Here is a 46,851-nt window from a genome sequence, read left to right on the forward strand (position 1 = left end):
AGGGCGGTGGTGGCCAGTGCGGCGGTGAACAGGGATTTGGGGAGCCGTTTCATGGGTGCCTCTGCGGTGGAGTCAAGGTATCGGAGTGTGAACGGTCACCAGTTTCGTGCCGTCCGGGAAGGTGGCTTCGACCTGGATGTCGGGAATCATCTCGGGCACGCCCTCCATCACGTCGTCGCGCGTGAGCACGGTGCGGCCTTCGCTCATCAGCTGGGCCACGGACTTGCCGTCGCGGGCGCCTTCCATCACGGCGGCGCTGATCAGGGCCACGGCTTCCGGGTAGTTGAGCTTGAGGCCGCGCGCCTTGCGCCGCTCGGCCAGCAGGGCGGCGGTGAAGATCAGCAGCTTGTCTTTTTCTCTCGGGGTCAGTTCCATGGTCGGTCCTTGTTCTGTGGGGTCTGACAGCAAATCCCGTGCCCTCCCGGGGCCGGCACGAAAGCTGCACAAACCACCGCGTGAACCCAAGGCCCGATCCAGCTCCACCCCAGCGCATCATCAAGGTGCGCCGCGACTACAACAGCTGGGTCGGCCGCGAGACCATGGAGGACTATGCGCTGCGTTTCACGCCGCAGCGTTTTCGCCAGTGGAGCGAGTGGCGGGTGGCGAACACGGCGTTCGGCGCGGCCTCGTTCCTGATCCTCGAAGCGGTGGGCGCCACGCTGCTGGTGCAGGTCGGCTTCGTCAACGCTTTCTGGGCCATCCTCGCCACGGGGCTGATCATCTTCCTGGCCGGCCTGCCGATCAGCGTATACGCCGCGCGCTACGGCGTCGACATGGACCTGCTCACGCGCGGCGCGGGCTTCGGCTACATCGGCTCCACCATCACCTCGCTGATCTACGCCAGTTTCACCTTCATCTTCTTCGCGCTCGAAGCGGCGGTGATGGCCTACGCCCTGGACCTGGCGCTGGACATCCCGCCGGCCTGGGGCTATCTGATCTGCGCCCTGGTGGTCATCCCCCTGGTGACCTACGGCGTGTCCATCATCAGCCGCTTCCAGGTCTGGACCCAACCGCTGTGGCTGGTGATGATGGTCGTGCCCTTTGTGGCGGTCTGGGCGCTCGATCCGGGTGCGTTTTCCAATGTGGTGCATTACGGTGGCGAAAGTGGTGCGGGCACCGCGTTTGACTGGCACCTGTTTGGTGCGGCGCTGACTGTGGGCATCGCGCTCATCACGCAGATGGGCGAGCAGGCCGACTACCTGCGCTTCATGCCTGCGCCGCAGCCGGGCCGGGCAGGGCGATGGTGGGCCGGCGTGCTGGCCGGCGGCCCGGGCTGGGTGCTGCTGGGCGTGCTCAAGATGCTGGGCGGCGCGCTGCTGGCCTACCTGGCCATCAGCCACATGGTGCCCACCGAGCGCGCGGTCGACCCCAACCAGATGTACCTGGCGGCCTACGAATACGTGTTCCCCAACTACGGCTGGGCGGTGGCGGCGACGGCGCTGTTCGTCGTGGTCTCGCAGCTCAAGATCAACGTCACCAACGCCTACGCCGGCTCGCTGGCCTGGAGCAACTTCTTCTCGCGCCTGACGCACAGCCACCCCGGCCGCGTGGTCTGGGTGGTGTTCAACACCCTGATCGCCTTCATGCTGATGGAGATGGAGGTCTTCCGCGCCTTGGGCGAGGTGCTCGGTCTCTACAGCAACATCGCCATCGCCTGGATCATGGCGGTGGTGGCCGACCTGGTGATCAACAAACCGCTGGGCTGGAGCCCCAGGGGCATCGAGTTCAAACGCGCGCACCTGTACGACATCAACCCGGTCGGCGTGGGCGCGATGGGCCTGGCCTCGGTGCTGTCGATCACGGCGCACATGGGCCTGATGGGCGCGGGCGCCCAGGCCTTCTCGGCCGTGATCGCGATGGTGACGGCGCTGGTCACCGCGCCGCTGATCGCGTGGGCGACCAAGGGCCGTTACTACATCGCCAGGGCTGCTCAGTCCAGCACACACCGCGGAACCGGCTCCGCCGGGCCGCTGATGTGGCACCCCTTTCAGGGGGGTGACGCCGCAGGCGGCGCGGGGGGTACACACAAGTGTGTGATCTGCGAACGCGACTACGAAGGCCCCGACATGGCCCATTGCCCCGCCTACCAGGGGCCGATCTGCTCGCTCTGCTGCACGCTGGACGCGCGCTGCGGCGACCTGTGCAAACCGCACGCGCGGCTGTCGGTGCAGTGGCAGTCAGCGCTGCGCACGGTGCTGCCGCAGCGGGTCTGGCCCTACCTGGAGGCGGGGCTGGCCCATTACCTGTTGCTGATGCTGGTGATCGCACCGGTGCTGGCGGCGGTGCTCGGGCTGCTCTACCGCCAGCAGGTCGAGGGGCTGGGACAGGGCGTCGCCGCGGTCGGCGACGTGGGCCTGCTCGACGCGGCGCTGCGCTCGGGCTTTCTGCGCGTCTACGCGGTGCTGCTGCTGATCGCGGCCACGGTGGCCTGGTGGCTGGTGCTGGCGCACAAGAGCCGCGAGGTGGCGCAGGAGGAGTCCAACCGCCAGACGCGGCTGCTGATGCAGGAGATCGAATCGCACCGCCGCACCGACGAGCAGCTGCAACGCGCGCGCGAAATCGCCGATCAGGCCAACCAGGCCAAGAGCCGCTACATCAGCACCATCAGCCACGAGCTGCGCACGCCGCTCAACAGCATCCTCGGCTACGCCCAGCTGCTGCAGGAAGACCGCGAGCTGGCGCCGCACCGCGCGCAGGCGATCCGTGTCATCCACCGCGGTGGCGAACACCTGCTCTCGCTGATCGAGGGCACGCTGGACATCGCGCGCATCGAGTCCGGCAAGCTCCAGCTCGACGTGAAGCCGATGGCCTTCGCCGACACCGTGCGCGAGGTGGCCAGCATGTTCGAGCTGCAGGCGGCGGCCAAGGGCCTGCGCTTCGTGTTCGAACCCGGGCCCCGCCTGCCCGAGGCGGTGCGCGCCGACGACAAGCGGCTGCGCCAGATCCTGATCAACCTGCTGGGCAACGCGGTGAAGTTCACGCGCGAGGGCGAGGTGCGGCTGACCGTCTCGCACGTGCGCGAGATGGCGGTGTTCGAGGTCAGCGACACCGGACCCGGCATGACGGTGCAGGAGCTGGAGCGGGTGTTCGAACCCTTCGCGCGCGGGCAGCAGGCCGAGGGCGGCTCCGCGGCGGCCGGCGGTGGCACCGGCCTGGGCCTGACGATTGCCAAGATGCTGACCGACCTCATGGGCGGCGAGATGACGGTTCGCAGCGCGCCGGGCCAGGGCACGGTGTTCAGCGTGCGCCTGTTCCTGCCGGCGCTGCAGGCGGCCGCCGCTCGCCCGGCCGTGGTGGCGGCGCCGGTCACGGGCTACGAGGGGCCGCGCCGGCGCGTGCTGGTGGTGGACAACGAGGAGAGCGATCGCGAGCTGATCGCGCGCTGGCTGCAGCCGCTGGGCTTCGAGGTGCTGATGGCCACCAGCGGCCACGACGCGCTGACCCTGCTCGACGGTGTGGCGCCGGGCGGCGAGCGCGCGCCGCACGCGGTCTTCATGGACCTGGCCATGCCCGGCATCGACGGCTGGGAAACGCTGCGCCGGCTGCGCGCCGCGGGCTGGTCGTCGGTGCCCATGGCCGTGGTCTCGGCCAACGCCTTCGACAAGGGCCTGCAGGCCGAGGCCGCCGACGGCCGCCCCGCCGACCAGGCCTTCTTCGTCAAGCCGGTGCGGCGCGACGACCTCACCGGCTGGCTGCAGCAGCAGCTGGGCCTGCGCTGGGAGCACGCGCCGGTGGCGTCCGAGGCCACGCCCGCACCGGCCACGCCGGCCGCTGTGGCGCCACCACCCGCCGCACACGACTTCTCGCCGCTGCTGGAGCTGGTGCGCCTGGGCTATGCCAAAGGCGTGATGCGCTGGCTCGACGACTGGGTGGCCGACCACCCCGAGCAGGCCGCGTTTGCCGACGCGCTGCGCGCCCTGGCGCGCGAGTTCCGCTTCGAGACCATCGAACAGCGCTTGCTCCCCCTGGGCGAGGGCCAGGCTTCCTCCGACCGCACCGCATGATGATCCGTTCGCCCGACCGCCCCTCCCCCGATGCCCCACTGTCCGCCGAATCCGGCGCGGTGGTGCTGATCGTGGACGACGTTCCCGACAACGTGGCGCCGCTGCACGACGCGCTGGACGAGGCGGGCTACACCGTGCTGGTGGCGCTGGACGGCGAGGCCGCGATCCGCCGCGCGCGCCAGGCCCTGCCCGACGTGGTGCTGCTGGACGCGGTGATGCCCGGCCTGGACGGCTTCGAGGTGGCGCGCCAGCTCAAGGCCGATGCCTCGACCGCGCACATTCCCATCCTGTTCATGACCGGCCTGACCGAGACCGAGCACCTGGTCGCCGCGCTGGAGGCGGGTGGCGTGGACTACGTGACCAAGCCGATCAAGCCGCGCGAGGTGATGGCGCGCATGGGCGTGCACCTGCGGCAGTCGCGCCAGAGCCGCCAGGGCGCGGTGGAGCGCAGCCAGGCGCGCAACGCGCTCGACGCCTTCGGCTACGCCACCATCACCGTGCGCGCGCGCGACGGCCGGCTGATGTGGCAGACCCCGCTGGCGCGCGACCTGCTGCAGCGCTACTTCGGCACCGAGGCGCCGGTGACGCCGGCGCCGGTGCTGGAGTGGCTCGATCGCCTGTTGCGCCTGCTGCCCGAATTTGCGGTACCGCCCGCGCCGGGCCAGCCATTGCGCGAACCGCCGCGCCTGACCATCGACCAGGGGCCGCGCCGCCTGAGCTTCCGCCTGCACCAGCAGATCGGCGACGAGGACGAGGCCCAGGGGGAGCCGGGCGACTGGCTGATCGTGATGCAGGAGACCTCGGACGCCGCCGTGCTCGAAGCGCTGGCCCAGGCCTTCGGCCTCACCGCGCGCGAGGCCGAGGTGCTGTACTGGGTGGTCAAGGGCAAGATCAACCGCGACATCGGCGACATCCTCGGGTCGAGCCCCGCGACGGTGAAGAAGCACCTGGAACGCATCCACGCCAAGCTGGGGGTGGAGACGCGCACCGCGGCCGCAGCCATGGCCATCAACCGCGTGCCTTTGCTCCAGCCACGCGGCGGCTGAGCCGTTCAGTCGCGGGTGCCGAAGCGGTATTCGGTGCGGGCCCGGTAGGGCTGGCCCACCGCCACGCGCATGAGCGGGAACGACGGGCAGTTCACCGCGTTGGGGTATTGCTGCGGCTCCAGGCACAGGCCCGCGCGGGGGCGGTGCAGCACGCCGTCTTTGCCGATGTCCGGCGTCGCGCCCGTGCCCAGTGCGCCTGCGGTGTAGACCTGCATCACGGGCTCGGTGGTCCACACATCGAGCGTGCGGCCCGAGGCCGGGCTGTGGGCCTGGGCCACGTGCCGCAGGCCGCCGTCCGGTGGGCCGGCCAGTTGGTAGGCGTGGTCGATGTCGGGCAGGTCGCACAGCCGTCGCGGCTGGCGCAGGTCCAGCGCGTGGCCGTCCAGCAGCATGCGTTCGCCCGTGGCGACGTTGTCCGCATCGGCGGCCAGCAGCCGGTCGGCGAACACCTGCAGGCGGTGCTCGTCGACGAGGTGCTCGCCCGGTCCGTCGAGGTTGAAGAAGATGTGCGGCGTGAAGCTCGCGGGCGAGGCCGGGCTGGCGGGGCAGACCGCCACCGCCTCGTGCTCCACCACCAGGGTGGGGCCGTCGGTGAGGCGGTAGCTCAGCGTGAGGTCGACGATGCCGGGGTGCCGGTCCACCGAGGGCTCGAAGCGCAGGCGCAGCGTGAGTGCATCGGGCGCGTCCTGGTGGGCCGAGAACACGCGGTGGCGCGAGCCATTCGGGCCGCCGTGGATGCAGTGAGGGCCTGCGTTGGCCTCCAGCGCATAGGCCGTGCCGTCCAGCTTGTAGCGCGCCTGAGCGATGCGGCCGGCGCAGCGGCCGATGAAGGCGCCCATGGAGGGTGCGCCGGCCTGCAGCGCGGCCAGGCTGTCGTAGCCCAGTGCCACATCACCCGGCACACCGTTGCGGTCGGGCACCAGGATCTGCAGCACTTTGGCGCCCAGGTTGCAGACGGCCACTTCCATGCCGCTGGTGTGGCGCAGGCGGAACAGGGCGACCGGTTCGCCGCCAATCTCCCCGAAGAAGCGGGCGGGGTCGAGTCGCGGGTGCTTCATGCGGTCGGCAGCGCTCGTCTGGCTCAGGTCACCGGTGCCGGGTTGAACAGCACCAGGTCGTTGTGCAGGCCCCACTTTTCGGCCCAGGTCTTCTCGCCGCTGGCCACCGCCAGCATGCGGTGGAACAGTTCCCAGCCCAGCTCTTCAATCGTGGCTTCGCCGCTGGCGATGCGGCCGGCGTTGATGTCCATCAGGTCGTGCCAGCGGCGCGCCAGGTCGTTGCGCGTGGCCACCTTGATCACCGGGCACTCGGCCAGGCCGTAGGGTGTGCCGCGGCCGGTGGTGAAGACGTGCAGATTCATGCCGGCGGCCAGCTGCAGCGTGCCGCAGATGAAGTCGCTGGCGGGCGTGGCCGCGAAGATCAGGCCCTTCTGCCTGACCTTCTCGCCGGGTGCGATCACGCCGTGGATCGGGCCGTTGCCGCTCTTGACGATGGAGCCCATGGCCTTCTCGACGATGTTCGACAGCCCGCCCTTCTTGTTGCCAGGCGTGGTGTTGGCGCTGCGGTCGGCCTGGCCGCGTGCCAGGTAGGCGTCGTACCAGCCGAGTTCGCGCACGATGGCATCGGCGACCTCCTGCGTGGCGGCGCGGCGCGTGAGCTGGTCCACCGCGTCGCGCACTTCGGTGTTCTCGCTGAACATCACCGTGGCGCCGGCGCGCACCAGCAGGTCGGTGGCAAAGCCCACCGCCGGGTTGGCCGTGATGCCGGAGAAGGCGTCGCTGCCGCCGCACTGCACGCCCACCACCAGCTCGCTCACCGGGCAGGTGGTGCGCTGGCGCGCGTTCAGGCGCTCCAGATGGGTCTTGGCCTGCGTGAGGATGCTGTCGATCATCGACATGAAGCCGACGTGCTTTTCATCTTGAAGGCAGACCACGTCAGGCCCCTGGCGCTCGTCGCTGATCGGGATCGAGCCCGGCGGCAGCAGCCGCTCGGGCTGCAGCTTCTCGCAGCCCAGGCTGAGCACCATCACCTCGCCGCCGAAGTTGGGGTTCATCGCCAGGTTGCGCACCGTGCGGATGGGGATGATGGCGTCGGGCGCGTCGATGGCCACGCCACAGCCGTAGCTGTGTGTCAGGCCCACCACGCCGTCCACGTTGGGGTACTTGGGCAGCAGGTCCTTCTTGATGCGCTCGACCGCGAATTCCAGCACCCCGGCCACGCACTGCACCGTGGTCGTCACGGCCAGCAGGTTGCGCGTGCCCACGCTGCCGTCGGCGTTGCGGTAGCCCTGGAAGCTGTGGCCTTCCAATGGTGGCAGCTCGGCCGGCGGCTGCGGCGCGGGCAGGTCGTCGAAGCTGCGCGCGCCGGGCATCACCAGCCGCTGCTCGTTGACCCAGCCGCCCGCGGGAATGTCGACCGCGGTGTGGCCGATGACCACGTTGTAGCGGCGCACGGCGGTGCCGGCGGGCAGGTCGGCCAGCGCGACCTTGTGGCCCTGCGGCACGGCCTGCACCAGCGTGGGGCCGCCGGGCAGGGCGGTGCCGGCGGGCAGGCCGCCGTCGTTGACGACCACGGCCACGTTGTCGTCGGGGTGGATGCGGATGGTGCGCGGGGTCACGGGGGCGTTCATGGTCGGCAGGCTTGTCGAAGGCAGAAAAAGATCAGGCCGCGCGGGCGGGCAGGGGTTCGCCGGCCAGGCCGGCGTGCAGGTTGGCAAGCACCAGGTCGGCCATGGCCTGGCGGGTGTCGTGGGTGCCGCTGGCCATGTGCGGGGCCAGCACCACGTTGTCCAGAGCCAGCAAGGCAGCGGGCACGCGGGGCTCGTCCTCGAACACGTCCAGAGCGGCGCCACCGAGTTCGCCGCTCTGCAGGCAGGCGATCAGCGCCGCCTCATCCACCACGCTGCCGCGCGCCACGTTGACCAGCAGGCCCTTCGGCCCCAGCGCGCGCAGCACCTCGGCGTTGACCAGGTGGTGCGTGGCCGGTCCGCCGGCCACGGTGAGCACCAGGAAGTCGGCCCACTGCGCCAGCGCCATCAGGGAGGGTTCGTAGCGCCAGGCGACGCCTTCGGCCGGGCCGCGGTTGCAGTAGGCGATGTCCATGTCGAAACCGGCCGCGCGCCGCGCCACGGCCTGGCCGATGCGGCCCAGGCCCACGATGCCCAGGCGCTTGCCGCTGACGCGCGTGGTCATGGGGTAGCGGCCCTGCAGCCAGTCGCCGCGCCGCACGAAGCGGTCGGCCGCGGCGATGCGGCGCGCGCCGTCGATCAGCAGGCCCATGGCCAGGTCGGCCACGCAGTCGTTCAGCACGTCGGGCGTGTAGCCCACCGGCAGGCCCGCCGCACGCGCGGCGTCCAGCGGCAGCCGGTCCAGGCCGACGCCGAAGGACGACACCACCTTGAGCGCGGGCAGCTGCGCCAGCCAGGCCGCCGGCACCCCCACCGGGGCCGAGGTCACGACCGCCGCCACGCGCGCGGCGTCGGCGCGGTCGGCCAGCGGCGCGTCGGCGGTGGTGGCCTGTGCGCTCAACACGGTGTGTTGTTCGCGCAGGCGGGCTTCCAGCGCCGGCATCAGCGGGCCGACCTGCAGGACGGTGGAACGGGGGGCGGCAGCGGTCATGCGGTGGGTTTGAGTGACAGTGACATGAGAACGCGTCAGACGGCGCCGTGCGCCTCGACGTAGAGCGCGTACAGCGAATGGCAGCTGGCCATGTAGAGGCGGTTGCCCTTGGGGCCGCCGAAGCAGAGGTTGGCGCAGCGCTCGGGCAGGCGGATGTGGGCCAGCGGCTTGCCGGCGGGGCTGAACACCATCACGCCGTCCAGGTCCTCGGGCTTGCCCCTGAGCTGGTAGACCTTGCGGCCGCCCACGTCGCTGGGCTCGGCGTTCAGGGCGCCGTTGCTGCCCCAGCCGCACCAGAGGTTGCCGTCGCGGTCGACCTTGAAGCCGTCGAGCGCGCCGAAGTCGGCCGCGTCGATCAGCTTGCTCTTGTTGGCGACCGTGCCGTCGGCGTTGACGTCGTAGGCCCAGATGCTGCGGTTGGGCGTGCCCTTCCACTCCACCACGTAGAGCTTCTTCTCGTCCGGGCTGAAGGCCAGGCCGTTGGGGTTGACCAGGTCGGTGATGACAGCGGTCAGCTTGCCGTCGGCGGCGATGCGGTACACGTTGGTGCTGGCCTGCTCGGGCTTGGCCTTGAAGCCTTCCCATTCCCCGTTGATGCCGAACAGCGGGTCGGTGAACCAGACGCTGTCGTCGGACTTGACCACCACGTCGTTGGGCGCGTTCAGGCGCTTGCCCTCGAAGCTGTCGGCCAGCACGGTGAGCTTGCCGTTGGTCTCGGTGCGCACCACGCGGCGCGTGACCGAGTGTTCGCAGGTGATCAGGCGGCCCTGGCGGTCGCGGGTGTTGCCGTTGGCCCAGTTGGCCTTGTCGCGGAAGACGGAGAAGGCGCCGGTCTTCTCGTCGAACTTCATGATGCGGTTGTTCGGAATGTCGCTGAGCAGCAGGTAACCCGGCGCGCCGTCCGCGCCCGGGAAGTAGGCCGGCCCTTCGGCCCAGCGCATGCCGGTCGCTACCTGTTCGATGGTGCTGCTGTAGATGCGGTACTTCGCGAACGACGGGTCCAGGATCTGCACCGACGGGTCGGGGTAGCGCTGGTTGGGCGCGAAGGCAAAGGCCTGCGCGAAGGCGGGCGCACCGGTGGCGGCCAGGCCGGCCGCGCCGGCGGTCTTGAGGAACTGGCGGCGGGTGTCTTGGGCTTTGTTGATCATGTGTGTCTCCTCTTGTTCTTCGGGTGCCTGTCGCGCTTTCAGCGGACGAGACAAGGTTTCTTGTTGTCGAACTTCCAGCCCGGGATCAGGTACTGCATCGCGATGGCGTCGTCGCGCGCGCCCAGGCCGTGCTGCAGGTAGAGCTGGTGGGCCTTCTCGACCTCGGCCATATCGATCTCGATGCCCAGGCCCGCCTTCTTAGGCACCTGCACGTAGCCGCCTTCGATCTTCATCGGCTCCTTGGTCAGGCGCTGGCCGTCCTGCCAGATCCAGTGCGTGTCGATGGCCGTGACCTTGCCCGGTGCGGCCGCGCCCACGTGGGTGAACATGGCCAGCGAGATGTCGAAGTGGTTGTTGGAGTGCGAACCCCAGGTCAGGCCCCAGTCGCGGCAGGTCTGCGCCACACGCACCGAGCCGGCCATGGTCCAGAAGTGCGGGTCGGCCAGCGGGATGTCCACGCTCTGCAGCGCCAGCGAATGCGCCATCTGCCGCCAGTCGGTGGCGACCATGTTGGTGGCGGTGGGCAGGCCGGTGGCGCGGCGGAACTCGGCCATCACCTCGCGGCCGGAAAAACCTTCTTCGGCGCCGCAGGGGTCTTCGGCATAGGCCACCACGCCACGCATCTTCTCGCCCAGGCGGATCGCGTCTTTCAGCAGCCAGCCGCCGTTCGGGTCCAGCGTCACGCGCGCCTCGGGGAAGCGTTCGTGCAGCGCGGTCACGGCCTCGACCTCGGCGTCGCCCGCGAGCACACCGCCCTTGAGCTTGAAGTCCTGGAAGCCGTAGCGCTTCTGCGCGGCCTCGGCCAGGCGCACCACGGCCTCGGGCGTCATCGCGGCCTCGTGGCGCAGGCGGCACCAGTCGTCGGCGTTGTCGGGTTCGCTAGCGTAGGGCAGGTCCGTCTTGCGGCGGTCGCCGACGAAGAACAGGTAACCCAGCATCTGCACCGCGTCGCGCTGCTGGCCTTCGCCCAGCAGGGCCGCCACCGGCACGTCCAGGTGCTGGCCCATCAGGTCGAGCAGCGCCGATTCCACGGCCGTGACGGCGTGGATGGTGGTGCGCAGGTCGAAGGTCTGCAGGCCGCGGCCGCCGCTGTCGCGGTCGGCGAACTGGCTGCGCATGGCGTTCAGGATGGCCTGCAGGTTGCCGATGGACTGGCCTTCGACCAGCGCCCGCGCGTCCTCCAGCGTCTGGCGGATCTTCTCGCCGCCCGGCACCTCGCCCAGGCCGGTGTGGCCCGCGTTGTCGGTGACGATGACGATGTTGCGGGTGAAGAAGGGCGCGTGCGCACCCGAGAGGTTGAGCAGCATGCCGTCCCGGCCGGCGACCGGGACGACACGCATCGACTGGACGATCGGTGCGGTCATGGGAAGGTCAGTCTGCTTTGATGCCACGCGAGGTGATGAGCTTCTGCCAGCGCGAGAACTCGCTGGCCTGGAAGGCCGCGAACTGCTCGGGCGTGTTCAGCACGACCTCGAACCCCAGTTCCAGCAGCTTGGGCTTGATGGCGGGGTCGTTGATCGAGGCCAGCACGGCCTCGTGCACGCGTTTCTTCACATCGGTGGGCAGACCCTTGGGCGCGGCCACGGCCTGCCAGGACTGCACGTTGGCGTCCTTCACTCCGCTTTCTTCCAGCGTGGGCACCTCGGGCAGCAGGGGCGAGCGCTTGGCGCTGGTGATGGCCAGGGCGCGCAGCTTGCCGACCTTGATCTGCGGCATGGCGGTGTTGATGTTCATGAAGGACGAATCCACCTGGTTGCCCAGCAGGTCGCTCATCACCGGGCCGCCGCCCTTGTAGGGCACGTGCACGCCGCTGGTGCCGGTCTGCTGCCAGAACAGCTCGGCCGTGAGGTGGTCGCTGGAGCCGTTGCCCGACGACGCGAAGGTCATCTTGCCGGGGTTGGCCTTCTGGAAGGCGATCACGTCGGCCAGCGACTTGTGGGCCGAGGCGGCGGGCACCACCAGCACGTTGGGCGCCTGCACCACCACGGTGACCGGGTCCAGGTCCTTGAGCGCGTCGTACTGCACCTTGATCAGGTGCGGCGCGATCACGAAGGGGCCGAGCGACGCGACCAGGAAGGTGTGGCCATCGGCCGGGGCGCGGGCGACGAAGGTGGCGCCGATGGTGCCGGTGGCGCCGGCCTTGTTCTCGACGATCACGGTGGCGCCGCCGCCAAGCTTCTCGCCCATCTTGCCGGAGAGCTGGCGGGCGATCAGGTCGGTGGAGCCGCCGGGCGGGAAGGGCACGACCAGGGTGATGGGCTTGTCGGGCCAGGCGAAGGCGGAGAGGCTGGTGGCCACCAGGGCAAGGGCAATCAGGGACTTTTTCATGATGGGTGTCTCGGTGTTCAGTTTTCCAGGGTGATCTTTTCTTCGCGCACGACCTGCGCCATTTCGGGCAGCTCGGACTTGATCCAGGCGGCGAACTCGGCGCTGCTCATTGCAGAGGGCTCCAGGCCCAGCGACTGCAGCTTTTCTTTCACGTCGGGCAGGGCGGTGATGCGCTGCACCTCGGCGTGCACCAGGTCCACCACGGCCTTGGGCGTGCCGGCCGGGGCCAGCAGGCCCTGCCAGCTGCCGGTCAGGAAGTTGGGCGTGGTCTCGGCCACGGCCGGGGTGTCGGGCAGTTCGCTCCAGCGCTTGGCCGACGACACCGCCAGCAGCTTGAGCTTGCCGGCCTTGACGTGCGGGTAGGTCGCGACCATGCCGTTGAAGGTGACGTCCATGTGGCCGCCGACCAGGTCGGTCATGGCCTGGGCGCCGCCCTTGTAGGGCACGTAGTTCCACTGGATGCCGTTGCGGCGCGCGAACTGCACGCCGGCCAGGTGGGTGGCGCTGCCGATGCCGGCGGCGGCGGCGAAGTTCAGTTTGCCGGGGTTGGCCTTGGCGTACTTCACCAGCTCGGCGATGTTGTTGGCCGGCACCTTGGTGCTGACCACCAGCAGGTGGGGCGAGTAGCCGACCATGGCCACCGGCACGAAGTCCTTCTGCACGTCGAACGGAAGCTTGTACAGCGCCGGGCTGATGGTCAGGTTGCCCACATCCATCAGCACGAAGGTGTAGCCGTCGGCCGGCGACTTGGCGACCAGGTCGGCGCCGATGTTGCCGGCGTTGCCTGCCTTGTTCTCGACCACCACGGGCTGGCCCAGCTTCTCGCTCATCTTCTGGCCGACCAGGCGGGCCAGCACGTCGGAGGTGCCGCTGGCCGGGAAGGGCACGACGATGCGGATGGGCTTGCTCGGGTAGGCCTGGGCCAGGGCGGCGGTGCTGCCCAGGGCCAGGGTGGCGGCCGCCGCAGCGGTCAGCAGGAAATGGCGTTTGTTCATGATGTCTCTACTGGTGGTTGTGAAGGGGAGTCAGGCCAGGGCGGGGGAGTCAGACCAGGGCGCCGTGGAACCGGCTTTGCCGGGCCACCAGCGCCGCCCCCTGGGGGGTGACGCCGCAGGCGGCGCGGGGGGGTTACTGCTCTCCCAAAGCGTCGATCAGCGCCTTGAGTTCGTCCATCTCGCCGGGCTTCAGGTCGGACAGCGGCGCGCGCACCGGGCCGGCGTCGTGGCCGACCAGCTTGGCGCCCGCCTTGATGATGCTCACGCCATAGCCTTCGACGCGGTTGCGGATCTTCAGGTAGGGCATGAAGAACTGCCTGAGCAGCTTGTGCTGCGTGGCCATGTCGTCGGTGCGCACGGCTTCGTAGAACTGCACCGCGGTCTTGGGGATGAAGTTGAAGACGGCGGACGAGTACACCGGGGTGCCCAGCGCCTTGTAGGCGGCGGCGTACACCTCGGCGGTGGGCAGGCCACCCAGGTAGGCGAAGCGGTCGCCCATCTTCATGAAGATGGAGGACATCACTTCGATGTTGCCCATGCCGTCCTTGAAGCCGATCAGGTTGGGGCAGCGCTCGGCCAGGACGGCCAGCGACTCGGGGGTGAACCGGGTGCGGTCGCGGTTGTAGACGATGACGCCGAACTGCACGCTCTTGCAGACCTGCTCCACGTGGGCGATCAGGCCCTCCTGGCCGGCTTCGGTCAGGTAGTGCGGCAGCAGCAGGATGCCGTGGGCACCCAGGCGCTCGGCTTCCTGCGCGTGGGCGATGGCCGTACGGGTGGGGCCACCGGCGCCGGCAATGATGGGCACCTTGCCGCGGCAGGTGTCCACCGCGGTCTTGATGATCTGGCCGTATTCCTCGCCATAGAGCGAGAAGTACTCGCCCGTCCCGCCGGCGGCGAACAGCGCGCTGGCGCCGTACGGGGTCAGCCACTCCAGGCGGGCGGCGTAGGAGGCGGCATTGAAGTTGCCCTGGGCGTCGAAGTCCGTCACGGGGAAGGACAGCAGGCCGCTGGACATGACTTGTTTGAGGTCTTGGGGGGTGTATTGCATGGTGGTTCAGCCTGGGTGGGTGGAGAAGGTGGTGTCGGCGATTGAGTTATAGGATGTCAGACAACTGACGTGATTGTGCGAAAGTGGAGAGGAGGGCGTCAAGGGTTTCGGTGCACGTATGTGGAAACCCCTTATCCCCGGTCAGAAGCGCGGCTGGTGACCGGTGAAGCCGGGGTCGTACTTGCGCATCTGCCCCAGGTCGTCCCGGTTGCGGATGCCCGTGTTCAGGTAGTTGTCGTACAGGCGGGCCAGGGCCTCGCGGTGGATCTGCACGCCCAGACCCGGTGTGCTCGTCACCCGCAGGCTGCCGTCTTCAAACTGCAGGCGCCCGCCCTGCACCACCTCGTCGTCCTGCCAGGGGTAGTGCGTATCGCAGGCATAGGACAGCAGGGGCACCGAGGCGGCCAGGTGGGTCATGGCCATCAGGCTGATGCCCAGGTGCGAATTCGAGTGCATCGACAGGCCCAGGCCGAAGGTCTCGCACATCAGCGCCAGGCGCTGGGTGGCGCGCAGGCCGCCCCAGTAGTGGTGGTCGCTCAGCACGATCTTGACCGGGCAGCCCATCTCGGCGTTGCGGCGGAATTCCTTCAGGTCGGTGACCACCATGTTGGTGGCCAGAGGCACGTCGCAGGCGGCGGCCACGGCGGCCATGCCCTCCAGGCCCGGGGCCGGGTCCTCGTAGTACTCCAGCACGCCGCGCAGCTGCTCCACCACCTGCAGGCTGGTGGCCACGGTCCAGTTGGCGTTGGGGTCGATGCGCAGCGGCGCGCCGGGGAAGGCCTGGGCCAGCGCCCGCATCGCGGCCACTTCCTGCTCGGGCGGCAGGGCACCGGCCTTGAGCTTGATGCTCTTGAAGCCGTACTGGTCGATCATGCGGCGCGCCTGCGCCACCATCTGCCCGGGCGTGATGCCTTCGCCGAACGGGTCGGGTGCGTAGGGCTTGTCGATGTGCTCGGCGTACTTGAAGAACAGGTAGGCGCTGAACGGCACGGCCGGGCGTGCGGCACCGCCCAGCAGGTCCACCACCGGCGCGTTCGCCAGCTGGCCCTGCAGGTCCATCATCGCCACCTCGAAGGCGCTGATGACCTTGGCCACCGTCTTGGACACGTGCGTGCCCGGAGCCAGCGAGACCTGCTGGCCCAGGAACTCCGAGGCGGACATCTGCCTGGGGGCCACCAGCGCGGCCACGCGGGTGTCCATCTCGTTGAGCGCCCAGGGCGAGAGCCCGGTCAGCGCGGGCGCGGCCTTGGCCAGCGCCTCCAGCATGGGCAGGTCGCCGTAGCTTTCGTTGATGCCGACCAGGCCCGAGTCGGTCTCGATCTCGATGATCGAGCGCAGGGCCCAGGGCTCGTGGATGCCCGCCGCGTTGAGCAGCGGCGGGTCGCGGAACGCGATGGGCGTCACGCGCACATGGCGGATGGCGTGCGAGGTCATGCCGAGGTCCTCACAGCAGCAGGCCAGGCAGCCACAGCGACAGCGCGGGGATGTAGGTCACCGCGATCAGCACCAGCAGCAGGGCACCGAAGAAGGGCAGCAGGGCCTTGACCACCTGCTCCATCGGCAGCTTGGCCACGGCCGCACCGACGAAGAGCACACCGCCCACCGGCGGGGTGATCAGGCCGATGCCCAGGTTCACCATCATGATCATCCCGAAGTGCACCGGGTCCACGCCGATGCTCTTGATGACGGGCAGCAGGATGGGCGTGAGGATCAGGATCAGCGGCGCCATGTCCATCAGCGTGCCCAGCGCCAGCAGCAGCAGGTTGATCAGCGCCAGGATCACGTAACGGTTGTCCGACAGCGTGGTCAGCGCGGTGGTAATCTGCAGCGGGATCTGCATGAGGGTCATGATGTAGCCGAAGCTCGCGGCAAATGCGATCAGGATCATCACGATCGACAGCGTCTTCACCGTGCGGTGCACCAGCTTCGGCGTCTCGGCCCACTTGTAGTCGCGGTAGATGAACATCGTGACGAAGAAGGCCCACAGCACCGCGATGGAGGCCGACTCGGTGGGCGTGAACACGCCGCTCAGGATGCCGCCGAGGATGATCACCATGGTCATCAGGCCCCAGAGCGCGTCGGCGCAGATCTTCAGCGCCTGCTTCATCGGAATGACCTCGCCCTTGGGGTAGTTCTTCTTCTTCGCGGTCCACAGGCACAGCACGGCCAGCGTGGCGCCCAGCAGCAGGCCCGGCAGCACACCGGCGATGAACAGCGCGGCGATGGACACCGTGCCGCCCGCGGCCAGCGAGTAGATGACCGCGTTGTGGCTGGGCGGGATCAGGATGGCCTGCACCGAACCCGAGACCGTGACGGCGGTGGCGAAGTCGCGCGGGTAGCCCTTCTTCTCCATCTCGGGAATCAGGACGGTGCCGACCGAGGCCGTGTCGGCCATGGACGAACCCGAGATGGCGCCGAAGAAGGTGGAGGCCAGGATGTTCACCAGCGACAGGCCGCCGCGGATGAAACCCACCAGCACGTTGGCGAACGCCACCAGGCGCCGCGCCATGCCGCCCTCGGCCATGATGGCGCCGGCCAGCACGAAGAAGGGAATGGCGAGCAGCGAGAACTTGTTGACGCCGTTGGCGATCGCGATCATCACCGCGTCCAGCGGGATCTCGATCCACCAGGCGCCGATCAGCGCCGCGATGCCCATGGCGTAGGCCACGGGGGTGCCGATCAGGATCAGCACGAAGAAACTGCCGAGCAGGACCCAGGCTTCCATCACGCGGCTCCTTCGGCCTGGGCCGGTTCGTGGTCAAAGGTGACGACAGCGTTGTGGCGCTGGTCGCCCAGGACGATGTGTTCGAGCACGAACAGCGCGGTCACGGCGCCGCCGACGGGCACCGGCAGGTAGGTGAAGCCCACGGGCATCCAGGGCAGCTCGGGAATCGACTGGCCCCAGGTGCCGATGCACAGCTGGATGCCGTACCAGAGCATGAACAGCGAGACGGCCAGCATCAGCAGGTGCACCACGCCGCGCAGCGGACGCTGCACCGACGACGGCAGGCGCTGCGTGACCATTTCGACGGCGATGTGGCCGCCCGCGCGGTAGCTGCAGGCCGCGCCGAGAAAGGTGAACACCACCATCAGCAGGATGGAGATCGGCTCGGGCCACTGCGCGCCCGTGCCCAGCACGTAGCGCGAGAAGATGCCCCATGGAATGAAAAGGGACATGAAGAAGATGCACGCCCCGGCGATCCAGATGCAGGCCAGGTAGACCAGGTCCAGGAAGCGCGAGACGGGATGTCCGCTGGAAGGGTGGTGACTCATGAGAGCCTCGGAGAGAGGGAGGGGAAAGAGAAGTGGCAGGGCGAGCGCGTCCAGCACACACCGAGGAACCGGCTTCGCCGGGCCTCAGGTGTGGTCCCCCTGGGGGGAAGCCGCGAAGCGGCGCAGGGGGGACTTACTTCACAGCGGCGATGCGCTGCATCAGGTCCTGGAACTTCGCTCCGTACTTGGCGCGCACCGGCTCGGTGGCGTCGTAGAAGGGCTTGTTGTCGATGTTGATGAACTCGACGCCGGCGGCCTTGAGCTTGGCCGAGTACTCCTCCACGCTCTTGTCCCAGAGCTGGCGCTGCTCCAGCTGGGCCTCGCGGGCCAGCTTCTTCACCAGGGCCTGGTCGGCCGGGCTGAGCTTGTCCCAGGCCACCTTGGACATCACCAGGATCTCGGGAATGATCAGGTGGTTGGTCTGGCTGTAGTACTTGGCCGGCGTGTTGTAGTGGTTGGCGGTGAAGTAGCTCGGCGGGTTGTTCTCGGCGCCGTCGATCACGCCGGTCTGCAGCGAGGTGAAGACCTCGCCGTAGGCCATGGCAATGCCGTTGCCGCCCATGGCGTTCATGGTGTCCACGAACAGCGGGTTGCCCATCATGCGGACCTTCTGGCCCTTGAGGTCGGCGGGTGTGCGCACCGGCTTCTTGGTGTAGAGGCTGCGCGCGCCGCCGTCCATCCAGCCCAGGCCGACCAGGCGCGCCGGGCTGGCGGTCACCTTGGCCAGCAGCTCGTCGCCCACGGCGCCGTCGATCACGGCGCGCATGTGCTTGATGTCGCGGAACACGAAGGGCATGTTGAACACGTCCACCTCGGGCACCACCGGGCCGATCACGCCCAGCGAGATGCGGGCCATCTGGATCGCGCCCAGCTGCACCTGCTCCACGGCTTCTTTTTCCTGGCCCAGCACGGCGCCGGGGAACATCTGCACCTTGATGCGGCCTTGCGTGGCGGCTTCGAGCTTCTTGCCCATGTTCTCGACGGCGACCACGGTGGGATAGCCGGCGGGGTGGGTGTCGTGCGACTTCAGCACGGTCTGGGCCTGTGCGGTCAGGGGCAGCAGGGCGGCCAGCACCATGCTGGCGATCAGTCGGCGTTGCAGTTTCATCAAAGTCTCCGTTGTGGTGGTTGGGTTGAGGTGAAGAAAACCGTGCCGGCGCGTTGGTGGGTTCAGGGGACGCAGCGCGGCTCGTCCAGGCCCCTCACGCCCGGACGCAGTGCAAAAACGCCGCCGGCCAGGGGCTGATCGGTCAGATCACCGCCGGGCCGGATGGACGTGACGAACAGGGTGTCGAGCCCGGCGCCGCCGAAGGCGCACATGGCCGGCTTCTTCACCGGCACCGGCAGCGAGCGGTCGAGCCGGCCGTCGGGGGTGAAGCGGTGCACCAGGCCGGCGTCGTTGCCGCAGATCCAGTAGCAGCCGTCGGCGTCCACCGCCGCGCCGTCGGGGCGGCCGGGCAGGGGCTTGAAGTCGATGAACACGCGGCGGTCGTGCGGTGTGCCGGTGCCGGTGTCGTAGTCGAAGGCCCAGACGGTCTGCACGTCGGGGTGCGAGTCCGAGAGGTACATGGTCCGGCCGTCGGGGCTGAAGGCCATGCCGTTGGGGGTGATGAAGCCGTCCAGCAGTTCGTGCAGCCGCGTCCCGTCGAGGCCGTAGAGGCTGCCCGAGGCGCGCGCGAGCGACATGTCCATCACCATGGTGCCGGCGCGCAGGCGGCCCTGGCGATCGCAGCGGCCGTCGTTGAAGCGCATGCCGGCCTCGGGCTGGTCGATGCGGGTGATCCACGCGCAGTCCACCGTGCCGTCGGTCTGCGGCGTCAGGCGCGCAACGCCGGTTTCCATGGCCGCGATCCACTGGCCGTGGGGCAGGGCCTCGCTGCCGGCCGCCAGCGCGATGCAGCCGGTCTGCTCGGGCGTGGGCCACTGCAGCGCGCGGCCGCTGGCGACGCTCCAGCACCAGAGCTGCTTGCCAGGAATGTCCACCCACCACAGGCACTGGCGCGCAGCGTCCCAGACGGGGCTCTCGCCCACGCCGTTGCGGGCGTCCAGCAGCAGCTCGGCTTGATCGCTCATGGCGCGCACTCAGGCTTTCTTGAAGGGGTCCGCCTTGACGAAACCACCGCCCTGGTAAATGGCGACCGGGTCGTTCAGGTCGGGCGCGGGGGTGCGTGCGAACACCGCGTCGCGGAACACGTCCGAGCTGTCCTGCGGCACGTAGCCGATGTGCTTCGCGCGGCTGTTGTCCCACCAGGTCACGGCGTTGTCCGACATGCCGAACACGATGCTGTGGCCCAGCACCGGGGTGGACAGGCAGGCGCTGATCAGGCGGTGCAGGTCGTCGAAGCTCAGCCAGGTGGCCAGCATGCGGCGGTCCTTCGGCTCGGGGAAGGAGGAGCCGATGCGCACGCAGGCGGTCTCGATGCCGTAGCGGTCGAAATAGAAGCGCGAGAAGTCCTCGCCGAAGGCCTTGCTCACGCCGTAGTAGCTGTCGGGGCGGGCCGGGTGGTCGGCGGTGATGGTCTCGCTCTGCTTGTAGAAGCCGGTGACGTGGTTGGAGCTGGCGAACACCACGCGCTTGACGCCGTGCCGGCGCGCCGATTCATAGAGGTGGTAGACGCCCAGGATGTTGGCCTGCAGGATGGCCTCGAACGGCGCCTCCACCGAAATGCCGCCCAGGTGCACGATGGCGTCGCAGCCGGCCACGGCGGCGTCCACCGCCGCCGCATCGGCCAGGTCGGCCAGGACGATCTCTTCGCCGGCTTGCGCCTCGCCCAGTCCCGTCTTGTCAGACAACCTGAGGACCTCGCAGTTCGCGAGCAGCCGGGAACGCAGGGCGGTGCCCAGGCCGCCGGCGGCGCCGGTCAGCAGTATGCGGTGGTGTGTTTTCCTAGGGTTAACCATGATATTGGGTGCTTTTCCCGATTCGGTTGCACAGAACAGCAGGCCTTTGCTACAGTTCAACCGTGTCAGGAATGTCAGTTGTGTGTTGTCAGACAAGTGGGCGCCATTTTGAAAATCCGCGCCCCGGCTGTCAAGGAAAAAACCATGGACCTCGTGAAAACCCTAGGTGAGGAGATCCCCGCCGTAGCCGCCGCTCCCGCGCGCATGCGCCGGCCCCGCGGCCTGGTGCCCGAAATCGTGGCCTCGCTGGAGGCCGACATCCGCGAGGGGCGGCTGGTCCCGGGCCAGAAGCTGCCGAGCGAGTCGGAGCTGGTGGGTCGCTTCGACGTCAGCCGCACCGTCGTGCGCGAGGCCATCTCGCGCCTGCAGGCCTCTGGCATGGTCGAGACGCGCCACGGCATCGGCACCTTCGTGAACGAGCCGCGCGCCGTCGAACCGAACTTCCGCATCGCGCCCGAAGACGTGGCGACCGCCGCCGACGTGATCGAGCTGCTGGAGCTGCGGATCAGCCTGGAGAGCGAGGCGGCCGCGCTGGCGGCGCAGCGGCGCTCGCCCGAGAGCCTCTCTGCCATGGCGGCGGCGCTGGCCTCGTTCAACGTCGCCATCCACGCCGACTCCGACGCCGTGCCGTCCGACTTCCATTTCCATGTGGAGGTGGCGCGCGCCACCGGCAACCGGCACTTCGCCGAGCTGATGACCTACCTGGGCACCATGATCATCCCGCGCACCCGGCTCAAGACCGCGGCCAGCGCCCCCGAGGGCCGGCTGCCGTATCTGGAACGCGTGCATCACGAACACGAAAACATCCTCGACGCCATCCGGCGCCAGGACCCCGAGGCCGCGCGCGCCGCCATGCGCACCCACCTCTCCAACAGCCGCGAGCGCCTGCGCCGCGCACAACCCGAAGCCTGAACGAACCCATGAGCACCCTGCAATCCTTCAACGCCCGCACCGGCGAAGCCCACGGCGCCGCCCTGGCCCCGTCCACCGAACAGGACATCGACCGCGCCGCCACCGACGCGCACGCGGCCTTCGGCGACTGGGCCCGCAGCAGCGGCGAACAGCGCGCGGCCCTGCTGCGCGCGCTGGCCGACGGCCTGGAGGCCGAGCGCGAGCAGCTGGTCGCCTGTGCCGACCTGGAAACCGCGCTGGGCCCGGTGCGCCTGAACGGTGAACTCGACCGCACCACCTTCCAGCTGCGCCGCTTCGCCGACATCGCGCAGCGCGGCGTTCCGTTCGAATCGCTGGACGACCCCGCCGTCGCCGGTGGCCCGCCCGCCGGGCACCCGGCCATGGTGCGCCAGCGCATGCCGCTGGGCCCGGTGGCCATGTTCGCGGCCAGCAACTTCCCGTTCGCCTTCTCGGTGCTGGGGGGCGACACCGCCTCGGCGCTGGCCGCTGGCTGCCCGGTGGTCGTCAAGGCACACCCCGGTCACCCGGTCCTGTCGCAGCAGGTGTTCGCCATCATCCAGCGCGTGCTCAAAGCGCAGGGGCTGCCCGCCGGCCTGATCGGCCTGGTGCAGGGCGCAGGCGTCGAGGTCGGTGTCGGCCTGATCCGCCACCCGCTGATCGCCGCCGGCGCCTTCACCGGCTCCACCCGCGGCGGCGCCGCGCTGCAGGCCGAGGCCAACGCGCGCCCGCGCCCCATCCCGTTCTACGGCGAACTCGGCTCCATCAACCCGCTGATCGCGCTGCCCGCCGCCCTGGCCGCCAAGGGCGCCGAGCTGGCGACCACACTGGCCGGCTCCATCACCCTGGGCTGCGGCCAGTTCTGCACCAACCCCGGCCTGCTGGTGCTGGTGGACGGGCCCGAGACCGAGGCCTTCATCCCGCAACTGGTCGAGGCGCTGGCCAGGCAGCAGCCCCACCCCATGCTGACCGCCGGCATGCGCAAGGCCTTCGACGCCGGCATCAAAGGCTTCATGGACGCGGGCGCGCGGTCGCTGCTGCAGGGCCAGGGCGTGGCGCCCGCGCCCGGCCCGCAGCTGCTGCAGGTGAGCGCGCAGCGCTTCATCGAGCGCCACGAACTGCGCGAAGAGGTGTTCGGCCCCAGCAGCCTGATCGTGCGCTGCGCCAGCCTGGCCGAGGTGAACGCCGTGCTCGCCGCCGTCGGCGGCAGCCTGACCGTGACGGTCTGGGGGGCCGATGAAGACACGGCCGACAACCGCGCCATCGTGCGCAGCGCCACGCAGATCGCCGGCCGCGTGCTGTTCGCGGGCGTGCCCACGGGTGTCGCCGTGACGGCCGCGCAGCAGCACGGCGGCCCCTGGCCATCGAGCACCGCGCCGATGACCACCTCGGTCGGTGACGCCGCGCTGGAGCGCTTCCTGCGCCCGGTGTGTTTGCAGGATGCACCGGCCTGGCTGCTGGCGCGCGGCGGCGTGCCGTGCTGAGCGGTACCGGCCTCCCCACCAGCGTTTTCAGCCGCCCGCGTTACCTCATCCTGCTGGCCACCCTGTGCTGCCTGCTCTGGGGCAGCGCCTACCCGGCCATCAAGGGCGGTTACGCGCTGCTGGGCATCGCGCGCAGCGACACGGCGGCGCAGCTCGTGTTCGCGGGCTGGCGCTTCCTGCTCGCGGGCGCCCTGCTGCTGGTCATGGCGCAGCTGACGGGCCGGCGCGTCTGGGCCCTGGCGCCCGTGCAGTGGGCCCAGCTGGGCCTGCTGGGGCTGGCGCAGACGGCGCTGCAGTACGTGTTCTTCTATGTCGGGCTGGCGAACACCACCGGCGTGAAGGGCTCCATCCTGAACGCCACCGGCACCTTCTTTTCCGTGCTGCTGGCGCACTTCCTCTACGCCAACGACCGGCTGAGCCGGCGCAAGGCCCTGGGCTGCGCGGTGGGCTTCGCGGGCGTGATGGTGGTCAACCTGCGCGGCACGCAGGGGCTGGACGCGGAATTCACCCTGCTGGGCGAAGGCTTCATCGTCATCGCCGCCTTCGTGCTCTCGGCCGCCAGCATCTACGGCAAGCGCCTGTCGCAGCGCATCGACCCGATGGTGATGACCGGCTGGCAGCTGGGCATCGGCGGGCTGGTGCTGCTGCTCGGTGGTCTGGCCGGTGGCGGCGACATCCGCGGCTGGAGCGCCGGCTCGCTGGCCCTGCTGGGCTACATGGCCGTGCTGTCGGCTGTGGCGTTCACGCTCTGGGCCGCGCTGCTCAAGCACAACCGCGTCGGCCAGGTGACGGTGTTCAACTTCCTGATCCCGGTGTTCGGCGCGCTGCTCTCGGCCCTGTTCCTCGGTGAGGCGGTGCTGGAGTGGCGCAACCTGGCCGCGCTGGTGATGGTGTGCGGGGGGATCTGGCTGGTGACGACGGAGGCTCAGGCGCCCCGGCCCGTTTCCTCCAGCACATAAGCCACCAGCCGCTCCCCCGCCGGCCCCAGGCCTTCAACGGGCCGCAGCACGCCCAGCGGCTCGAAGGGCAGGTCCAGCGGCACCGGCAGCAGCTTCAGCTGACCGCGCTCCACCCAGGGCCGCACCACGCTGTAGGGCACCAGCGCCAGCAGGGGCTGGGTGTCCAGCAGGGTCCAGGTCAGGGGCGAGATGCGGGTGACGATCTGGCAGGTGCGTGGCGGCCAGCCCTGCTGCTGCAGCAGCTGTTCGTAGCGGTCGCGCGCGGCGCTGCCCATGGCGTTGGGCAGCCAGGTGGCGTGTTCCAGATCGGCCAGCGCCAGCCGCTTGCGCCGCGCCAGCGGGTGCTGCAGGCCACAGGCCACCACGAAACGGTCGTCCTGGCAAGGCTCGAAGCGCCAGCCCTGCGGCACCACGGCGGGCTGGCGGCAGAACACCAGGTCGGCCGAGCCGGTGTCGATGGAGGCCGACACCGCCAGGATGTCCACCTCGTTCACCAGCACCTGCACCTGCGGCTGCGCCGCCAGGAAACCCGGCAGCACCTGCGCCAGCAGGCCGTTGGCGCCAGCGGCGGTGGTGGCCACGCGCACCGTGCCCTGCTGGTGGTCGAGCCGGCTGGCCACCAGCTCGGCGCTTTCCTCCAGCCGGCCCAGCATCTGGCGCACCAGCGGCAGCAGCTCGCGCGCCAGCGGCGTGGGCGTGACGCCGCGCGCGTGGCGCACGAACAGCGGCGCTTCCATGAGCCGCTCCAGGTCGGCCAGCAGCAGCGTCACGGCTGGCTGCGTCATGCCCATGGCCTGGGCCGCGCGGTTCACATTGCCCAGCTCGGCCAGCCGGGCCAGGGCCTGCAGGTGGCGCACCCGCACCTTGGCCAGCAGGCGGTTGAGCACCACCGAGGAGCGCAGCGTCATGTGATTCGGATTGCTGATTGAAGGGCCACAAATTTTATTGGTTGCTTATGGCGGGGCGACCTAGCATGCGCCCTCATCACAACCACAACGGAGACACCGCATGCCTTCCACCCCCAACCGCCGCCAGACCCTGCAGTGGCTGGGCGCCAGCGCCGCTGGTATCGCGCTGCCCCTGCCCGCCGCGTTCGCGCAGGCCTTTCCCAGCAAGCCGGTGCGCGTGCTGGTGGGCGCCGCCCCGGGCGGCCCGGCCGACTTCATGGGCCGCGCCTTCAGCGACGCCGCCTCGCCCGCGCTGGGGCAGCCCTTCGTGGTGGACAACAAGCCCGGCGCCACCGGCACCATCGCCGCTGGCATGGCCGCCAAGGCCCCGGCCGACGGCCACACCCTGCTGATCGGCGCGCCCGGTGCCATCGTCGTGGCGCCCCACCTGATCGCCAAGCTCGACTACGACGCCGACAAGGATTTCACCCCGATCACCATGCTGGGCGCGGGCGCTTTTGTGCTGGTGGTGCACCCCTCGGTACCGGCCAACAACCTGGCCGAGCTCATCGCCCACGCCAAGGCCAAGCCCGGCGCGCTCAACTACGGCTCGGGCGGCAACGGTTCATCGGGCCAGCTGTGCAGCGAGTCCTTTGCGACCCGCGCCGGGGTCGACCTGACGCACGTGCCCTACAAGGGCGACGGCCCGGCCGTCAACGACCTGCTGGCCGGCCAGATCCAGCTCATGTTCACCGCGCCCAACGTGGCCATGCCGCACATCAAGTCCGGCAGGCTCAAGGCCATCGCCGTCACCTCGCACGAGCGCATGGGCGCGCTGCCCGAGGTGCCCTCGGTGCACGAGGCGCTGCCGGACTTCGAGTACCTGGGCTGGATCGTGCTGTTCGCACCCGCCGCCACGCCCGCGCCGGTGGTCGACGCGCTGGCCGCCTTCTGGGCACAGGCGCGCAACCAGTCCGCCATCAAGAGCAAGCTCGAGGGCCTGGGCATGTACCCGCCGGCGCGCTACGCCAGCCGCGAGGCGGTGGTCGGCATGCTGCGCGCCGAGAAGACGCGCACCGCCCAGCTGGTGAAGAAGCTGGGCATCACCCCCACCTGAACCGGAGCCCGATCCGCATGACCGACACCGCAAGCCCCGAGGCCCCCACCACCCTGCGCGTGGCGCGCCTGCCCAGCGGCGTGGAACTGGCCCACGACGTGGCCGGGCAGGGCCACCCGCTGGTGTTCATCCACGGCGTGATGGGCGACTGGCGCTCCTGGGACCCACAGTGGCCGGCCTTCACGGCGCGCTTTCGCTGCGCGCGCTACAGCCGCCGCTACAACCACCCGAACCGCAACACCATGGCCTCGCCGGACCACTCGGCGCTGCAGGAGGCCGAGGACCTGCTCGGACTGCTGGACCACCTGGGCTGGGAGCGCGCCATCTTGGTCGGCAGTTCCTACGGTTCCTTCGTGGCGCTGGCCCTGGCCCTGCAGCACCCGCAGCGCTGCGTGGCGCTGGCGCTGTCCGAGCCGCCCATGATGAAGTACGCGCAGCACAGCGCGGCCGGCCGCGAGGCCGAGGCGCGTTTTCGCACCGAGGTCATCGAACCCGCCAACGCGGCCTTCCGCCGCGGCGACGACGAGGCCGGCGCGCGCATCATGACCGGCGGCATCAACGGCCAGGGCATGGCCACGCTCACGCCCGAGGCCATGCAGCGGCGGCTGCAGAACATCGGCGCCATGAAGACGCTGGCGCTCTCCAGCGACGAGTTCCCCTGGCTGCCGCCCGAGCGGCTGGCCGCGCTGCCGATGCCGGTGCTGCTGATGGCGGGTGAACGCACGCCGCCCATCCACGCCGAGATCTTCCGCAACGTCTGCGCCGCCATGCCGCAGGCCGAGCGGGCGCTGATCAATGGAGCGGGCCACGGCACCTCGCGCGACAATCCGGCCGCCTTCAACGCCCACGTGCTTCACTTCCTGGACCGCCATGCCCACCCGTTCGCCCACCCTCGCAGCACCGCCCGCGCCTGAGGCCCGCATCGCCTGGGAGGCGCAGGTCGACATCGGTGAGCGCCAGAGCCTGGGCCATGGCCCGCGGGGCGAGCGCTTCATCGTGCCCATCCTGGGCGGCCGCTTCGAAGGCCCGCGCCTGCGCGGCACCGTGCTGCCTGGCGGCGCCGACCGCCAGCTGCTGCGCGCCGACGGCGTGAAGGAGCTGGATGCGCTGTACGAACTGCAGACCGACGACGGCGCCGTCATCACCGTGCGCAACCGCGTGCTCATCGACGAGAGCGCCACCCCCGGGCGCTACGCGCGCAGCGTGCTGCAGCTCAGCGCGCCCGCCGGGCCGCACGACTGGCTCAACCGCCGCGTCTTCGTGGGCACCCTGCACAGCCTGCGCCCGGCGCGTGCGGCGGTGTGCATCCGCGTGTACGAACTGGCCTGAGCCCGCGTACGCCACCCGGCGTACAGACGCTTTTCAGGGTCTTCCCTAGCATCCGTCCGACACCACCACAAAGCCCTTCGAGGCCTTGGCGGTGGCGAAAGTCAGACCCACCAACGGATGTTTTTGAACCCTGGAGAAGCGCCATGCAACAACGTCAGAACTCGCGTCGATTCACCCTCAAAGCCCTGACGGTCGCGACCGCCCTGGGCGCCTTCGGCCTTACGGCCCACGCCGCCGACACCATCAAGGTCGGCATCCTGCACAGCCTCTCGGGCACGATGGCGATTTCGGAGACCGTGCTCAAGGACGTGGCCCTGATGACCATCGACGAGATCAACGCCAAGGGCGGCGTGCTGGGCAAGAAGCTCGAGCCCGTGGTGGTGGACCCGGCGTCCAACTGGCCGCTGTTCGCCGAAAAGGCCAAGCAGCTGATCGACCAGGACAAGGTGGCCGCCGTGTTCGGCTGCTGGACCTCGGTCTCGCGCAAGTCGGTGCTGCCGGTGTTCGAAGAGAAGAACAGCCTGCTGTTCTACCCGGTGCAGTACGAAGGCGAGGAGCTGTCCAAGAACGTGTTCTACACCGGCGCCGCGCCCAACCAGCAGGCCATCCCCGCGGTGGAGTACCTGATGAGCAAGGACGGTGGCTCGGCCAAGCGCTGGGTGCTGCTGGGCACCGACTACGTGTACCCGCGCACCACCAACAAGATCCTGCGCGCCTTCCTGAAGTCCAAGGGCGTGAAGGACGAGGACATCATGGAGGAGTACACCCCCTTCGGTCACTCCGACTACCAGACCATCATTGCCAACATCAAGAAGTTCGCGTCCGCCGGCAAGAAGACGGCCGTGGTCTCCACCATCAACGGCGACTCCAACGTGCCGTTCTACAAGGAACTCGGCAACGCCGGCCTGTCCGCCAAGGATGTGCCCGTGGTGGCCTTCTCGGTGGGTGAAGAAGAGCTGCGCGGTGTCGACACCAAGCCGCTGGTGGGCCACCTGGCCGCCTGGAACTACTTCATGAGCATCAAGAACCCGGCCAACGCCGAGTTCGTGAAGAAGTGGAGCGCGTACGCCAAGGCCAAGAACATCGCCGGCCACAAGGACAAGCCGCTGACCAACGACCCGATGGAAGCCACCTACATCGGCATCAACATGTGGGCGCAGGCCGTCGAGAAGGCCAAGTCCACCGACACCGACAAGGTCATCGCCGCCATGGCCGGCCAGACCTTCAAGGCACCGGGCGGCTTCACCAGCACGATGGACAAGGAAAACCACCACCTGCACAAGCCGGTGTTCATCGGCGAAGTGAAGGCCGACGGCCAGTTCAACGTGGTGTGGAAGACCCCGGGTCCGGTCGTGGCCGATCCGTGGAGCGACTACATCGCCGAGAACAAGGGCAAGAAGAACGTTCCCGAGAAGAAGTAAGCGGGGGTCCTGATGCGCTGGCTGCGTTTCTTTCTTGCGTTGTTGTGCCTGATCGGCGCAGCCAGTGCCCATGCCCTCACCCCGGCCGACGCCCTGGCGCTGGCCGTGGGCGACAGCGACGACCGCATCGCCGCCATCAACCGGCTGGCGGCCAAACCCGACGAGCGCACGCTCGCGCTGCTGCAGGCGCTGGGCAACGGCGCGGTCAAGGTGCAGGGTGAGCAGGTGCTGCTGATTGCCGACGACGGCAGTGCGACCGACGCCGTGACCGGCGCCGCGGTCACCCTGGCCGACGAGGCCGAAGATTCCATGGTCAACAACCGGCTGCGCGGCGCACTCGAAGCCGCGCTGTCGGTGCGCGACCTGTTCGGCAGCGATGCGCCCGCCCAGCAGGCTGCCGCGGAACTGCTGCAGAAGGCTGCGTTCGACGAACCCGACGCCGCGCAGCTGCCCCTGGTGGACAAGGCCCTGGCGAACACCGCCCTCGATGCGAAGGCGCGCACCAGCCTGGAGCGGGCGCGCGCCGCCCTGCAGCTGGCCAGCGACGACGAGGCGCAGCGCCTGGCCGCCGCGCAGGCGCTGGGCGGCATGGGCGACCCGGCGCTCAAGCCCCTGCTGGCCGCCCGGCTGGAGGCCGAGGAGAGCGCCACGGTCAAGACTGCGTTGGGCGCCGCGATGTCCGCGCTCGACCGCTCGCTGGCGATCAGCAGCGGCCTCTCGCAGGCCTTCACCGGCATCAGCCTGGGCAGCATCCTGCTGCTGGCCGCGCTGGGCCTGGCCATCACCTACGGCCTGATGGGCGTGATCAACATGGCCCACGGCGAGCTGATCATGATCGGCGCCTACGCCACCTGGCTGGTGCAGGCCTTCTTCAAGAGCGCGCTGCCCGACTGGTTCGACTGGTACCTGCTGGCCGCCATGCCGGTGGCCTTCACCGCCTCGGCCCTGGTGGGCGCGGCCATGGAGCGCAGCGTGATCCGCTTTCTCTATGGCCGGCCGCTGGAGACGCTGCTGGCCACCTGGGGCATTTCGCTGGTGCTGATGCAGGGCGTGCGCAGCCTGTTCGGCGCGCAGAACGTGGGTGTGGAAAACCCGAGCTGGATGAGCGGCAGCGTCACGCTGCTGGGCAACCTCACGCTGCCCTGGAACCGCATCCTCATCATCGCCTTCGCGGCCGCGGTGCTGATCGGTGTGACGCTGCTGATCTCGAAAACGCGCCTGGGCCTGTTCGTGCGCGGCGTGACGCAGAACCGCCCGATCGCATCCTGCATGGGCGTGAACACCGCGCGCATCGACACCTATGCGTTTGCCCTGGGTTCAGGCATCGCGGGCCTGGCCGGCTGCGCGCTGAGCCAGATCGGCAACGTCGGCCCCGACCTGGGCCAGAGCTACATCGTCGACAGCTTCATGGTGGTGGTGCTGGGTGGCGTGGGCCAGCTGGCCGGCACGGTCTACGCGGCGCTGGGCCTGGGCCTGCTGAACAAGTTCCTCGAAGGCTGGGCCGGCGCCGTGCTGGCCAAGATCGCGGTGCTCGTTTTCATCATCGTCTTCATTCAGAAACGTCCGCAAGGCATCTTTGCATTCAAGGGTCGCGAGGCATGAAGAACATGGCCCACCCCCATCGCTTCGCTCCGCCCCTCAAGGGGCAGCGCCTGCGGCCCGGCAAAGCCGGTTCCACGGCGCTCTCGACCATTCACTTCGTTCGCGAGGCTAGCCCTCTATGACCGCTGCTTCTGTATATCTTCCTGCCCCCGGCCCGCTGCTCACGCGCGGGGCCTTCAGCGGCGTGATGGTCGCGCTGCTGGTGGTCTGCGCCGTGGCGCCCGCGCTCAACCTGTGGGTGCCCGAGGACAGCGCGTTCCACCTCTCGGACTACATGGTCGGCCTGCTGGGCAAGATCATGTGCTACGCCATCTGCGCGCTGGCCATGGACCTGATCTGGGGCTACACCGGCATCCTCTCGCTGGGCCACGGCCTGTTCTTCGCGCTCGGCGGCTACGTGATGGGCATGTACCTGATGCGACAGATCGGCCGCGACGGCAACTACGGCAGCGACCTGCCGGACTTCATGGTGTTCCTGGACTGGAAGGAACTGCCCTGGCACTGGGCGCTGTCCGACAGCTTCATCGCCACGCTGCTGCTGATCGTGCTGGTGCCGGGCCTGGTGGCCTTCGTGTTCGGCTACTTCGCCTTCCGCTCGCGCATCAAGGGCGTGTACTTCTCCATCATCACGCAGGCCCTGACCTTCGCCGCGCTGCTGCTGTTCTTCCGCAACGAGACCGGCATGGGCGGCAACAACGGCTTCACCGATTTCAAGCGCATCCTCGGCATGCCGATTGCCACGCAGGAGATGCGCATGACGCTGTTCGTCATCACCGGCCTGACGCTGCTGGGCTTTTATGTGTTCGCGCGCTGGCTGGTGGCCAGCAAGTTCGGCCGCGTGCTGCAGGCCATCCGCGACGCCGAGAGCCGCGTCATGTTCTGTGGCTACAACCCGCTGCCCTACAAGCTCACCATCTGGACCATCTCGGCCGTGATGTGCGGCATTGCCGGGGCGCTCTATGTGCCGCAGGTGGGCATCATCAACCCGGGCGAGATGAGCACCGCGGCCAGCATCGAGATTGCGGTGTGGACGGCGGTCGGTGGCCGCGCCACCCTGGTCGGCCCCATCGTCGGTGCCTTCCTGGTCAACGGCGCCAAGAGCTGGCTGACCGTGGCCTTCCCCGAGTTCTGGCTCTACTTCCTGGGCGTGCTGTTCATCGCGGTGACGCTGTGGATGCCGCAGGGCGTGGTGGGGCTGGTGAAGAAGCTGCGGGGAGGCAAGGCATGACGCCGGATCTGATGGAAGCGGGCGCGCAGCGCTACGAGAAACTGCACACCGCGGCCTTGCAAGGACAGACCGAATCGGGCGGCCGCAGCGCGGGGTATGGCCGCGTTGCGAAGGCGGGCGAGGTGGACACCACGCACGGACGCATCCTCTACCTCGAAGACGTGCACGTGTCCTTCGACGGCTTCAAGGCCATCAACGGCCTGAACCTGGACATCGCGCCCGGCGAGCTGCGCTGCATCATCGGCCCCAACGGCGCCGGCAAGACCACGATGATGGACATCATCACCGGCAAGACCCGGCCCGACAGCGGGACGGTGTTCTTCGGCAGCACCATCGACCTGCTGCGCTACCGTGAACCCGAGATCGCCGCACTGGGCATCGGCCGCAAGTTCCAGAAGCCCACGGTGTTCGAACAGCTTTCCGTGTTCGAGAACCTCGAACTCGCGCTGGCCACCGACAAGCGGGTGGGCCACAGCATGGTGTTCTCGCTCACGGGCGAGGAGAAGGACCGCCTCGCCGAAGTGCTGGGCACCATCCACCTGGCCGACAGCGCGCGCCGACAGGCCGGCCTGCTCAGCCACGGCCAGAAGCAGTGGCTGGAGATCGGCATGCTGCTGATGCAGGACCCCAGGCTGCTGCTGCTGGACGAACCGGTGGCCGGCATGACCGACGAGGAGACCGCGCGCACGGCGGAGCTGTTCCTCTCGCTCAAGGGCAAACACTCGCTGATGGTGGTGGAGCACGACATGAGCTTCATCCGCGCCATCTCCGAGAAGGTCACGGTGCTGTGCGACGGCTCGGTGCTGGCCGAGGGCACGCTCGACGAGGTGCAAGCCGACGAGCGCGTGATCGAAGTCTATTTGGGCCGCTGAGGAACCCGCCATGAGCCTTCTCGAAGTCAAGGACGTCAACCAGTACTACGGTGGCAGCCACATCCTGCGCAACGTCAGCCTCACGGCCGAGCTGGGCCAGGTGACGGTGGTGCTGGGCCGCAACGGCGTGGGCAAGACCACGCTGCTCAAATCGCTCATGGGCCTGGTGCCGATCAAGAGCGGCGCCATCACCTTCGACGGCAAGGCCATCGACAAGGCCACGCCCTACGAACGGGCCCGTGCCGGCATCGGCTTCGTGCCCCAGGGACGCGAGATCTTCGGCCGCCTGACGGTGCAGGAGAACTTGCAGATGGGGCTGGCCTACAAATCCGGCGGCACGCCCATCCCGGCCGAGCTGTTCGAGCTGTTCCCGGTGCTCAAGCAGATGCTGGGACGGCGCGGCGGCGACCTCTCGGGCGGGCAGCAGCAGCAGCTGGCGATTGCGCGTGCGCTGGCCGCGGGCCCCAAGCTGCTGGTTCTCGATGAACCTACCGAGGGCATCCAGCCGAACATCATCAAGGACATCGGCAAGGTCATCCGCATGCTGGCCGACCGCGGCAACATGGCCATCGTGCTGGTGGAGCAGTACTACGACTTCGCCGAAGAACTGGCCGACCGGTACGTGGTGATGGAGCGCGGCGAGGTGATCGCCAGCGGTCCTGGCAGCGAGATGCAGGCGAAGAACATCCGTCAGCTGGTGGCGATCTAGGCCCCCACGCTCCGCCGCTGCGCCGGATCGTCAGGCCCCGACAGCGTTCACGTTGGCCAGCAGGCCTTCGTTCTTCTGGGGCGGCTTGTAGCCCGACGACAGGGACATGCCGCCCGCCGCACGGCCGGTGTGCGCCTGTTCGCCCAGGCCGGCGTGGATGTCGGTGGTGCGGTAGCGCTCGCGCATGGCCTGCGCCTTCTGGTGCAGTTCCTCGTGGTCGGGGATGCGCGCCTCGTAGCGCTGCAGCACCAGGTGGGCCGACTCGATGATCTTGGCGTTGAGCGTCTGCTCACCGTCGTTCAGCAGCTTGACCACCGCGGCCTGCGGATCGCCCTTGAGGCTCAGGGACATGGCCTCTTCGGTCTGCTTGAGGATGTGGGCGTGGCCGCTGCGCACGCGGTTGATGAAGTCCTGGCGGCCCGTGGCGGCGCAGACCAGCAGCTCGGTGAGCGCCCTGCTGGTGCAGAAGCGCAGCGCCATGGTGTCCACCGCGGCGTCGACTTCGTAGAGCTGGATCGAGCGCATCGCCAGCCGCGTCATCAGCGCCAGCAGGTTGCAGGCCGACTCGACATCGAACGCCGGCTGGTGGATGGTCTTGGCCATGCGCCGCACGTCGTCCAGCGCCTGCGCGGTCTGGTAGTCCTGGATCGCGACCAGCGCCTCGATCACCTCCAGCAGCCGCAGCGGGCGCGGGTTGTCGGGGTACCGGTCACGGATGCGTTCCATCTGCTCGCGGCAGCGCTGCAGGCCCTTGTGTTCGGCGTTGTCCAGGCGGGCGAACGCGAGCAGCACCAGGGCCTGGGGGTCGTAGAGCTTGGAGTCCAGGCCGAGGCGGGTAGCGCGGTCGAGCATCTCGATCCCTTCCTCGCGTTCGCCGGCGTACCAGGCCATCATGCCGTGCTTGAGCAGCCGGTTGACCGACGAGGGCGTGAGCATGGTGGAGCGCTTGAAGGTGGCGAGCGCGGCCTGGAAGTTGCCCAGCTCGAACTGGGCGCGGCCCATGATGTCGTAGGCGTCGGTGTAGCCCGGGTCGGTCTCGATCAGGCTCTCCAGCGTGGTCACGGCGCGCTGCTGGAAGCCGCCCTCGACCTGCGCACGGGCCACGCCCAGCCTGGCCCAGGGCAGCGTCTTGGCCGCGATGACGGCCTCGTAGAACATCTCGGCCTCGTGCAGGTGGCCGCCGCGCAGCATCAGCTCGGCCCCGATGCGGGCCGCGTAGAGGTAGTAGGGCTTGCGCTGCTCGAAGTGCGCCTTGCACATCTGCGCGGCCTCGTCGAACCGCTGTTCGTCGATGGCGGTGAAGATGTGCCGGAGCGCGTCCTTGCGGTCGCGCGCCTGCACGATGCGCTCCACCAGGCCCGCGGCCGTGTGGGGTTTGAGCAGGTAGGCGTCCAGGGCCGATTCGGCGGCCTCCGCCACCTTGCTGTACGAGGCTTCGGACGTCACCATCACGAACACCGTGTAGAACGGCAGCAGCTGGTTGCGGCGCAGGTCGTCCAGCAGTTCCTGCCCGGTGGTGGCCTCGCGGTCGAAATACTGCTCGCAGATCACGACGTCGAAGGGCCAGGTCTCCAGCTTGGTGCGGGCGTCCGCGACGCGCGGGCACTGCACGATGGTTCCCACGCCGGCGTCCCGCAGCTGCCCGACGATGATCGACCGCGACAGCGGGTTGCCGTCGATGACGAGCGCTTTGGCGTCATGGAGCGGGGCGGACATGGTGGACGGGTGCGGGAGGCGCGGCCGGGATGGTGATGGTCGTGGTGGATCCTGCCCCGATTCTGTGCAGGCAGGCCCAGGCCCGATCGGCCGAACAACGCCGCAAAACCCGGGCAGTTCGACGGAGGATCAGACCCGCCAGATGCGGGGGGCGTCGCCCGGCAGGCCCCAGGCCGCCGGGCGCAGCGCCGCCCAGACGGCCTGCAGGCCAGCCATCAGCGGCTCGACCAGCGGCGCCACGGCCCGCACCTCCAGCACCCGGTCGTTGGGGCAGGTGGTGCCGGCCACCACCCCGGCCGGGGCTTGTTGCAGGGCTTCGCGCGCCACCTCCAGCAGGTGCTCGCGCCGCTCGCGTGCCAGCGGGCTGCCGGTGGCGAACACCAGCGTGCCCAGGCAGCGGTGGCCGCCCAGACCGAGGGGTGAGTCCAGCAGGCGCCGGTCGTGCGCGGCGATGCGCGCCTGCTCCAGCCAGCAGCCGGGAATCTCCAGCCGCTGCCGGAACTCGCCCTGCTCGTAGGGCTGGGCCGCACCGGGCAGGCCCAGCGCGGTGACGTCCCAGGCCATCAACTCGGCGCCCTCGGCCAGGGTGGCACTCCAGCGGTTGTCGGCCCGGCAGCCGGGGTAGGCAATGGTTTCCAGCGGCAGCCACTCCAGCCGCGCGCCCGCGTCCAGCTGCAGCCGCACCTGTTGTGTGGCGAAGGCCTCGTCGCTGGCGTAGAAGCGGGTGGCGCCCGGGGTGCTGACCAGGGCATGGGCGCCGGCGCCGACCTGCACGCCGATGTCCAGCACGTCCCCGCCGACCAGACCGCCCGGCGGGTGCACGATCACGTTGTGGCAGACCGCGTCGCCCTCGGGGTAGAGGCTCTTGAAGATGCGCAGCGGGCCGTCGTGCGAGTGCTGCAGGACGGTGCGTTCACCTTGTCGCTGGTAGTCGAGGGAAAGACGGGCGTGCCAGGGCATCGGGCGAGTGTAGGCGGTGCTTCAGCGGGTTTCGCCGCCGGGCCGCCCCAAGGCGAAACAGCCCCCCTGGGGGGCAGCGACCCGCGCAGCGGTGGAGCGTGGGGGCGTTATTTCTTCCAGAAGTCGCGGTGCGGCGCCACCATCTCGGCTTCCAGCGCCGGGATCGGGCCGATGACCTCGATGGCTTTCTGCCCGCGCGCGATCAGCTCGCGGCAGGGCAGGGCGAGCGTGGGGTTCTCGGCGTGGTTGCCGGTGAGCGCGAGCAGGGCCTCTTCGCTGGCGCCGTAGACGATGCGGCCGATGTTGGCCCAGTAGACGGTGCCGGCGCACATGGCGCAGGGCTCGAAGGTGGTCACCAGGGTGCAGCCCGAGAGGAAGCCGGCCGGGTAGTTGAGCGAGGCCGTGCGCGCCAGCGTGGCCTCGGCGTGGTGCACGGTGTCGATGTTGCCCTGCTCGGCCAGCACCGTCTCGCCGTCGGGCGCCACCAGCAGCGCACCGAAGGGGTGGCGGCCCATCTGCATCGCGCGCAGGGCCACGTCGTTGGCGCGGCGCAGGTGCCGCGCGATCTGGTCGTCGTTCATCAGCCTTGCGATCCTCTGTGGGCCCAGCCGGTGGTGTGCTTCTCGATGAAGCTGAACAGCTCGTACATCACCATGGCCATGATGCCGACCACCAGCAGGCCGCTGAACGCCAGGCCCATCTGCATCGAGCTGCCGGCCGAGATCAGCAGGTAGCCGATGCCTTCGTTGGCGGCGGTCATCTCCGACACCGTGGTACCGACGAAGGCGAGCGTGATGGCGACCTTGAGCGAGCCGTAGAAGTAGGGCATGGAGCGTGGCAGGCCCACCTTGACCAGCACGTCCCAGCGCCGGGCACCGAGCACCCGCAGCACGTCTTCCAGCTCGGGCTCCAGCGTGGCCAGGCCGGTGGCGATGTTGACCATGATGGGGAAGAAGCTGATGAGGAAGGCCGTGAGGATGGCCGGCCCCGCGCCGATGCCGAACCACACCACCAGGATGGGCACGAAGGCCGCCTTGGGCAGGGCGTTGAAGGCCGTCATCAGCGGATAGACCGCCGCGTAGGCGATGCGCGACGAACCGATCAGGAAGCCGAGCAGCACGCCCACCACGATGGCGATGGCGAACCCGGCCATGGTGACCCAGAAGGTGCGCCAGGCGTGGCCCAGGATCACCTCCTTGAACTCCACCGTCTGTTCCCAGATGCGCGAGGGGCTGGGGAAGATGAACTCCGAGACCTGGAAGCCGCTGCAGATCACTTCCCAGATCACGATGATCGCGACCAGCAGCAGAAAAGGCGACCAGCGCTCCATCTGTTTCTTGTTCATGCGATGGCTTTCACTGGTTGATCGCGGCGCCTGCTTTTCGCATGGCTCCAATGTGGCCGCGCAGCTCGTGCACGATGTCGGTGAACTCGGGCGTGTAGGTCACTTCCAGGTCGCGCGTGCGCGGGATCGGGATCTCGCGCTGCACCACGAAGCGGCCCGGGCTTTTGCTCATGCAGTACACCGTGTCGGCCAGGAACACGCTCTCGCGCAGGTCGTGCGTGACCAGGATGACGTTGAACTGCTGCGCTTCCCACAGGTCGCGCAGCGTGCACCAGAGCTCTTCGCGGGTGAAGGCGTCGAGCGCGCCAAAGGGCTCGTCCAGCAGCAGCATCTTGGGCTCGTGAATGAGCGCGCGGCAGATGCTGGCGCGCTGCTGCATGCCACCCGAGAGTTCCCACGGAAACTTCTTTTCCATGCCGCCCAGGCCCACGCTGGCCAGCAGCTTCTTCGCCCGCTCCTCGAACTCCTTGCGCCGGTCCTTGAACTGGTGCCGGAAGGGTTCGACGATCTCCAGCGGCAGCAGCACGTTGTCCAGCGTCGTGCGCCAAGGCAGCAGGCTCGGCGCCTGGAAGGCCATGCCCGAAATTTTCAGCGGGCCGTTGACGGGCTGGCCGTCGATGGTGATCTTGCCCATGCTGGGCATCTTCAGCCCGGTGGTGAGCTTCATGAAGGTGGACTTGCCACAGCCCGAAGGCCCGACGATGGCGATGAACTCGCCTTGCCGCACCTTCAGGTTGATGTCCTCGACGGCGAAGATGTTCTTCGCCAGCAGGTCGTCGTTGTAGGCCAGCCAGACCCCGTCGAAGTGGACGAAGGCCTGGTCGGCCCCGGAGGGCGCAGCGGGCATCACTTCTTGGCCGGGGGCAGCACGTTGAGTTCGGCCGCCGACGGCAGCATGGAACCGTTCCACACCTGCGCCACGTCGACGCGGTTCTTGGTGCCGTAGGCGTCGGACACCTGCGAGGCCATCAGCGCCATGCGGCCGGGCACGATCTGGCCGAAGCCTTCCTTGCGCGCATCGGGACTGGCGATCACCGAGTCCACCGCCAGCTGCAGGCGGCGGGTTTCCAGGGCCACGTTGATGATGCCGTCGCGTGCCTTGACGGTCTCGATGGTGGCGGCCGGGTTGGCCATGACTTCCTTGGCGCCCTTGGCGAAGGCCGCGAGGAATGCCTTGACCGCGGCCGGGTTCTCCTTGATCAGCTTGGGGCTGGCGATCACCACGTTGCCGTACAGCTTCACGCCATGGTCGGCATAGGGCAGGATGACCACGTCCTCGGTCTTCACACCGCGCGCTTCCAGGTTGAGCAGCGAGGTGAAGGAGAAGCCGGTGATGGCGTCGATGTCGCCGCGCACCAGCATGGTTTCGCGCAGCGGCGGGTCCATCGAGGTCCAGGCCACATTGCCGACGCCGTTGGCCTTCTGGAAGATCGGGAAGGCCTTGCGGCCGGCGTCGAACACCGGGGCGCCGAGCTTCTTGCCATTGAGGTCGGAGGGCTTGGTGATGCCGCTCTTCTTGAGCGCCAGCACCGCGGCGGGCGTGTTGTTGTAGACCATCATCACGGCCACCGGCTTGTTGGGCGCGTCCGGGTTGTTGGCGTGGAATTCCATCAGCGCGGCCATGTCGGCAAAACCCATGTCGTAGGTGCCCGAGGCCACTCGGGTGACGGTGCCGCCGGAGCCGTTGCCGGCGTCGATGGTGACGTTCAGGCCGGCGGCCTTGTAGTAGCCCTTGGCCTCCGACTGCAGGAACAGCGCGGCGGGGCCTTCGAAGCGCCAGTCGAGCTGGAACTTGATGGGCGTCTGGGCGGAGGCGCTGCCGAAGGCGGCTGCGGCGGCCAGGGCGGCGGTGAGCTTGAGAAGGTGGCGTTTGTTCATGGCGAGGGTCTCCGTCGGGGTGGGGCGCTCAGGGATGCGGAAGGGTGCTGAAAGCGGGTCAGCAATTTCGATGCCAGGCGCGGGCGCAGCCTGTGCATTGAACACAGAAGGTGTATACAGATTCTTGGGGCTCCCGCTGGAGGCGTCATCCTGACTAACCCTGTGTTGGTGCGGCGTGCACAAAAAAGGGGCCCCGTGTGGGGCCCCTGCGGAGCTTGGGGGACGTGAATCCAGCGCTGGAGCGTGGGGCCTGGTTCAGTGCGCCTCGGCCTGTTTCGCCGCGTGGATGGCGGCGGCTTCATCGGCCTTGCCGCCGTTGAAGAACAGGTTCAGCAGCACGGCACTGATCGAGGCCAGCAGGATGCCCGACTCGATCAGCGGGTGGATGGCGTGCGGCATCCACTGCGAGTACTTGGGCGCGATCAGCGGGATCATGCCCACGCCGATGGAAATCGCCACGATCAGGGCGTTGTTGCGCTGGGTCTTGAAGTCCACGCCACCCAGGATGCGGATGCCGGTGGCCGCCACCATGCCGAACATCACCAGACCCGCACCGCCCAGCACCACGGTGGGCAGCGACTCCACCAGCGCCGCCATCTTGGGCAGCAGGCCCAGCACCAGCAGGATGACGCCGGCGGCCACGCAGACGAAGCGGCTCTTGACGCCGGTGACCGCGACCAGGCCCACGTTCTGCGAGAAGCTGGTGTAGGGGAAGGTGTTGAAGATGCCGCCGATGAGGGTGCCCAGGCCGTCGGTGCGCAGACCGCGGGCCAGCGCCGGCTGGTCGATCTTGCGGTCCGTCATCTCGCCCAGGGCCAGGAACATGCCGGTGGATTCGATCATCACCACGATCATCACCAGCGTCATGGTCAGCACCATGACCGGGTCGAAGATGGGGATGCCGAAGTGGAAGGGCAGCACCACGTCCACCCACTTGGCCTGGCCGACCTTGTCGAAATGCATCATGCCCATCATCGTCGCCATGACCCCGCCGACCACGATGCCGATCAGCACCGAGATGTTGGCCAGGAAGCCTTTGGCAAACCGGGCCACCAGCAGGATGGTGGCCAGCACCACGGCCGACACCGCGATGCCCGGCAGGGCGGCGTAGCGCGGGTTGGGCTCGGTGGGTGCCAGGGTCAGGCCCTGCGGCACAGGCGGGTAGCCGGGGGTGCCGGCGGCCGCGGCGCTGCGCAGCGTGCTCAGCCACTCGCTGTGCTCCGGCGGCACCACCGACGGCGCGGTGGGGCCCACCGGGTTGCCGAAGATCCAGTTGATGCCCACGCGCATCAGGTTGATGCCGATGACGGCGATGATGGTGCCGGTGACCACCGGCGGAAAGAAGCGCAGCAGGCGGCTGACCATCGGCGCGATCACGATGGAGATGACCCCCGCGCCGATGATGGCGCCGAACAGCATGCGCGCGCCGTCGGTGCCGGGGGTGGTGTTGGCGATGGCCACCATGGGGCCGACGGCGGCGAAGGTCACGCCCATCATCACGGGCAGCTTGATGCCGAACCACTGCGTGACGCCCAGCGCCTGGATCAGCGTGGCGATGCCGCAGCAGAACAGGTCGGCCGAGATCAGCATGGCCACCTCCTGCGGGCTGAGCTTGAGGGCCCGGCCGACGATCAGCGGAACCGCGACCGCGCCCGCGTACATCACCAGCACATGTTGCAGGCCCAGCGCGGTCAGCTTGCTGCCGGGCAGTTGTTCGTCCACGGGGTGCACCGTTGTTGACATGGCATCTCCTTTTGCATGCAAAACTGTATACACATTATGTGTACCCGTATCTGGCGAAGACATCGGGGAAACCCTCGTGAGCGGCGCTGGCCGACGGGTGGCGTCCGGGCCGCGGGCACAAAAAAAGGGACGCCGGAGCGTCCCTGTGTGCCGGGCGGGTGGCCGCTCAGCCGCGCGGGCTGGCCGCTGCGGCCAGGGCCGTCATGTTGAGCACGCGGCGCACGGTGGCGGCCGGCGTCAGGATGTAGGCGGGGCGGGCCACGCCGGTCAGCACCGGGCCCACGGTCACGCCGCCGCTGGCGGTGGTCTTGAGCACGTTGTAGAGGATGTTGGCGGCGTCCACGTTGGGGCAGACCAGCAGGTTGGCCGAGCCGCTGAGCGTGGAGTCGCCCAGGTAGGCCTGGCGGATCTCGGGTTGCAGCGCGGCGTCGCCGTGCAGCTCGCCGTCGCACTCGATGCCCGGGTGCTGGGCCACGAACAGGTCGCGCGCGGCGCGCATCTTTTTCGCGGAGGCGCGCTTGCTGGAGCCGAAGCTCGAGTGCGAGAGGAAGGCCACCTTGGGCGGCAGGCCGAAGCGCTGCACCTGCTGCGCCGCCATCCAGGCGATCTCGGCCAGCTGCTCGGCCGTCGGGTCTTCGTTGACGTAGGTGTCGGCGATGAACAGTGGGCCGCTGGCCGTCATCAGCGCGTTGACCGCGGCGTAGTTGTTCACGCCGGGCGCCTTGCCCAGGATGGCGTCGATGCGCTCCAGGTGGGTGGCGTAGGTGCCGACCAGGCCGCAGATCAGCGCATCCGCATCGCCCAGCGAGAGCATCAGCGAACCGATGATGGTGTTGGAGCGGCGCACCGCGGCCTTGGCCACCTCGGGCGTGGCGCCATTGCGCTTCATCAGGCCGTGGTAGTGCTCCCAGTACTGGCGGAAACGCGGGTCGCCTTCGGGGTTGACGTTCTCCACGTCCACACCCAGACGGATGCGCAGGCCCGCCTTCTGGATGCGCGCCTCGATCACGGCCGGGCGGCCGATCAGGATCGGCGTGGCCAGGCCGTCGTCGATCGCCATCTGCGCGGCGCGCAGCGCGCGCTCGTCCTCGCCGTCGGCGTAGGCCACGCGCTTCTTGTTCGCGGGCAGGGCCTTGGCGGCGTTGAAGATCGGGCGCATCAGGATGCCGGTCTGCGTCACGAAGCGCGAGAGCGACTGCCGGTAGGCGTCCATGTCGGTGATCGGGCGGGTCGCAACGCCCGAGTCGGCGGCGGCCTGGGCCACGGCCGGCGCGATCTTGAGGATCAGGCGCGTATCGAAAGCCTTGGGGATGATGTAGTCGGGGCCGAACGCCAGGTCCTGCCCGGCGTAGGCGGCGGCCACTTCGTCGCTGGTCTCGGCCTTGGTCAGGTCGGCGATCTGGCGCACGCAGGCCATCTTCATTTCTTCCGTGATCTTGGTGGCGCCGCAGTCCAGCGCGCCACGGAAGATGTAAGGGAAGCACAGCACGTTGTTGACCTGGTTCGGGTAGTCCGAACGGCCGGTGGCGATGATGCAGTCCGGCCGCGCGGCCTTGGCCACCTCGGGGCGGATCTCGGGCTCGGGGTTGGCCAGCGCCAGGATGATGGGCTGGCGGCCCATGCTCTTGACCATGTCGGCGTCCACCACGCCCGCCGCCGAGCAGCCCAGGAACACGTCGGCGCCGTTCATGGCGTCGGCCAGGGTGCGCGCCGACGAGGTGCGGCAGTAACGCTGCTTGGACTCGTCCAGCTTGCCGGCCTTGGCGTCGTCGCGTTCGGTCTGGATCACGCCCTTGGAGTCACAGACCAGGATGTTCTCGATGTTCACGCCCAGGTTGACCATCAGGTCCAGGCAGGCGATGGCCGCCGCACCCGCGCCGCTGACCGCGACCTTGACCGCGCCGATGTCCTTCTTGACCAGTTCCAGGCCGTTGATCAGCGCCGCGCTGGAGATGATGGCCGTGCCGTGCTGGTCGTCGTGGAAGACCGGGATCTTCATGCGGTCGCGCAGCTTGCGCTCGATGTAGAAGCACTCGGGCGCCTTGATGTCTTCCAGGTTCACCCCCCCCAGCGTGGGCTCCAGCGCCGCGATGATGTCGACCAGCTTGTCCGGGTCGCGCTCGGCCAGCTCGATGTCGAACACGTCGATGCCGGCGAACTTCTTGAACAGGCAGCCCTTGCCCTCCATCACCGGTTTGGAGGCCAGCGGGCCGATGTCGCCCAGGCCCAGCACGGCGGTGCCGTTGGTGATCACGCCCACCAGGTTGCCGCGGCTGGTGTACTCCGAGGCCAGGGCCGGCTCGGCCTCGATGGCCAGGCAGGGAAAGGCCACGCCCGGCGAATAGGCCAGCGACAGGTCGCGCTGGTTGGACAGCGGTTTGGTCGGGACGACGGCGATCTTGCCCTTGTTGGGCGAGCGGTGGTATTCGAGCGCGGCGTCGCGCAGGGCTTGTTCGGCGGGGGTCATGAGGTCTCCAGAGTGCGAACCGCCCGGCGGGGCGGGCGGTCATTGTGTCACGGGGTGGGGGGCGCGTTCATGCGGACTTCAACAGGTCCAGCAAGGTGCGAGCCACCACCTTGGTGGCGCGGCGCAGGTCTTCCAGCACCAGGTTCTCGTCGGCCCGTTTGGCGTTCGACTCGCGCACCGTGCGGGGGCCGGCGCCGTAGATCACGCCCGGGATGCCGTGTTCGCCGTAGATGCGCACGTCGGTATAGAGCGGCGTGCCGACGGCGGGGATGGGTTCGCCGAACAGCTCGCTGCCGTGTTTCTGGAGGGCCTCGACCAGAGGTTTGTTGCCCGGCAGGGGCTTGAGCGCGCGCGCCAGCAGGATGCGCTTGACATCCACGCTGATGGCGCGCCCGCCGCGCGGGGGCTGGTAGCGGGCGGCGGCCTCGGCGATGGTGCGGCGCAGCGCAGCCTCGACCTCGGCCGGGTCTTCCTCGGGAATCATGCGGCGGTCCAGCTTGATCACCACCTTGCCGGGGATCACGTTGGTGTTGGTGCCGCCCTGGATCAGGCCGACGTTGAGGTAGGGGTGGGTGATGCCTTCAACGCCCGAGCGCACCTTCAGGTAGTCGGCGTTCAGGGCGTACAGCGCGTTCAGGATGTGCACCGCGCCCTGCAGCGCGTCGGTGCCGCTGTCGGGGATGGCCGCGTGCGCCATGTCGCCGTGCACGGTGACCTCCAGCTGCAGGCAGCCGTTGTGCGCCACCACCACCTGGTAGCTGAAGCCGGCGGCGATCATCAGGTCGGGCTTGGTCAGGCCCTTCTCCAGCAGCCAGCCCGGGCCGACCTCGCCGCCGTATTCCTCGTCGTAGGTCACGTGCAGTTCCACGCCACCCTTCAGGGGCGCACCCAGCGCTTCCAGCGCACGGATCGCGAAGGTGAAGTTGGCGATGTCGCACTTGCTCACCGCGGCGGCGCGGCCGTAGATCTTGCCGTCCGCGATCTCGCCGCCATAGGGGTCGCGCGTCCAGCCCTCACCGGGCGGCACCACGTCGCCGTGGGCGTTGAGCGCGATGGTCTGACCGCCGTCGCCGAAGCGGCGGCGCACGATCAGGTTGGTGATGGTTTCCAGCCCGGCGGCCTTGACCTCGGCCTCGGGCACGGCGTGCTTCTCGGCGGTCAGGCCCATCGCGGCGAGCAGTTCGGCGGTGCGCTCGGCGTGCGGCGCGTTGTTGCCCGGGGGCGTGTCGGTGGGCACGCGGATGAGTTCCTGCAGGAACTTCACTTCCTCGTCGAAGTGGGCGTCGATCCAGGCGTCGAGTTGCTGTTGGGCGGTGGTCATGGCGGCTTTCAGTGGGATTCGGTGGTCAGTTGGTGCAGCACGTGGTCGAAGGCCTTGACGGCCAGGTCCATGTCGTCGGCGGTGCTGGATTCGAGCGGGTTGTGGCTGATGCCGCTGTTCTCGCCACGCACGAACAGCATGGCCTGCGGCATCACCTCGTGCAGCTTCATGGCGTCGTGACCCGCGCCGCTGGGCATGCGGTGCAGCGGCACGCCCAGCGCGGTGGCGGCGGCCTCCCAGCGCGCCTGCCATGCGGGGGCGCTGGGCGCTGCGGCGGCGCGCATGGTTTCTTCCAGCGAGTGGCGCAGGCCGCGGCGTGTGCAGATCTCGCCCAGCTTCGCCAGCACGTCCTGCGCCAGCGCATCGCGTTGCGCATTGGTCGGTGCACGCATGTCCAGGCTGAACCGGCAGGCGCCGGGCACCACGTTGATGGAACCATTCGGCACCTGCAGCATGCCCACGGTGGCGACCGAGTCACCATCCTGCGCGGCGCGCTGCTCGGCGTAGAGGATCAGTTCGGCCACCGCAGCGGCGGCGTCGCGGCGGCGGTCCATGGGCGTGGTGCCGGCGTGGCTGGCCATGCCCAGAACCTCGCCGAGATAGCGCACGCTGCCGTTGATGCTGGTCACGATGCCCAGCGGCAGGTTCAGCTCGTTGAGGACCGGCCCCTGCTCGATGTGCACCTCGATGAAGCCCAGGTACTGCGCCGGGTCACGCTGCAGCCTAGGGATGTCGTCGATGCACAGGCCGGCGTGCTGCATGGCCTCGCGCATGGTGATGCCATCGGCGTCCTTCTGGTCCAGCCAGGCGGGGTCGAAGTGGCCGGTGAGCGCGCCCGAGCCGAGGAAGGTGGCCTTGTAGCGCTGGCCTTCTTCTTCCGCGAAGCCCACGACCTCGATGCCGAAGGGCAGGCGCTGGCCGGCCGCGTGCAGCTTCTGCACGCAGGCCATCGGCACGAAGATGCCCAGTCGCCCGTCGTACTTGCCGCCGTTGCGCACGGTGTCGTAGTGGGAACCCGTCAGCAGGTATTTCGCACCGGGCGTGGCCGGGTGGTAGCGGCCGACCACGTTGCCCACGGCGTCGATCTCGATCTCGTCGAAACCGCAGTCCTTCATCCAGTGGCTGATGCGCTGGGCGCAGGCGCGGTGCGCGTCGGTGAGGTAGGTGACGGTCAGCTGGCCCTTCTCGGCATAGCCCGGGTCGCTGTGCTGCGCCAGCTTCTCCTGCCAGTCCCACACCAACTGACCGTCCACCGGCTCGAAGCCGAACTTGTCGTTCAGCCGGATCTCGGCGATGCGGTGGATGTTGCGCAGGCACTCCTGCCGTTCGAAGTCCGGGTGGCCGTGCACGCGGCGCTCGAAGGCCTCGATGATCTGTGCCTTGGTGAGGCCGGTGCCCCGCGGGCCGCGCACCGCCAGGATGAAGGGGAAGCCAAAGCGCGCGTTGTAGTCGGCGTTGAGCTGCTGGATGTGCGCGAACTCTTCCGGCGTGCAGTTCGTGAGACCCGCCTTGGTCTGCTCGTTGGTCGACTCGGCCGTCAGCGTCTTGCTCACCATGGCCTTGCCGGCCAGTTCCGGGTGGGCGCGGATCAGGGCCAGCTGCGGCTCCACGCCGGCCTCGTCGAGCACGCGCGTCATCGCGTGCTTGAGCTGCGCCAGCGACACGAACGGGCGCTGCGCCAGGGCGCGCTCGGCGATCCAGGGCGAATGCTCGTACAGGCCGTCGAGCATCTGCCGCGCCTCGGGCAGGGGCGCGGCGTTGAGTTGGTCCAGGGTCAGGGGCATGGGGGTGACCTCAGGCAGGGTTCAGCGGGTGCGTGGCCTTCCAGTGCCTCGCGATGTCCAGCCGGCGCGCCACCCACACCTGGTCGTGCGACTGGATGTGGTCCAGGAAGCGCTGCAGCGCGGTGATGCGGCCGGGCCGGCCGAGCAGGCGGCAGTGCATGCCGATGCTCATCATCTTGGGCCGGTCCAGGCCGTCGGGGTCGCCTTCGGCATAGAGCGCGTCGAAGGTGTCCTTCATGTACTGGAAGAACGGGTCGGCGTGCGAATAGCCCTGCGGCAGTGCGAAGCGCATGTCGTTGCAGTCGAGGGTGTAGGGCACGATGAGCTGGTGCGCGTCCGTTCCGTCGGTCTTGCGCACCTTCATCCAGAACGGCAGGTCCTCGCCGTAGTAGTCGCTGTCGTATTCGAAGCCACCGAAGTCGGCCACCAGGCGGCGCGTGTTGGGGCTGTCGCGGCCGGTGTACCAGCCCAGCGGGCGCTCGCCCGTGAGCCCTTCGATGATCTGCATCGCCTCGGCCATGTGGGCGCGCTCGGTGGCCTCGTCCACGTTCTGGTAGTGGATCCACTTGAGACCGTGGCAGGCGATGTCGTAGCCGAGTTCCCTGAACGCCGCGGTCAGCTCCGGGTGCTTCTGCAGGGCGGTCGATACGCCGAACACGGTCAGCGGCAGGCCGCGCTTCTCAAACTCGCGCAGGATGCGCCAGACGCCCGCGCGCGAGCCGTACTCGTAGATGCCTTCCATGCTGATATGGCGGGG

Annotated in this window: 40 protein-coding genes; 13 read left to right on the plus strand and 27 right to left on the minus strand. The window is 68.9% G+C overall.

Features of this window, described 5'->3' with window-relative positions; all coding sequences use genetic code 11:
- Positions 1-72: 72 nt before the first annotated feature.
- On the minus strand, positions 73-375 hold the full coding sequence (locus HPS01S_RS20270; protein ID WP_066160574.1) for an urease subunit gamma: 303 nt from the start codon (positions 373-375) through the stop codon (positions 73-75).
- A gap of 164 nt (positions 376-539) precedes the next feature.
- Between HPS01S_RS20270 and HPS01S_RS20275 the strand changes: the two genes are divergently transcribed.
- A complete protein-coding gene (locus tag HPS01S_RS20275) occupies positions 540-4,004 on the plus strand; it encodes a hybrid sensor histidine kinase/response regulator (protein WP_084397593.1) in 3,465 nt (1,154 codons plus the stop codon).
- Entirely contained in the window at positions 4,004-5,050 is a 1,047-nt protein-coding gene (locus tag HPS01S_RS20280; RefSeq protein ID WP_174545269.1) for a response regulator transcription factor, read from the plus strand. The genes HPS01S_RS20275 and HPS01S_RS20280 overlap by 1 nt, the downstream gene beginning before the upstream one ends.
- A 5-nt stretch (positions 5,051-5,055) precedes the next feature.
- Here HPS01S_RS20280 and HPS01S_RS20285 read toward each other — a convergent pair whose 3' ends face one another.
- From HPS01S_RS20285 to HPS01S_RS20350, 14 genes are all read right to left on the minus strand, one after another.
- A complete protein-coding gene (locus tag HPS01S_RS20285; RefSeq protein ID WP_066160582.1) occupies positions 5,056-6,108 on the minus strand; it encodes an aldose epimerase family protein in 1,053 nt (350 codons plus the stop codon).
- 23 nt (positions 6,109-6,131) lie between these two features.
- On the minus strand, positions 6,132-7,679 hold the full coding sequence (garD, locus tag HPS01S_RS20290) for a galactarate dehydratase (RefSeq protein ID WP_066160585.1): 1,548 nt from the start codon (positions 7,677-7,679) through the stop codon (positions 6,132-6,134).
- Between the two features lie 31 nt (positions 7,680-7,710).
- The gene (locus HPS01S_RS20295; protein WP_066160588.1) at positions 7,711-8,667 is read right to left on the minus strand and encodes a 2-hydroxyacid dehydrogenase; all 957 of its coding nucleotides are present in this window, start codon (positions 8,665-8,667) and stop codon (positions 7,711-7,713) included.
- Between the two features lie 35 nt (positions 8,668-8,702).
- Positions 8,703-9,815 carry an SMP-30/gluconolactonase/LRE family protein gene (locus tag HPS01S_RS20300; RefSeq protein ID WP_066160591.1) on the minus strand — a complete coding sequence of 371 codons (1,113 nt, stop codon included), beginning with the start codon at positions 9,813-9,815 and terminating at the stop codon, positions 8,703-8,705.
- Between the two features lie 38 nt (positions 9,816-9,853).
- Complete coding sequence (gudD, locus tag HPS01S_RS20305; protein ID WP_066160595.1) at positions 9,854-11,179, minus strand: glucarate dehydratase; 1,326 nt, start codon at positions 11,177-11,179, stop codon at positions 9,854-9,856.
- 7 nt (positions 11,180-11,186) lie between these two features.
- Positions 11,187-12,143: a Bug family tripartite tricarboxylate transporter substrate binding protein gene (locus HPS01S_RS20310; RefSeq protein ID WP_066160597.1), complete on the minus strand. Its 957-nt coding sequence runs from the start codon at positions 12,141-12,143 to the stop codon at positions 11,187-11,189.
- Positions 12,144-12,160: 17 nt separating this feature from the next.
- Entirely contained in the window at positions 12,161-13,138 is a 978-nt protein-coding gene (locus tag HPS01S_RS20315) for a Bug family tripartite tricarboxylate transporter substrate binding protein (RefSeq protein ID WP_066160601.1), read from the minus strand.
- 133 nt (positions 13,139-13,271) lie between these two features.
- On the minus strand, positions 13,272-14,189 hold the full coding sequence (gene kdgD / locus HPS01S_RS20320) for a 5-dehydro-4-deoxyglucarate dehydratase (protein ID WP_066160604.1): 918 nt from the start codon (positions 14,187-14,189) through the stop codon (positions 13,272-13,274).
- 141 nt (positions 14,190-14,330) lie between these two features.
- Positions 14,331-15,623 (minus strand): glucarate dehydratase family protein, encoded by a 1,293-nt coding sequence (locus tag HPS01S_RS20325; RefSeq protein WP_066160607.1) that lies wholly within the window; start codon positions 15,621-15,623, stop codon positions 14,331-14,333.
- A 10-nt stretch (positions 15,624-15,633) separates the two neighbouring features.
- Positions 15,634-16,914, minus strand: a complete 1,281-nt coding sequence (locus tag HPS01S_RS20330; protein WP_066160610.1) for a TRAP transporter large permease — start codon at positions 16,912-16,914, stop codon at positions 15,634-15,636.
- The gene (locus tag HPS01S_RS20335; RefSeq protein WP_066160613.1) at positions 16,914-17,462 is read right to left on the minus strand and encodes a TRAP transporter small permease; all 549 of its coding nucleotides are present in this window, start codon (positions 17,460-17,462) and stop codon (positions 16,914-16,916) included. The genes HPS01S_RS20330 and HPS01S_RS20335 overlap by 1 nt, the downstream gene beginning before the upstream one ends.
- A gap of 133 nt (positions 17,463-17,595) precedes the next feature.
- A complete protein-coding gene (locus HPS01S_RS20340; protein WP_066160616.1) occupies positions 17,596-18,570 on the minus strand; it encodes a TRAP transporter substrate-binding protein in 975 nt (324 codons plus the stop codon).
- 62 nt (positions 18,571-18,632) lie between these two features.
- Positions 18,633-19,535, minus strand: a complete 903-nt coding sequence (locus HPS01S_RS20345) for an SMP-30/gluconolactonase/LRE family protein (protein WP_066160692.1) — start codon at positions 19,533-19,535, stop codon at positions 18,633-18,635.
- A gap of 9 nt (positions 19,536-19,544) precedes the next feature.
- Entirely contained in the window at positions 19,545-20,363 is an 819-nt protein-coding gene (locus HPS01S_RS20350) for an NAD-dependent epimerase/dehydratase family protein (protein ID WP_066160620.1), read from the minus strand.
- Between the two features lie 144 nt (positions 20,364-20,507).
- Here HPS01S_RS20350 and HPS01S_RS20355 point away from each other — a divergent pair, with 144 nt between their 5' ends.
- Genes HPS01S_RS20355 through HPS01S_RS20365 form a run of 3 tightly spaced genes read left to right on the plus strand, consistent with a single transcriptional unit; the run spans position 20,508 to position 23,715 of the window.
- Positions 20,508-21,275 carry a FadR/GntR family transcriptional regulator gene (locus HPS01S_RS20355; protein WP_066160622.1) on the plus strand — a complete coding sequence of 256 codons (768 nt, stop codon included), beginning with the start codon at positions 20,508-20,510 and terminating at the stop codon, positions 21,273-21,275.
- 8 nt (positions 21,276-21,283) lie between these two features.
- Positions 21,284-22,756, plus strand: coding sequence for an aldehyde dehydrogenase (NADP(+)) (locus HPS01S_RS20360; protein WP_066160626.1), 1,473 nt, complete (start codon positions 21,284-21,286; stop codon positions 22,754-22,756).
- Positions 22,750-23,715 (plus strand): DMT family transporter, encoded by a 966-nt coding sequence (locus tag HPS01S_RS20365; RefSeq protein ID WP_066160695.1) that lies wholly within the window; start codon positions 22,750-22,752, stop codon positions 23,713-23,715. The genes HPS01S_RS20360 and HPS01S_RS20365 overlap by 7 nt, the downstream gene beginning before the upstream one ends.
- On the opposite strand, the gene HPS01S_RS20370 is transcribed toward HPS01S_RS20365, so the two are convergent.
- Entirely contained in the window at positions 23,682-24,623 is a 942-nt protein-coding gene (locus tag HPS01S_RS20370) for a LysR family transcriptional regulator (RefSeq protein ID WP_066160629.1), read from the minus strand. The two genes, HPS01S_RS20365 and HPS01S_RS20370, sit on opposite strands and share 34 nt — an antisense overlap.
- Before the next feature lie 100 nt (positions 24,624-24,723).
- Here HPS01S_RS20370 and HPS01S_RS20375 point away from each other — a divergent pair, with 100 nt between their 5' ends.
- From HPS01S_RS20375 to urtE, 8 genes are all read left to right on the plus strand, one after another.
- Entirely contained in the window at positions 24,724-25,719 is a 996-nt protein-coding gene (locus tag HPS01S_RS20375) for a Bug family tripartite tricarboxylate transporter substrate binding protein (protein WP_066160631.1), read from the plus strand.
- A gap of 17 nt (positions 25,720-25,736) precedes the next feature.
- A complete protein-coding gene (locus tag HPS01S_RS20380) occupies positions 25,737-26,633 on the plus strand; it encodes an alpha/beta fold hydrolase (RefSeq protein ID WP_066160634.1) in 897 nt (298 codons plus the stop codon).
- Positions 26,590-27,048, plus strand: a complete 459-nt coding sequence (locus tag HPS01S_RS20385) for a DUF3237 domain-containing protein (protein ID WP_066160639.1) — start codon at positions 26,590-26,592, stop codon at positions 27,046-27,048. The genes HPS01S_RS20380 and HPS01S_RS20385 overlap by 44 nt, the downstream gene beginning before the upstream one ends.
- Before the next feature lie 143 nt (positions 27,049-27,191).
- Positions 27,192-28,469, plus strand: coding sequence for an urea ABC transporter substrate-binding protein (gene urtA, locus HPS01S_RS20390; RefSeq protein WP_066160641.1), 1,278 nt, complete (start codon positions 27,192-27,194; stop codon positions 28,467-28,469).
- 12 nt (positions 28,470-28,481) lie between these two features.
- A complete protein-coding gene (urtB, locus tag HPS01S_RS20395; RefSeq protein ID WP_066160644.1) occupies positions 28,482-30,071 on the plus strand; it encodes an urea ABC transporter permease subunit UrtB in 1,590 nt (529 codons plus the stop codon).
- 118 nt (positions 30,072-30,189) lie between these two features.
- Positions 30,190-31,299, plus strand: a complete 1,110-nt coding sequence (urtC, locus tag HPS01S_RS20400; RefSeq protein ID WP_066160646.1) for an urea ABC transporter permease subunit UrtC — start codon at positions 30,190-30,192, stop codon at positions 31,297-31,299.
- Positions 31,296-32,171, plus strand: a complete 876-nt coding sequence (urtD, locus tag HPS01S_RS20405; RefSeq protein ID WP_066160650.1) for an urea ABC transporter ATP-binding protein UrtD — start codon at positions 31,296-31,298, stop codon at positions 32,169-32,171. Before urtC ends, urtD begins: the two co-directional genes overlap by 4 nt.
- A gap of 10 nt (positions 32,172-32,181) precedes the next feature.
- A complete protein-coding gene (gene urtE / locus HPS01S_RS20410) occupies positions 32,182-32,880 on the plus strand; it encodes an urea ABC transporter ATP-binding subunit UrtE (RefSeq protein ID WP_066160654.1) in 699 nt (232 codons plus the stop codon).
- Between the two features lie 30 nt (positions 32,881-32,910).
- On the opposite strand, the gene HPS01S_RS20415 is transcribed toward urtE, so the two are convergent.
- From HPS01S_RS20415 to HPS01S_RS20465, 11 genes are all read right to left on the minus strand, one after another.
- Positions 32,911-34,596 carry a response regulator gene (locus HPS01S_RS20415; protein WP_066160657.1) on the minus strand — a complete coding sequence of 562 codons (1,686 nt, stop codon included), beginning with the start codon at positions 34,594-34,596 and terminating at the stop codon, positions 32,911-32,913.
- 129 nt (positions 34,597-34,725) lie between these two features.
- Positions 34,726-35,556: an urease accessory protein UreD gene (locus HPS01S_RS20420; protein ID WP_066160660.1), complete on the minus strand. Its 831-nt coding sequence runs from the start codon at positions 35,554-35,556 to the stop codon at positions 34,726-34,728.
- Positions 35,557-35,663: 107 nt separating this feature from the next.
- Positions 35,664-36,137: a nucleoside deaminase gene (locus HPS01S_RS20425; RefSeq protein WP_066160662.1), complete on the minus strand. Its 474-nt coding sequence runs from the start codon at positions 36,135-36,137 to the stop codon at positions 35,664-35,666.
- Positions 36,137-36,901, minus strand: a complete 765-nt coding sequence (locus tag HPS01S_RS20430; RefSeq protein WP_066160667.1) for an ABC transporter permease — start codon at positions 36,899-36,901, stop codon at positions 36,137-36,139. Before HPS01S_RS20430 ends, HPS01S_RS20425 begins: the two co-directional genes overlap by 1 nt.
- 10 nt (positions 36,902-36,911) lie before the next feature.
- Positions 36,912-37,748 carry an ABC transporter ATP-binding protein gene (locus HPS01S_RS20435; RefSeq protein WP_066160670.1) on the minus strand — a complete coding sequence of 279 codons (837 nt, stop codon included), beginning with the start codon at positions 37,746-37,748 and terminating at the stop codon, positions 36,912-36,914.
- The gene (locus HPS01S_RS20440; protein ID WP_066160673.1) at positions 37,748-38,779 is read right to left on the minus strand and encodes an ABC transporter substrate-binding protein; all 1,032 of its coding nucleotides are present in this window, start codon (positions 38,777-38,779) and stop codon (positions 37,748-37,750) included. Before HPS01S_RS20440 ends, HPS01S_RS20435 begins: the two co-directional genes overlap by 1 nt.
- A gap of 255 nt (positions 38,780-39,034) precedes the next feature.
- Positions 39,035-40,522 carry a nucleobase:cation symporter-2 family protein gene (locus HPS01S_RS20445; RefSeq protein WP_066160676.1) on the minus strand — a complete coding sequence of 496 codons (1,488 nt, stop codon included), beginning with the start codon at positions 40,520-40,522 and terminating at the stop codon, positions 39,035-39,037.
- 166 nt (positions 40,523-40,688) lie between these two features.
- Positions 40,689-42,989, minus strand: a complete 2,301-nt coding sequence (locus HPS01S_RS20450) for an NADP-dependent malic enzyme (RefSeq protein ID WP_066160679.1) — start codon at positions 42,987-42,989, stop codon at positions 40,689-40,691.
- Positions 42,990-43,056: 67 nt separating this feature from the next.
- Positions 43,057-44,310, minus strand: coding sequence for a M20 family metallopeptidase (locus tag HPS01S_RS20455; RefSeq protein WP_066160682.1), 1,254 nt, complete (start codon positions 44,308-44,310; stop codon positions 43,057-43,059).
- Positions 44,311-44,318: 8 nt separating this feature from the next.
- Positions 44,319-46,094 (minus strand): 2-oxo-4-hydroxy-4-carboxy-5-ureidoimidazoline decarboxylase, encoded by a 1,776-nt coding sequence (gene uraD, locus HPS01S_RS20460; protein ID WP_066160686.1) that lies wholly within the window; start codon positions 46,092-46,094, stop codon positions 44,319-44,321.
- A gap of 10 nt (positions 46,095-46,104) precedes the next feature.
- Positions 46,105-46,851: polysaccharide deacetylase family protein (locus tag HPS01S_RS20465; RefSeq protein WP_066160697.1), on the minus strand; the 747-nt coding region annotated here is incomplete at its 5' end.

It is taken from the genome of Hydrogenophaga pseudoflava NBRC 102511, assembly GCF_001592285.1.
GTDB lineage: Bacteria > Pseudomonadota > Gammaproteobacteria > Burkholderiales > Burkholderiaceae_C > Hydrogenophaga > Hydrogenophaga pseudoflava.

Coding starts and splice junctions, on each gene's coding strand:
- HPS01S_RS20270 (WP_066160574.1), bottom strand. CDS start 375: ATGGAACTGACCCCGAGAGAAAAAGACAAGCTGCTGATCTTCACCGCC.
- HPS01S_RS20275 (WP_084397593.1), top strand. CDS start 540: ATGGAGGACTATGCGCTGCGTTTCACGCCGCAGCGTTTTCGCCAGTGG.
- HPS01S_RS20280 (WP_174545269.1), top strand. CDS start 4,004: ATGATCCGTTCGCCCGACCGCCCCTCCCCCGATGCCCCACTGTCCGCC.
- HPS01S_RS20285 (WP_066160582.1), bottom strand. CDS start 6,108: ATGAAGCACCCGCGACTCGACCCCGCCCGCTTCTTCGGGGAGATTGGC.
- garD (WP_066160585.1), bottom strand. CDS start 7,679: ATGAACGCCCCCGTGACCCCGCGCACCATCCGCATCCACCCCGACGAC.
- HPS01S_RS20295 (WP_066160588.1), bottom strand. CDS start 8,667: ATGACCGCTGCCGCCCCCCGTTCCACCGTCCTGCAGGTCGGCCCGCTG.
- HPS01S_RS20300 (WP_066160591.1), bottom strand. CDS start 9,815: ATGATCAACAAAGCCCAAGACACCCGCCGCCAGTTCCTCAAGACCGCC.
- gudD (WP_066160595.1), bottom strand. CDS start 11,179: ATGACCGCACCGATCGTCCAGTCGATGCGTGTCGTCCCGGTCGCCGGC.
- HPS01S_RS20310 (WP_066160597.1), bottom strand. CDS start 12,143: ATGAAAAAGTCCCTGATTGCCCTTGCCCTGGTGGCCACCAGCCTCTCC.
- HPS01S_RS20315 (WP_066160601.1), bottom strand. CDS start 13,138: ATGAACAAACGCCATTTCCTGCTGACCGCTGCGGCGGCCGCCACCCTG.
- kdgD (WP_066160604.1), bottom strand. CDS start 14,189: ATGCAATACACCCCCCAAGACCTCAAACAAGTCATGTCCAGCGGCCTG.
- HPS01S_RS20325 (WP_066160607.1), bottom strand. CDS start 15,623: ATGACCTCGCACGCCATCCGCCATGTGCGCGTGACGCCCATCGCGTTC.
- HPS01S_RS20330 (WP_066160610.1), bottom strand. CDS start 16,914: ATGGAAGCCTGGGTCCTGCTCGGCAGTTTCTTCGTGCTGATCCTGATC.
- HPS01S_RS20335 (WP_066160613.1), bottom strand. CDS start 17,462: ATGAGTCACCACCCTTCCAGCGGACATCCCGTCTCGCGCTTCCTGGAC.
- HPS01S_RS20340 (WP_066160616.1), bottom strand. CDS start 18,570: ATGAAACTGCAACGCCGACTGATCGCCAGCATGGTGCTGGCCGCCCTG.
- HPS01S_RS20345 (WP_066160692.1), bottom strand. CDS start 19,535: ATGAGCGATCAAGCCGAGCTGCTGCTGGACGCCCGCAACGGCGTGGGC.
- HPS01S_RS20350 (WP_066160620.1), bottom strand. CDS start 20,363: ATGGTTAACCCTAGGAAAACACACCACCGCATACTGCTGACCGGCGCC.
- HPS01S_RS20355 (WP_066160622.1), top strand. CDS start 20,508: ATGGACCTCGTGAAAACCCTAGGTGAGGAGATCCCCGCCGTAGCCGCC.
- HPS01S_RS20360 (WP_066160626.1), top strand. CDS start 21,284: ATGAGCACCCTGCAATCCTTCAACGCCCGCACCGGCGAAGCCCACGGC.
- HPS01S_RS20370 (WP_066160629.1), bottom strand. CDS start 24,623: ATGACGCTGCGCTCCTCGGTGGTGCTCAACCGCCTGCTGGCCAAGGTG.
- HPS01S_RS20375 (WP_066160631.1), top strand. CDS start 24,724: ATGCCTTCCACCCCCAACCGCCGCCAGACCCTGCAGTGGCTGGGCGCC.
- HPS01S_RS20380 (WP_066160634.1), top strand. CDS start 25,737: ATGACCGACACCGCAAGCCCCGAGGCCCCCACCACCCTGCGCGTGGCG.
- HPS01S_RS20385 (WP_066160639.1), top strand. CDS start 26,590: ATGCCCACCCGTTCGCCCACCCTCGCAGCACCGCCCGCGCCTGAGGCC.
- urtA (WP_066160641.1), top strand. CDS start 27,192: ATGCAACAACGTCAGAACTCGCGTCGATTCACCCTCAAAGCCCTGACG.
- urtB (WP_066160644.1), top strand. CDS start 28,482: ATGCGCTGGCTGCGTTTCTTTCTTGCGTTGTTGTGCCTGATCGGCGCA.
- urtC (WP_066160646.1), top strand. CDS start 30,190: ATGACCGCTGCTTCTGTATATCTTCCTGCCCCCGGCCCGCTGCTCACG.
- urtD (WP_066160650.1), top strand. CDS start 31,296: ATGACGCCGGATCTGATGGAAGCGGGCGCGCAGCGCTACGAGAAACTG.
- urtE (WP_066160654.1), top strand. CDS start 32,182: ATGAGCCTTCTCGAAGTCAAGGACGTCAACCAGTACTACGGTGGCAGC.
- HPS01S_RS20415 (WP_066160657.1), bottom strand. CDS start 34,596: ATGTCCGCCCCGCTCCATGACGCCAAAGCGCTCGTCATCGACGGCAAC.
- HPS01S_RS20420 (WP_066160660.1), bottom strand. CDS start 35,556: ATGCCCTGGCACGCCCGTCTTTCCCTCGACTACCAGCGACAAGGTGAA.
- HPS01S_RS20425 (WP_066160662.1), bottom strand. CDS start 36,137: ATGAACGACGACCAGATCGCGCGGCACCTGCGCCGCGCCAACGACGTG.
- HPS01S_RS20430 (WP_066160667.1), bottom strand. CDS start 36,901: ATGAACAAGAAACAGATGGAGCGCTGGTCGCCTTTTCTGCTGCTGGTC.
- HPS01S_RS20435 (WP_066160670.1), bottom strand. CDS start 37,748: ATGCCCGCTGCGCCCTCCGGGGCCGACCAGGCCTTCGTCCACTTCGAC.
- HPS01S_RS20440 (WP_066160673.1), bottom strand. CDS start 38,779: ATGAACAAACGCCACCTTCTCAAGCTCACCGCCGCCCTGGCCGCCGCA.
- HPS01S_RS20445 (WP_066160676.1), bottom strand. CDS start 40,522: ATGTCAACAACGGTGCACCCCGTGGACGAACAACTGCCCGGCAGCAAG.
- HPS01S_RS20450 (WP_066160679.1), bottom strand. CDS start 42,989: ATGACCCCCGCCGAACAAGCCCTGCGCGACGCCGCGCTCGAATACCAC.
- HPS01S_RS20455 (WP_066160682.1), bottom strand. CDS start 44,310: ATGACCACCGCCCAACAGCAACTCGACGCCTGGATCGACGCCCACTTC.
- uraD (WP_066160686.1), bottom strand. CDS start 46,094: ATGCCCCTGACCCTGGACCAACTCAACGCCGCGCCCCTGCCCGAGGCG.